The organism is Caballeronia terrestris (genome assembly GCF_001544515.1).
In the GTDB taxonomy this organism is placed as follows: Bacteria; Pseudomonadota; Gammaproteobacteria; order Burkholderiales; family Burkholderiaceae; genus Caballeronia; species Caballeronia terrestris.
In genome coordinates, this window is record NZ_FCOL02000004.1 from 1 (window position 1) to 54,992 (window position 54,992).

The following is a 54,992-nucleotide window of genomic DNA, read 5'->3' on the forward strand; positions in this document are numbered from 1 at the left end:
CCGATGCACAAGCTTCGGTCGGCTCGTATGGCTACTCGAGCGGCGCGGACCACCAGGAAATCGTGATCGTCGGTATCCGCCACAAGTTCTAAATCTTTGGTTCTGCCTATCTGATCGGCAACCCATTAGCGGTGTGATGCGTAGACCAGTACCGCTAATGACCGAATTGGACGCAGTTTTCCAAACGAGATTCTAGACAGGCATGACAGACGGCTTGGTTGCTATGCACCGAGCCGTTTTTTTATGGGCAGTTGGGATTCCAATCGTCGATAGCCTTTTAAAGGCGCCTTCGGCATTTAAGCGTTGATGGGACATGGTAGTCAGCGAAGTTGCGGCGGATGGCAACCCACTTTTGGCTCTGCGCGTTAGGGCTAGGCGGTTCGAGTGCGCTCTCCTCGAGGTCCGACACGACTTCTGAACAGCCCGAATTGTGGTCGGCCTGTAGCAGGAAGCGGGCCCCTGTAGCTTCGGGGAAACAAAGTGTATGCGGAGAGCGTTCTGTTTTTTATCAGAACCGGAAACCCGACCCTGCCCACTATGCCCCTTGAGCGATCTGAAGCCCCTGAGGGGTTTATACAGATTCTTTTTGACCGCGCAGTCTCCTATCCTAACAGTGCGTCCTGCCCAGCATGACAGGGCGCATTTTGTAAGTGCATTGGTCTTGGTGCCCGCCTAAAATCCCCCGGTGGCGGGCTTTTTTTCGTCCTATCGTGGGAACGCATTCCGGACCCAGCATGACGAGGGGCGCTTTCTGTTTTCTCCTGTTTTGGCTTGATGCCCGCCCAAGGTAGCCCGTAAGCGGGTTTTCTTTTGCCTACTACATCGCGCCCCACCCCCATAGGCCCTCAGGAACGATTGAGACCTCCCTTTGACGGCTGGAGGCCCCCGGGGGTCCCCCACGCGGCCCTTTTCATCTCAGAGCCCTCCAGAAACCCCTGATTAAGCCGTTATCAAGGAACAAAGGATGCCCTTTCGGGAAGGTGCTTCTTTCTCTCCAGTTTCGGCCGCCTTCGGGTGGCCTTTTTTTCTCCATGCGCCTGGCCTCCTGGCCCCCGGTCTTCCCTTCTGGCAAACAAGGCCCCCTGTCTGCGGCTGAAGGGGTACCGGGGGGTGGAGGGTACTGTATGTGCGCATGGATGGCCGTATGTACGTATGGCTGTCTGGGCGGATGGGTCGGGGTCAGGTCGTCCCCTTGAATCTCCAGCGGAGCCCACCCACTCGCGAGGTCGAACAACAACGTGGGGTTCGAGGATTTAAGAGATTTCTTTGAAAGAGGGTCCCGGCAGGGGTAATGGGGGGTCTTTTATGAGCAGGAATGAGTGTGCGAAATCGTCCAATTGCGAACAGGTTCCTAGAGGGTGTGCGAAATATAGCTTGATCCTATTACGAACAGTTGTTAAGATTCGTACATGGATTTCGCACAGGCCCCCTTGGCTCATTCCTTAGGAAGCTACCGAACCATGCGCACCTTCGCTTATGCCCGCGTATCCCGCACAGAACTGAACACAAGCAACCAGCTGCAGGAGATTCAATCGGCAGGGTTTGATGTAAAGCCCTCGCGGATCGTTGAGGAAACCGTGAGCGGCAGCGTGGAGGCCTTCAAGCGTCCTCTCTTCGCCAAGCTGGTCGAGAAGCTGGAGCAGGGTGATGTGTTGATCGTCACCAAACTTGATCGGCTGGGAAGGTCAGCCCTCGATGTGCGGTCCACGGTCGAGAAGCTGGCAGAGATGGGTGTGCGTGTGCATTGCCTCCAGCTCGGGGGAGCGGATCTCACCAGCTCAGCAGGGAAGTTGATTATGGGTGTCCTCAGCTCGATAGCCGAATTCGAAAAGGATCTGATCATCGAACGCACACAGGCTGGGCTGGCCCGTGCGAAGGCTGAAGGGAAGCAGCTGGGCAGGAAGTCCGCCCTGAGCCCTCAGGAGCAGCAGAAGGTCCGTAATGCCCTTGCTGAGGGTGTATCGGTGTCCCAGCTGGCCCGTGATTACGCAACCTCCAGAGCCACGATTCTGCGGGCCAAGGCTGCAGCGTAAGTCTTGTTTCACAATGTGAAATATTAAAGATGGTTGCCCGGGGTGTCGTTTCATGAGGCAAGCGAAGCCGGCCCCATATAAACCTAATTTACGGGGATTGGGTGATGGTCTCTTTCGATCATGCTTCCGGCCTTCCTGCCCTGAGCCCTGAGGGTTTCCCGAGCTTCTTGGAGACCTTGCAGGCCGGGGCCCTTGGGAATACCTCAGGGAGTCGGCAGGGGCCTGTGGGAGCCCCTTGGAGCTGGTCTGTGTATGTTCCCCTGCAATGATTCTAGGGTAAGCCTAGAAGCCCTACCCATAAGGCTCTAAGGGAGACTGGGGGTGTAACCCTAGGGGATGACTTTTGAGGGGAGAGTGAGTAAATAACACCCCTTGGCGATTCCCGAAACCCGACCCTTGAACAATGGATACGCATGGCAACGACACTTAAAGAGCTAGAGACCAAGTGGAGCAAACACGATACTGAGGAGCTCCCCCGAAGGTTGCCATTGGATAAGCTGAAGCTACTCCCCGAAGTTTTCCAGCCTAGGTTTGAAGCCCATACCGATACCCCACCAAGCAAGCGTGATCGAAAGGACGGGATTGTCCATAAGCACCATGTGACCGAGCTTTCCGTTTTCCTCAAAAGGGACCTGAAGAACGAGCTGGACCCGATAACAGTCTTGAAGGTGGGGAGGATGTATTACCTGATGGATGGACATCACAGGCTGGCGGCGTATCGCTTGGTAGGGAGGCAGGAGATACCGGTCACATGGTTTCCCGAAGGGCCAGCACTCGCCGTGATCGAAGCAGGTAGGATAAATTTCAAAATAGTTGCGCAGTCGGACACAGCCACCAAGACACAACGAGCTTGGGACATGGTGATAGATGACTACGGGTGGTCCCGTTCTCAGATCGTCACAGCTACCACGGTGGTGGAGAAGACCGTCAACACCATGCGAGTAGCCAAGCGAAAGCTGGAGGAGCTGGGCGAGCCCCTTCCTAAATCATGGCCCGCAGCACGGATGATTCTCAGGCCGGAACGGGATAGCGACACCGATGAACACAGTGGACTTCCGAAGCATGTAGAGAAAGATGTTGCCGAATGGACCAGACGCCTGAAGGACCAGATTCCCGTACTCAACAATAGCGGGAAGGCTGACATGCTGGCACTGGCCTTGATGCGGTTTTCCCCGAAGCGATGCAGGGATGTAGCCCTGAGGCTGGTCTGGGAACTAGACCTGTATGAGCACATCGAGATGGAACACAAGCAACTGAAGGAAGAGTCGAAACATGCCTATGAGATGGACGAGGATGAGGCTGCACAAGGCGATTTCTAGCCCTCCTGCAGCGCTTCTGAGCGGGGTTCCCCGGTCCTTCGAGTCCGCGGAGTCTCCTGCGGCGTTCCCAGGGGCTCCCTGAGGGCCTTTCCATTGTGTCAAATGGACTTGACAGAAGTACCCGCGCCGCCATTCAACCAAGAAACCAAGGAAGTTTGCAAGGAAGGAACCAAGTGACGAACGGGAGTGTTGCCCTCGGGGAAGTAGCTCAGCGAGCAAGTCACATTGAGCTGGCCTGTACGCGTTGTGATCGGAAGGGAAGGTATCGGTTGGCGCGGCTGGTCGAGGCCCTTGGCCCTGGGTTCCACGTTACTGATCTGGGTGCGGAGCTGGCGAGCTGTCCACGAAGGGAAGCATCGAGTCACGGGGAGCGCTGTGATGTGTTTTTCCCGAACCTGTTGAGGATTTTGGAAGGGGATGAACAATCGTCCACGCCTGAGGGAAACTGAGGACTTACAGGAGAAAAAATGTACGAACCACGCGACGATTACACCCCGTAACCAGCGAGGAACTTAACGACCATCTGATTCAACTTGAGATTTCAGTTGACACCTTGGCGGATGAGTTCAAAGAATTCCGCAAAGATGTAGAGCGGCGATTCGATGTGATGGAAGAGCGATTCGATGCGATGGAAAATGCACTCAACACAATCCTGAAGGCTCTCGGCAAACAGGATGACCAACTGGAGACCATCGAGACATATGTCACCAAACACGATGACCAACTGATAGACATCAAGGGATACGTCAGCAACCTTGGCTGATCTGGCACCCCGCGCACGAGGGGACTGAGGGGTCTTCGGATGGGTAGAATACGGCCCGGTTCACTTACAGGAAAATGACAATGAAGAGCTGATACGCGGGGATCACGGCAGGACAGAAGAGCATGTTTTTCTGTATCACGGGAACGCTCACGGCAAGCGGCCTGGTTGGTAATAGCACTCAACTCACGAGCCCCCTCTTGCTGCCGTTCGGAAGCATCCCTCTGCTCGTGCTGATTTACTTCCAGCTAGGCGTGACGAAGAAAACCGAAGCGAACGGTGAAGCCTGAGTCCTCAAGCGTCCGCGCTCTTCGTGGGAATCCGCGCCGCCTCTGCAGCAGCTTGCTCCAACCATTTCGCTAAGACGCCGAGAGGAGACCCTTTCCCGTACTTTGCAACATGGCCCGCTTGCGCCCACCCCTGTATTTCGCAGACGATGTTTTCGGGACACTCCGCCGCCCTCAGCAAGTCCCGCATACCGTGGCGCATGCCATGGGTCGTTGCCGTGATCCCGTAGGACCTGAGCCGAATTCCGAGGGCTGCGCTTGCTGCATTGGCCCTACACCCCTTGTCGTCTGTGTATCGACCAAACAGATAATCACCAGTGGCGAGGCTCAGGGCCCTTCGGAGAGCCTGTAGGGCCGTAGGGGTCAACGGGACCTTGCGGGTACTAGCGGGGGTTTTCAGGTCCCGAGATTCATAGGGGCGGATATCGATGTAGGGGACTTGTGCCGAAGGGTGACAGTCTTGGTTCCTGAGGCCCGCTATCTCAGCTAGACGTGCGCCGGTGTTGGCAATCAGGGTAAGCATGGCCCCGAGGTCGTCTGTCTGGCCTATGTCACCTACGCCCTTCTGGAGAGCTTGGTATTGCTTGACGGTGAAGGTTTCGCGCTTCTGTTCGCCCTTGGCATCCTTGGAATATTCGATGGACCCGGCCCAGACATTCTTGATTGGTAACTCATGCTCGGTGACGGAGCGATTGAAAGCGGCCCTCAAGGTGGTGATGTAGCGCTGGATGGTTGTGGTGCTGATCGGCTTTCCGTTCGCGGCGTGCTTACCCTTCTCTAAGTGGTCGACAAAGCGGCGGACATCTGAGCGCCTGTAGTCCCCGAGGGGCTTATCCCCGCAGAGCTCTATCAGGTATTGGAACGGAAGCGTTGCAGACTTCAGAGCCTGTGCCGAATCCGTCTTTCTTGCGGCGTACTCCCGCTGGCAATCCGAAGCACGATGCTTGAGACGTCCTTGCTGAATCTGGAAGGCCGTTCGATGGACTGGCGGAAGATAACGGTCGAGTACCTCAGGCGGGACCGTGCTTGCTTCTCGTATGTGATCCGGCAACTGCTCGTCTAACAAGTCGTGGAATGCCCATAGAGCGCCCTCGTGGGTATCGTCTAACCTATCGGGATGAATTCCATACTCAGTCAGCAGCAACCTTGCCTTCGCGTCGATACCTTCATCGGTGGACGTGGATCGGAGCGACTTCCAATGCTTGTCCTGTTCACGCACCAATTGAGCAATGAGCCTAGCGGCTACCTTGAGGTCTTCTGTGCCTAGACTTTGCTGGACCCATTGAGAACCAAGGACCCCTTGGAGGTCCCGAGGAACGCGGCGCTTGAACCAGAGCATCCCGCCATCGCGGTAGCGCTGCCATAAGTATTTGACGGTCACGGTTAAGACTGGCGAGAGACTGAGGCGCATTGTGGTCTGTCCTGTGGTACGCAATGTGGTACGTTACAGGGACCTTTGGAACCTTGAGAACCTTATCGGGAGGGGCTTTGACCGTAGTATAAGGCATTTCGGTGGTCTCCCCGGCAGGAATCGAACCTGCATCTAGCGCTTAGGAGGCACTCGTTCTATCCATTGAACTACGGGGAGCTGGCCGGCCGGACGGCGATGTCGTCGCAGGGCCTTTCCGGCTTCGATGCCTCTTCCTATTGAGGCGCCGGTGCTGGCTGCATGGGGCATTGCCAGCGATCGCAGAGTATAGCAAAGACGATCGCGCGCGTTCTCCAGTAAGTCCCGAAAGCGCGAACCTAAAGGCGTTGAGGGAAAGTACCTATCCAGCAAAGCCCGCCGATGCCGTCAGTCAATGATGGACCACCCCGATACCAAGCCTCAAGGCGCGTTTTCGGCGCTGTTGGCAGACCAGGATCTGGCGCACCTCGAACTGGTGTTGCGGCGCTCGCTCGAGTGCGATTTCGGCGGTCCGATTCTGCTGCCGTCGTACTGGCGGGAGAGGCTTTCGCTCATCACGCGGGCGTCGCATCTGTCGCGCACGCAGATTCAGACGGTTCATCGGCTGTATCTACAGCTCGATGCTTTCGAAGCCGTCTGCCGGAAGCGTGACGACGAACGCGCCCAGGCGAACGAGCCGCACGCCGCCGATGCAATTCCGCTTGGCGTCACGGTTCGTGCGAAAAAGCGCGCGCGCAGCGCCTGATCGCGCGATTGCGAAAAAAGGCCGTTCCAGCGTTAACCGGAACGGCCTTCCATCAATGACGATGCCACTCAGTGCCTATGCCGCATCCACCAGTCGCGCAGCTGATGATGTGAGTGGTGATGCGTCGCATGCCGCATCAGCATCCGCTGCCGATGTTCCTCGCGCCAGTCGTGAGCAAGCAGCACGATCGCGATGGCCGCCAGTCCGGCGAGCCCGACCAGGATGTTGCTGAGATCATGCATGGCGCCCTCCCGTTGCGGTCGCGGCCCTGTCTTAATGATAGGTCACCGCGACCGGAAACTCATGTGCGAATGCCCGCGCTCCGCTCAACCGTAACGCGCTTTTCTGCATGCGCGTGCGCCTCTAGCCCACCGCGCCCTTGCAAACACACAACCGTGTCACCCGCGCCGCGCCTTCTGCATTTGCGCATGCGCCGCGAGCCTGACCGCCGCATTCGCCGCGCCGTATCCATCGTACCCGCCGCGCCGCTCAATCACCTCCAGAAAGAACCGCTGATCGAGCTGCTCCGTGTACGCATGAAAGAACTCCCCGCCGCGCTCGTCGCGGTCGTAGAGAATGTTGTGCTCGCGCATCGCGTCGATCTGCGCGTCGGGCAATGCGTAGCGCGCCGCCAGATCGTCGTAGTAATTGCGCGGGATGCGCAGAAACTTGACGCCGTTCGCAGCAAGACGCGGGATCGCATCGAAAATGTCCGGCGTGCTGAACGCAACGTGATTCAGTCCCGATCCGCGATACGTCGCAAGCGATTCCACCACCGCCGTGTAACGATCGATCGACGCGTTCAACGCAATGCGGACCGACCCGTCGCGGCTTCGCACCGCGCGGCTGCGCACGAGGCCGTACGGATCGGGCACGAGCACGCTCGGCTCCGCCTCGAAGCCGAACGCGGTGCGGAAAAACAGCACCCACGTATCGAGCGCATCGGCGGGTAGCGAGAGACACACATGATCGATGCGTTCCAGCGGCCCGCTTTCGCGCGGTGCGCCGGCGTCGTCGAGCACGAAATCCGATTCCCAGAGCGTGGGCGCGCCGGGCGCTTCGTCGACGAAATAGCCGAGACTGCCATCGGGCGCGCGCACGCCGGGCAACACGCGCTCGTTCGGTCCGATCCGCCCGGAGAACGGCGTGTAGCCGTAGGCTGCGGCGCGCTCGAAGGCGCGCTTTGCATCGTCGACCCGAAACGCCGACGCGCACAGTGACAACCCGTGCTGCTGGAAAAACTCGCTCGCGAATGAATCGGTTTCGGCGTTCAGCACGATCGATCCCGATCCGTGCCGATACAGCGTGACGTCCTTCGAACGATGCCGCCCCGCAAGCCGAAAGCCGAGCTTGCCGAGCCAGCCGGCGACTTCGGCGCGCGTGGCGTCGTCGACGGCGAATTCGAGAAACTGGAAGCCGATGTGCGCGGGCGGTTCGGGCGGCGCGAACAGAATGTCGGGCGCCTTCTGGCCGAGCGCCGAGCGCGTTTCTTCTTCGAGAAAACGCAGCGACCGGTGGCCGTCGGCGGCGGTGACGGCGGTCGGCGCGGCGCGAAAGCCGTCGTTGAAGATTTCGAGCGACAGCGGCCCTGTGTAGCCCGCTTCGAGCACGCGCGCGGTGAACGACGCGACGTCGAGCGCGCCCTGCCCCGGAAAACAGCGGTAATGACGGCTCCATTCCAGCACGTCCATCGCGAGCACGGGTGCGTCGGCGATCTGCACGAACGCGATGCGCTCGCCCGGAATCGACGCGATTTCGTCGACGGAATCGCCGATCGAGAGCGTATGGAAGCTGTCGAGCACGAGGCCGAGGTTCGGGTGATTCACGGCATCGACGAGCCGCCACGCGTGCTTGTACGACTTGACGTGCCGCCCCCACGCCAACGCCTCGTAGCCGACGATCACGCCGGCCTCCTCCGCCGCGCGCGCGAGGACACCGAGCTGTTCGGTGATGAGGGCATCGTCGGCGATCGTTTCCGGCGACACGTTGCTGCACGCGAGCATGCGATCGGTGCCGAGCTGATGCATCAGATCGAACTTGCGTTTCACACGCTCGACATTGCGCGCGAGCCGCTCGGGCGAGACGCCTTCGAAGTCGCGAAACGGCTGGAACAGGTAGATCGCGAGGCCCAGGTCTTCGGCCATGCGGCGCACGTCGGCGGGGGTGCCGTCGAAATAGAGCAGGTCGTTCTCGAAGATCTCGACGCCGTCGAAACCCGCCGCGCGGATCGCGTTCAGCTTCTCGACGAGCGTGCCGCTGATCGATACCGTCGCGATGGATGTTCGAATGGAACGCAAGGCCGCCTCCTGGTCGTGCTGTCGCCGATGAGCGGTCATGGTATCGCAAACTAACCAGACAGTACAAATTTCGAAGGCACAAAAAAACCGTTCCGGGACATGTGGAACGGCTTTTTTTGAATGATTTAGCTCTCGCGCCGCATGAACCTTAGCACCGCATCGACGATCATCTCGCGATGCCGCGCGCGCGAGCGCGGTCCCGACGGATCACGTCCGAACGCCGCGCCCCACGTGTGCCGGTTCGCGACGCGGTGAAAGCAGAACGAGCTGATCATCAGATGCAGATCGATCGGATCGACGTCGTCGCGGAATTGGCCCGCCGCCACGCCGCGCGCGATCAAATCCTCGATCGTGCGCACGACGCTCGAATTGCGGTTCTTGAACGTCTTCGACTGCTCGATATATTTTGCCGCGTGCACGTTCTCGATCGTGACGAGCCGCACGAAATCGCGGTGTTTGTCGTGATAGTCGAAAGTGAATTCGACGAACTGGCGCAGCGCCGCCTGCGGTTCCAGTTCCGCGAGCTGCAATTCCTGTTCGAGCGCGCGGATGTCGCCGTAGACCTGTTCAAGCACCGCCTCGTACAGCCCTTCCTTGCTGCCGAAGTAGTAGTACAGCATGCGCTTCGTGGTGTTCGTGCGCTCCGCGATGGCATCGACGCGCGCACCCGCCAGCCCCATCGCCGAGAACTCCTGCGTGGCGATGTCGAGGATGTTGCGCTTGGTCTCCTCCGGATCGTACTTGCGCCGTGTCTCCGGCGAAGGCGCAGCACTCGTAGGCGTTGCGGCCTTGCTTCCTTTTTTCATTTTTCTGCGTGGTGTCTCGGCTGGAGCGGCAATCGGAAATCGATTCTAGCACGGTGAAATGCGCCATCCGGCCGTCAGTCCGGGCATCGCGGCAATAGTCCTTCGCCTATAATTCGCGCGGCAACCCATAAGGAATCGCATGACCTTCAAGACAGTTCTGACCGGCGCCATCGTTGCATTCCTGACCGTCGCGCCGCTCGCCGCGGATGCGCAAATGGCGCAGCAATCGCCTTCGTCCGAAAGCCTCGCGATGGAAGGCGTGCGCACGAGCGGCAACATCGCGCGCGGAGCGGCCGACGTGTGCCACATCGATCGCGCGAAAATCGATCGTTTCAAGGCAGCGGCGAAGCAGAATTTCCCGGCGGCACCCGACTTCGAAGGCGCCTGGAATCTGGGCTACACTGAAGCGCAATCGACCGTCGACCGGTTCGCGAAACTCAAGTCGAGCAATCCCGCCGAGTATGCGAAGCAGATCCACGAGGCGTGCCCGGCGCTCGATCACGGTATCGACGAAGTCACCAACGGCGGCAAGTAGCCAATAGTCAGTCCGCGCGCCGGTCGTTCTCCGCGTTGCCGTAGTGCGCGCGCTTTTCCGCGTACATGACCGCGTCGGCGCGTTGCAGCATCGCTTCCAAGCGCTCGCCATCCTGCGCCGTCGCCGCGCCCATCGCGAAACTGAGCGGCATCCCCGAATAGAACTGGTTGTTCACTTCCACCAGTTGCCGGATGCTCTCCATCACCTGCTCGCCGCCGCGCTCGTCGGTGCCGGGCAGCAGCACGACGAATTCGTCCCCGCCGATCCGCGCCGCCTGGAACGGCTTCTCCAGCGCCTTGCCGAGCACCTCGCCCGCGCGGCGCAGGAGCGCGTCGCCGGCGGCGTGGCCCAACTGGTCGTTCACGCCCTTCAGGCCGTTCACGTCGACGGCGATCGCCGTAACCGGGAACGGACCCTTGCGCTCCAGCCGGTTGATTTCATCGACGTAGAACGAGCGGTTCTTCAGCTTCGTCAGCACGTCGTGCTTGCCGAGGAATTCGAGATACGCCTCGGCCTTCTTGCGCGCGGTGATGTCGGTGAGCGCGACGAGCACGAGGTCCCAGTCGCGCTCGTGTCCCGGAAACACCGAGAATTGCAGGTGCACATTCAGTTCCGCGCCTTCGAGCGAATAGTTGATCACCTCGCGCTGATGAAAGAGCCTGTGCTCCCACAAGTCGATCAACTGCTCCTGGAAGTGCTGCTGCATGTCGTCGCGGAAGATGTCCGCGAGACGCGCGAGGAGCGTCGGCTTGGTCGGAGCGGCGAACATCTTCAGCGTGTGCTGGTTGACGTCGAGCACGTGGATTTCCTGCATGCAGCGCTCGACGAACTCCGGATGAACGTTCGTGAACGTGCGGAAATCGACGATGCCTTGCTCGCGCACCTCGTCGAGCAGTTGCTTCACCGAACTGAAATCCTCCACCCACAGCGACACCGGCGAATGCTCGAAGAGCCCGCGCGCGTAGAGCTCGCTGTGCGCGGCCTTGCGACGCACGTCTTCCAGCTCGGTGATGTCCTCGATCGTCACCAGCACGCGATCCCAGCGCGCCTCGTGGCCCGGCAGGATCACGGCCTTCAGCAGCACGTCGAGACGCCGGCCGTCGAGCGTGTAGTTCACCGTCTGGCTCACGAACTGCGGCTTGCCGGACCACAACTGGTCGAGTTCGTCGACGTGCGTCTGCAACATGTCGTCGCGAAAGACGCTCGCGAGGTTCAGCACGAGATGATCGACGTCCTTCGCGGCGAAGAGCGACAGCGTCCGGCGATTCACCTTCAGCACGCGAATCCGCGACGAGCACGCGCTGATGCGCGCCGGGTCCTCGGCGAGATGCGCGCGCAGGTCGGTAACGCCTTCTGCGCGCCAGCTTTCGAAGAGCTCGCGCACCGCGCTGAAATCCTCCAGCCAAAGCGAGACGGGCGCGAGGTCGAACATGTCGGCGTCGTCGGTGGGGGCCGTTGCGGCCGCGGCGTTCAGTGGCCGGGACGCGGCGTGGGCCACGCGCCGCTCGTCGTTAGGCATCATCGTCCTTTCGGCTCGCGCCGGTTCCAGATTTGTCTCATTATTGTAGCGCTTCATATTTCACGCCCGCAGCAGCGGGCGTGCGGCGCCAGGCGGCACTCGGTGGGCCATCTCGAAATCGGGGGCCGATGCTAAACTCGAAAAGGCCCGGCGCCGCATCGCTTGGCAGCACAAGGAACCGGCGGGCATGTTTGCTGCACGCAGACTGCCCGGCGAACTCGAAGCGCCGTGATCCCAACCCTAAGAAAGGAGGCACGAATCTCATGGCTGATTTCCGCATCTGGTCCGACGAATTTCCCGCCAATGGCTTCCTGACGAAGGCGCAGGAGTTCGATCAGCAAGCCTTCGGCGGAGCGGGCGAGAACATTTCGCCCGCCTTGCAGTGGGACGACCCGCCCGCCGAAACGCAGAGCTTCGCCCTTACCGTCTACGATCCCGACGCCCCTACCGGCAGCGGCTTCTGGCACTGGGTCGTGGTGAACATTCCGCCGGAGGTCCGGTCGCTGCCGCGCAACGCCGGCAAGGCGGACGGCAGTCTCCTGCCCGCCGGCGCGCTGCAGTTGCGCAACGACTACGGCACGGTGGGCTTCGGCGGCGCGGCGCCTCCGCGCGGCGACAAGACGCATCGCTACATTTTCCGCATCCACGCGCTGCAGGCGGGCAAGCTCGAACTCGATGCCAACGCGACCAATGCCGTCGCGCGCTTCATGACGCACTTGAACGAAATCGATTCGGCGACTTACACGGGCCTCTACGAGCTGAAATGACGGCAGCGGTCTCTTAAGAAAAACAATGGCGCGGGCGAAGCGGCCACGCGCCTTCCTTTTTGGCCGATCGATGGACGCAGAACAAGGCTTACCTTTTCCCCAACGTTATTGGGCGATCGCCGTCGTCGCGCTCGGCATCACGCTCGCGGTGCTCGACTCGGCCATCGCCAACGTCGCGCTGCCGACCATCGCCCGAACGCTCGACGCCGCGCCCGCCGATTCGATCTGGGTCGTCAACGCCTACACGCTCACCATCACCATCGCGCTCCTGCCGCTCGCCTCGCTCGGCGACCGGATCGGCTACCGGCGCGTCTATATGACGGGGCTCGCGGTCTTCACGGTCGCGTCGTTCGCGTGCGCGCTCTCGAATTCGCTCGTGACGCTGACGCTCGCCCGCGTCATCCAGGGCTTCGGCGCGGCCGGGATCATGAGCGTCAACACGGCGCTCGTGCGCATGATCTACCCGCCCGACCAGCTCGGGCGCGGCGTGAGCATCAACGCGACGGTGGTCGCGATCTCGTCGGTGGTCGGACCGACCGTCGCCTCGGGGGTGCTCTCGATCGCGCCGTGGCCGTGGCTGTTCGCGATCAACGTGCCGATTGGGATCGTCGCGCTTGCGCTCGGGATGCGCGCGCTGCCGTCGACGCCCGGCCACCGTCGGCCCTACGACTACGTGAGCGCGCTCATGAACGCGCTGGTTTTCGGCCTGGCGATCACGGCCGTCGACGGCCTCGGGCACGGCGAGCATCGTCCGTACGTGATCGCCGAATTCGTGGCGGCGGGTGTGATCGGCTACTTCTTCGTGCGGCGGCAACTGACGCAGAGCGCGCCGCTCCTGCCCGTCGATCTGATGCGCATTCCCGTGTTCGCGCTTTCGATTGCGACGTCGTTTTGCTCGTTCACCGCGCAGATGCTGACGTTCGTCTCGCTGCCGTTCCTGCTGCAGGACGGCTTCGGCATGACCCAGGTCCAGACCGGCTTCCTGATGACGCCGTGGCCGCTCGTCATCGTATTCGTCGCGCCGCTCGCGGGCGTGCTCGCCGACCGCTATTCGGCGGGGATGCTCGGCGGCATCGGCCTCGCGATCCTGACGGCCGGACTCTTGCTGCTCGCAACGACCGGCATGCATCCCACTCCGTTCGATATCGCGTGGCGCATGGCCGTCTGCGGGCTTGGCTTCGGGTTGTTCCAGTCGCCGAACAACCGGCAGATGCTGTCGTCGGCGCCGCGCAATCGCAGCGGCGGCGCGAGCGGGATGCTCGGCACCGCGCGGCTCTCGGGGCAGACACTCGGCGCGGCGCTCGTCGCGCTGATCTTCGGTGTCGCGCCGCAGCATGGCGCGATCATCACCCTTTATGTCGCGGCTGGATTCGCTGCGGCGGCGGCAGTCGTCAGTTTGATGCGGCTCGCGGGCAGGCGCAGCGCGGAAGCGGCGTGAAGCGGGAACGCATTTGCGCTCATCAAGCGCTTGAAAGGGAAGCGCGGACGCGGCCTGACCATAGGCGCGCTGACGAGCAGGCAGCGCCTGAAGGCGCGGCGCTGGGGCGGCTGGACGCCGGGCGCGCACTGGCGGGCGCGGAGCGCTTGAAACCGCAATGTCGGAGCAGCCTGACGGCGCGCGCTGGCGGCACGAAGCGCTTGAAGCGCAGCGCCGAAGCGCCCCGACGACAGGCAGCTTGAACACGCGCCTGGCATTCCGATGCAAGCGCTTCCATACGCTGGGCACACCCCTTGCTGCGGCCAGAGGACGAAGTTCCACGAGACTGGAACGGTTATCCCGCCTCATCCGCAAGAGAAGGAGTGTTTTCGTGCCCAATCCGCTTAATGATTGCAAGATCGCGATTCTCGCGGTCGACGGCTTCGAGCAAGCCGAACTCGTCGAGCCCCGGCGCGCGCTCAAGGAAGCCGGCGCGCAGGTCTTCGTAATCTCGCAAAAGCCGGGGCAAATCCAGGGATTCAAGCACGTCGACAAAGGCGACAAGATCGATGTCGACCTGACGTTCGATCAGGCCAAGCCGGACGACTACGACGCGGTCGTGCTCCCCGGCGGCGTCGTGAACGGCGATGCGATCCGCGTCGTGCCCCAGGCGCAAGATTTCGTCAAAGCCACCGATCAGGCGAAGAAGCCGATCGCGGTGATTTGCCACGGCGGCTGGCTGCCGATCTCGGCGGGCATCGTCGCGGGCCGGACGATGACGAGCTGGCCGAGTCTCCAGGACGACATTCGCAACGCTGGCGGCACGTGGGTCGACCAGGAAGTGCAGATCGACGGCAATTTGATCACGAGCCGCAAGCCCGACGATTTGCCCGCCTTCAACAACGCGTTGATCGATGCATTGAGCGGGCGGCAAAACGCTGCGTAGGCGCAACCTTCCGATGATGCCGTGCTAAACCGCGCGGCGCGCCGCCACCCGGTCGACGCGCAATGGCAATTTTGCATGGGACCAGAGTGAGCGCATTGGCCGACAGCGCCAACTCTGGATCGACACAAGAGACCAGAATGCCTAGAAAATCCCTCATCAATCTGAATAACCTCTGCGCCGCGACCCTCGCGCTCGGCTGCGCGTTCGCTTCGCTCCCTCACGCGCAGGGCAACGCGGCATCGGGCGCCACGAAGGCCGCCGCGGCAATGTCGGCGACCGAAAAACTCTCGCCAAGCGACCAGCAGTTCATCCAGGACGCGGGCCAGGCGGGCGCCACCGAAATCGCCGCGAGCAAGCTTGCGCTCAGTAAATCGAGCGACGCGCAGGTGAAGCGCTTCGCCCAGCGCATGATCGCCGATCACGCGAAGCTCGCGCGCAATCTCGACATCCTCGCGAAGCGCCACGGCATCACGGCGGCGCCGAGCGCGGATTCGGCGGTGATCGGCAGTCTGCAAAATCTTCAGGGCGCCGAGTTCGACAAGGCATATATTGAGAAAGTGGTCGGCGGCCATCAGAAGGCCGTCGAGCTCTTCAAGAAGGAAAGCGAGAGCGGTAACGACGCCCAGCTGAAAACCGCGGCAACCCGCGCGCTGCCGATCGTCCAGCATCATTACGAGATGGCGCAGCAGCTCGCGAAGGCGAAGGCATCGGCATGAGCGCCCTTCCCGCTTTCCCCCATCGTCCGGCCTATGAGGACTCGACCATGCACATCACCTTCGCGGACGATCCGCCGGTTTTCGACGGCGTCGACCTGGAACTCAATTTCACCGCACTCGTCGACGGCCAGCCGGTCGTCTGCTCGATCACGGTCGAGGCGCTGGAGGACCATTTCGGCGCGGAATCGGCGCGCGAGGAACATATTCTGCCCGCCTACGAGCAGGGACGCCCGCGCATCCGCGCGGTGTGCGCCGAAGTGCTCGACGACAACCGCGGCCAGCCGGTCGTGCTGAGAAGCGGGCTCTTTCGCGTCACGGGGATGGAGCCGAAGTAGCTACGGCGCGCTCCCGTCCGTCTAATAAATCCATCCGAAAACGGAGGCAACATGTCGCTGATCATTGCAGGCCGTTTCCAGACGTTTCAGGCCGCCGAGACCGCCGCGCAACGGCTGTTCGCGCGCGGCTTCGTCGAGGAAGACGTCACGCTGTTTTTCGTGAACCCGAGCGGCCAGCACGCGCGCCATCCGATTGGCGGCGACGTCGGCACCGATGCCGGCGCGCAGGCCGCGCCCAAGGGCGCGGGGCGCGGCGTGACGATTGGCGCGGTGATCGGGGCGATCGTCGGCGCGGCGGTGTTTGCCGTATTCAAGGCGCCGCTGATCGTGTCGGCGGTGGCGGCTGGCGTCGGCGCGTATGTCGGGTCGCTGGCAGGCGCGATGTCGCTGATGCGTCAGTCGAAGCCGCATTCGCCGGGGTCGCAGCACAACGCGGAGACTGCGCGGCATGCGGGCGTGCTCGTCGCGGTGCACGTGTCGCCGGAATCGAAGGACGATGCGGCGACGATTCTGCGCGAGTCGGGCGGGATGGACATCGAGCGCGCGTCGGGCCGCTGGCAACAAGGTCGATGGAGCGATTTCGATCCGTTGAAGCCGCCGCAACCGGCGGGTGAATACGCCGAGCGACGTGCCTGAAGCGTTGTAAGAATGCCGCCTGTTAGCCCAGGCGGTTTTTTTAGTCAGCCTCTACACCCAGACCCGCGTGTGCCGTTCATGTGGCACGGCGGTCCGCTGGCCGACTGGACGCTCGCATGTCGCGGGTACGACGTGCATCGTGCGCGGCGCATAGGACGGTTCGCACATTTGATCGACGCCCACGGTTGCTCCTTCTTCCTGGGTATCCAGCGTGCGTTGCCGAATCTGCATGACGATCACGGACTCACAATCGCCACGCACACGAGCAACTCGCGATGGTTGATCTCATGACATTCGGCGCGTTTGTAGACGCCGACGCGCCTTTCTCGGGCCTGAAAAAGCAAACACCATGCCGCGCGAAGAAAAGCGTAAAAAACCGCTCGAATCGCAGACCCAGGCACGTCGCGTGCAACTAGCTATGGACCGCGTCCCGCATCGGGACTCATTGCGGGAAACTTCGATCACTAAGGAGGTATTACATGAGCACGAACATCGTATCGGTACTCAATGATCTCGTTGAAACGTCGAAGGACGGGGAAAAGGGCTTCCTCAAGGCCGCTGAAGATACGCGCGATCCGAGCCTGAAGCAGTTGTTCGCGGGCCGCGCCGAGGACTGCACGCGCGGCGCGCGCGAACTACAGGAACTCGTCCAGCGCCTGGGCGGCACGCCGGAAACGGGCGGCACGGTCGGCGGTGCGCTGCATCGCGGCTGGATGGAGGTGAAGTCGGCGGTGACCGGTCGCGACGACCACGCGATTCTCGCGGAGTGCGAACGCGGTGAGGACGTCGCGAAGAAGAACTATCGCGATGCGCTCGACAAGGAACTGCCGGCCGACGTGCGCGCGGTCGTCGAGCGTCAGTATCAGGGCGTGATCCAGAATCACGACCGCATCCGCGACCTGCGCGACCAGTACGCTGCTGCGAAGTCGTAACCCACGACGCGCCGCAAGCGCTACGTAGCACCCCGCCGCCACTGCCTCACGGCAGTGGCGGCTTTTTCATGCGCGCGCCCGAAAAAAAGCCCGGCGCGCTTTTGCGGCCGGGCTTTTCAGGATGCGACGCTCGCGATTACTGCGGCGCACCCTTGTCGTTCGTCCCAAGCGACGATGCCGCCGCAGCCGCAGCCGCGCCCTTTTGCTTGTGCGCCTTGTTCTGCTGATGCAGGGTGGTGCCCTTGGACGGCTTCGCCATTGCGCCCGACGCCGCGTTCATCGAATCCGGCGCCGCCGACGGCCCGTTCGATGCGCCGCCGCTGTTGCCGCCGCCCGCGTTCTGCGCGAATGCCGACGCCGTAAACGCGAATGTCAACGCGCCGATCAATGCAATCTTTTTCGTGCTCTTCATCGAAATCTCCTTTTTCCCTGAGGCCTGCCTGCATTGCGAGACCATGCAGCCATGTTTTAACGTCGTCTCGTACTACGCCCTGCTCGTTGCTCACTGCTTCGCATGAAAATCCGCGCGGGACGCGAACCGTTGATCGAACGGCCGCGTCCCGCGCGCATCAGAGGCAAGACCCGGCGAACCGGGCCTCACGCGCCTTCGCCCTTACTTCGCGACGATCTTGAGGTGGTTCTTGACGTGCGACACGCCCGACACGCCCGACACGACGTCTTCCGCCGCCGACTTGTCGTCCGCCGACGGCACCGAGCCCGTCAGCGATACGACGCCCTTGATCGTCTTCACGTGGATGTGGGTGGACTTCACGTTCTTCGCGGCGAGCAGTTCGGCCTTGACCTTGGTCGTGATCGCGCTGTCATCGACCTTCGTTCCCACCGTGGTGTCCGCCGGTGCCGACGGCGGAGTCGTCGTCACTTGCGCGTTCGCGTTGAGCGCGAACACGACTGCTGCGATACCACCGGCTGCCTTCAGGATCTGGGTCGTTTTCATGGAAATAACTCCTTCTTTTCGATTTTGAAAGTACGGTCGCGCTGGCTCAAGCCAGTCGGACCGTCTCGTTAGTGATGCTCTTATACGTCACGCCCCGTAGACGCGAAACGTGCAAGCTCCTGCGCAACTTGTGTGCCGCACGGGCAAAAGCGACCGGGCCCGCGCGCGTCTCATCGGACGGAAAACCGCGCCGCGACTGGGTTTGCGGGCCACACTAAACGTTTCTTCGACGAATGGATTTCGACGTTCGCGACGCGCTCGAAAACGCGTCGCGCCCTGCGGCGCTTTTGTCGGAGGACGTGTAAAAACTGCGTGGAACCAGCCCGCGATCGCCCCCGCAATCCGCGTGCACGGAGCGCGAAAACGAGACGCCAAGCGGGTGTCGGCACACATGGCACGGCTCGTGCTTTAAAGGCTAGCACGCAAGACGTTTCGTTAAGAACAAATCGAGGATTACCACGCAATGCCGCCATCACTAGAACTCCGCACCAAGCAAAGCCTTGCGCTCACGCCGCGTCTTCAGCAATCGGTCCGCCTGTTGCAGCTTTCTTCACTCGAGTTCCAGCAGGAGTTGCGCAACGCGCTCGACACCAACCCGTTCCTCGAATACGACGAGTCGACGACGGAAGACAACGCCCTAGGCAATGACAACGGCAGCTCGATGACCGACTCGACGTCATCGAGCCCCGCCGACAGCCCGGCCGAAGCGCCACTCGCCGCCGACAGCGCCCAGGATTCCTCCGACAACGGCGATTCCTCGTCGCACGAAGATTCGATGAGCGAATTCTCGTCCGATCCGTTCGGCCGCTCGGCATCGCGCAATGGCGGCGACGGCGAAGGTTCCGATCCCGCCGACTGGGTCCGCATCGAGCCGTCCCTGCACGACACGCTGCACGACACGCTGCGCCTCTATCCGCTGAACGACCGTGATCGCGCGGTGGCGCAACTGATCATCGAAGCACTCGATGACGACGGCTATTTGCGCCAGGATCTTTCCGAACTGGCCGACCTGGTCGATATCCATCCCACGCTGCTCGAAGACGAACTGAACATCGCGCTCAAGCTCGTGCAATCGCTCGACAAACCGGGCGTCGGCGCGCGCAATCTGTCGGAATGCCTGTCGCTGCAACTCGAAGCGATGCCGTCGACGACGCCCGGTCGCGCCGTCGCGCTCGAAATCGTGACGCATCATCTGGAGCGGCTTGCACGGCGCGAACAGGCGGAGTTGCAGAAGAAGATCGGCTGCAGCGCGGACGAACTGCGCATCGCCTGCGCGCTCGTGCGCAAGCTCGATCCGAAACCGGGCGAGAACTACGGCCAGGCCGAGGACAACTACGTTGTACCGGACGTGATCGTGCGGCAGGTCAAGAAAAGCTGGGTCGTGACGATCAACCCGGCCGTGCTGCCGCGGGCGCGCATCCACCGGATGTATGCGGAGTTGTTCGCGCAATCGGCGGGGGCGAGCCGTTCGCCGCTCGCGCAACAGTTGCAGGAAGCGCGCTGGCTGATCCGCAACGCGCAGCAGCGTTTCACGACGATTCAGCGCGTCGCGGAATGCATCGTGTCACATCAGAAGGCGTTCTTCGACTACGGCGAAATCGCGCTGAAGCCGCTCGTGCTGCGCGACGTCGCGGACGAACTCGAACTCCACGAATCGACGATCTCGCGCGCCACGGGCAACAAGTACATGGCGACGCCGCGCGGCATCTTCGAATTCAAGCACTTCTTCCCGCGCGAACTCAGCACGGAAAGCGGCGGGACGTGCTCCGCCGCGGCCGTGCGCGCGCTGCTCAAGGAAATGATCGCGAAGGAGAATTCGAACGATCCGCTGTCGGACGTGAGTCTCGCGAAGATGCTCGCGGATCAGGGCGTGATCGTCGCGCGCCGGACGGTGGCCAAGTACCGGCATCTGATGAAGGTGCCGCCTGCGGAATTGCGCCGGCAACAGGCTTAATCAGTTTCTTTCGGTTTTCCAGCGCCTTCGAGGTTCTTTTCGAAGGCGTTTTTGTTTCTGCGCCCTGCTGCTTTATCGCCACCCTGACTCGCGATGCGTACGCTTGCGCGCCGCCGTCGCGGCGAGTTCAGCGCCGAGCAGGAACACCGCCGCCGAGTAATAGAGCCACATCAGGATCACCGCGAGCGAGCCGGCCGCGCCGAACATGTTCGCTGTGCCTGCGTGACTCAGGTAGAACGCGAACAGGCGCTTTCCGCCTTCGAACAGCAGCGCCGCCGCGAGCGCACCGAGCGCCGCGTCGCGCCATTGCATCCGCGTGCTGGGCAGGAATTTCAGCAGGACGGTGAACGCGAGCATCAGCATCACGAGCGTGATCATGCGCTGCGTGACGCTCGCGAGGAAAACATACGGACTGCCGTCGCCGAGGACGAGGTGGCCGAGCAGCTCGACGAGCGCATCGAGCACGAGCAGCGCGACGATCAAAAGCCCCGAGCCGACGACCAGCCCGAACGAGATCGCCCGCACGCGCAGCAGGTTGAAGACGCTCTCGCGCGCGCTGACGGCGGGCGTCGGCCAGATCACGTTCAGCGCGCTGTGCAGTGAAGAAAACGTCGCCGACGCGCCGATCAGCACGCCCGCCGCCGACAAAATCGCCGTGCGCCGCGCAATATCCGCCTGCCAGGCGTTCGCGACAATCGCTTCGAGCGCGCGCGCCGCATCCACGCCCACGACGCCGCTGATTTCGCCGAAAAGCCGTCCCTGCACGGCATCGGCGCCGAAGAAGATGCTCGCCACCGAAATCACGATGACGAGCGTCGGCGCGATCGAAAATGCCGCAAAAAACGCGATCGATGCGGAGAACATCAGGCAGTGGTCCTGCGTCCATTGCGTGACGGGGTCGACGATCCACGAGAGCCAGCCATGCAGCTTCGAGGTCCGGCCTTCGGCGACCGGTGCGGGATTCGGGGTGTCGTGATTCATCGTCGGCGTGGCGAGGCGTGCGGCCCAAAACGCCGATCGTAACGCCAGTCGATGTAAAAAGCGGGCATGCCTTCCGGAATGCGCCGCTTTGCTACGTCAGAGCGTCTCGTCGTCCTCGGGATCGGCGGTTTCGTCGCCAATGTCGCGCGTTTCGTCCGTCACTTCGTCGGGGAGGATATCGGCGTCGGCGGCGAGATTGTTGTCGCCATCCGCCGATGCCGCTTCGCCCGTGCCGTAGCGGTCGGTATCGCTCGCGAGTTCCGCCGCCGATTGGCCGAGCGCGTGGTTGTCGAGTTCGTCCTCGATGTCGCCCGGATAGCGCTTTTCGCCCTGCACGTCCGAGCCGCTGTCGGACGAATCGCTCGGCCCGAGCGCGCCCGTGCCGTGTCCCTTGCCAATTTCCACGCCGCCTTCGTCAGGCGGGTTCAGTGTGCTTCCGCTCATCATTGACCTCCGTTGATCGTTAGCGGAGGGGATCGCAAGGGGCGTGCCGCAAAAAAAAGCAAAACCCCGCGCCTGATCGCCAGACGCGGGGTTCTTGACAATACAAGACGTGACTACGCGTGATTGACCTTCGCCGTCCGCGGCTTCGCTTCGGCGACCTGCTTCACCGTCTTCTTCGTGACCGACGCAGCCGTCGCGACGCTGCGCAGATCCTGCAGGAACGAATCGCGCCACACGGACAGATTGTTCTCGCGCAACGGCCCCATCATGTCGGCGTGACGCGCCTGACGCTCGGCGAGCGGCATCGACAGCGCGCGCTCCAGCGCCTCCGACATCTGCGACAAATCGAACGGATTCACCACCAGCGCGCCCGGCATTTGATCCGCCGCGCCGGCAAATTGCGACAGCACGAGCGCGCCGGGATCGGCGGGGTCTTGCGAGGCCACATATTCTTTCGCGACGAGATTCATGCCGTCGCGCAGCGGCGTCACGTAACCGACCTGCGACAGGCGGAAAAGCGCCATCAGCAGATTGCGGTCGTACTTGCGGTTGAGATACTGGATCGGCGTCCAGTCGAGCTGCGCGAATCGGCCGTTGATGCGCCCCGCCTCGCCTTCGAGATTCTGGCGGATGCGCTGGTAGGTCGTTACGTCGGAGCGGGTCGGCGGCGCGATCTGCACGAGCGACACGCGGCCATGCCAGCCGGGCGCGTTCAGCAGTAGCCGCTCGAACGCCTGAAACCGCTCGACGAGCCCTTTCGAATAATCGAGCCGGTCGACGCTCATGATGAGCTTCCGCCCGCGCATGCTGTCGCGCAGGCTCTTGACCGGCTTGCGATTCGAAAACTGCTCGGCGGCCTTCGCGATGGCGTCCGGATAGATGCCGATCGGATACGCACCCACTTTCAGCATGCGGCCGTAGGCCTGCATCATGCCGTCGTCGCTGGCGTGGCCGTGCTTGCCGCGCTCGATGTAGTCCACGAACGACTGTTTATCCGCATCGGTCTGGAATCCGACGATGTCGTAGCTGCACATCGCCTTGATCAGTTCCTCGTGCGGCGGCACCGTGCGCATCACTTCGGGAACCGGGAAGGGAATGTGCAGGAAAAATCCGATCGGATTCGTAATGCCGAGCGCACGGCATTCCTGCGCGAACGGCAGCAGGTGGTAGTCGTGGACCCAGATGATGTCGTCGGGCTGAAGCAGCGCCTTGAGTTTCGCGGCGAGGCCCGCGTTCACGCGCGCGTAGCCCGCGTATTCCTCGCGATCAAATCGCGAGAGGTCGTTGCGGTAATGGAACGTCGGCCACAGCGTGGCGTTGGAAAAGCCGCGGTAGTACTGGTCGTAATCGCGGCGCGTCAGTCCGACAGTCGCGTAAGTCACGTTGCCGCGCTTTTCGATCACCGGCGCCGATGCCTCGCCGACGATCTCTCCACTCCACCCGAACCAGACGCCACCTGTCTCCTGTAGCGCGTCCAGCACGCCGATCGCCAAGCCGCCGGCAGCGGGCTTGCCTTCCTGGATCGGCGCAACGCGATTCGATACCACGATCAATCTGCTCATTACAGCGTCACCTCTTCAGTTGTCGTTGCATGCTCGAATTGGCGATAGAAGGTATGCAAAACCCATGCCGATTTTTTTGATGGCCGGAATAAAATTTGTATTTGGATGTTACCGACGAACGAAAACACGCGGCGACGGCGCGTCGCGGAGAAAAAAATAGCGTCGCAAAGGCGATTCGCGGCGCCTTTGGTTAAGAGTCCTGCTCCGAGCCGAGATCGCGCTGATAGTCGATGCCTTCGCGCCGCACGCCGCCCTGGTTGTGCTCGCCATCGGGCGGCGCGTCAGGCGCGGGGCGGTTCTGGCCCGCGGGGTCGTGCGGCGTGCCGTCCGTCGCGGCGACGGGGGGCGGCGCCTCCTTGGCGGTCTCGGCGCGCGCTTCGCGTTTGGACGAATGACGCGCGGAACGTCGAAGTGCGGGGTGCCTCATGATGCCTCCAAAGAAGAAGGCCGTCGTGCGAAGGAGTCGGCGGCGGTGAAACCCGAAGCGAAAAAACGACCGGCGCCGCAGTGCGATCGCCGGTCATTGTTACGCCGTTCGTTGTAATGTCTACAGCGAACGTAGAACTTTCTTCAACACTTGCACGTTTTAGGGGAATGCGCCCTTATTCGTGATCCGCACTCTGTTTAGTGCATCATCGCCGCGCGTTTATCTGACGTGCGGCGCCTCGTTCGGTCCGGGCGGCGGATCGCCGATCGGCTGCATCGGTGGCGTAGGCGGTTCGCGCGTCGGGTCCGGATTGGTGTCGGGCGGAACCTGCGGCGACGGCGGCTCATCGGGAGGCGTCACCGGCGGGTCCGGCACCTGCGGCGTCTGCGCGTGAATCGCGTCGGTCGGGTCTGTCGTGCTTCGCGTGCCAGCGGAAACGGGATCGGACATGGCGGCTCCTGGTCGTTGTAATGATGGTCGACTCGACACGTTCGAGCCTTGACTCAACGACAGCAAGGGCCATGCCCTTCGCCTGCCTTACGCGCATGCACCCTGTTGCGCCTATCTCATTATCGGCGCTGATCGGCTGGACCGCCAATGAAAAACGCCCGCGCAAATCGATGCGCGGGCGCCGGGTTTCGTCTACGGATTGAGGCGTTGGCGCTGCTAGTTCGCGCCCGAATCGCCGAGGTCGCTCGTCTCGCCGACGGCCGCCTTGTTCGAGTCCTCGCCGTATTCGACGAGCCGGTTATAGAGCGTTTTCAGGCTGATGCCGAGAATCTCGGCCGCGCGCGTCTTCACCCCGCCGCACTGCTCTAGCGTCGCGAGAATGAGCTGTCGATCGGCTTCCGCGAGCGACGTGCCGAACGCGATCGTGACCGCCGTTCCCGCCGACGGCTTCGACAGCGAGATCTGCAGCGGCACGGCCGCCGTGCTGTCCGACTCCGCGCCCGACATGATGTACGCGCGCTGCACGTAGTTCTTCAGCTCGCGCACGTTGCCCGGCCACGGATACGACGCAAGCATCTCCCGCACGGCCGGCGGGAAGGTCTTCTTCGTGTTGTAGCGCGAGTTCAGCTCGTCGAGGAACGCCTGACCGAGCAGTTCGACGTCCTTGCCCCGCTCACGCAGCGGCGGCAGGTTGATCGGGAACACGTTCAGCCGGTGATACAGGTCGAGCCGGAGCTTGCCTTCGAGCACGGCCTGTTCGGGATCGCGGTTGGTCGCGGCGATCAGGCGCACATCGGTTTCGAGTTCCTTCGTCGTGCCGACGCGCATGAACATGCCGGTTTCCAGCACGCGCAGCAGTTTCACCTGCAGCTCGATCGGCATCTCGGTGATTTCGTCGAGGAACAGCGTGCCGCCGTTCGCGCGTTCGAAATAGCCCTTGTGCTGGCGATCCGCGCCGGTAAACGACCCGCGCTCGTGCCCGAACATCTCGGATTCGATCAGGTTCGGCGAAATCGCGCCGCAGTTCACTGCGATGAACGAATGCTTGCGGCGCAGGCTCAGTTCGTGGAGCGTCTGTGCGGCGACTTCCTTGCCGGTGCCCGATTCGCCGATCAGCAGCACCGACGCCGCCGTCGGCGCGACGCGGCCGACCTGGTCGTAGACGGTCTGCATCGCGGGCGAATTGCCGAGCATCAGGCCGAAGCGGCCCATGCGGCGCAACTCGCCGCGCAATGTACCGATTTCCGCCTTGAGGTCGCCGGGACGCGGCAGGCGCGAGAGGATCGCCTTCACGCGCTGCATGTTGATCGGCTTGACGAGGTAATCGGTCGCGCCCATCTTCAGCGCGTTCACCGCCGACTCGACCGTCGCGTGCCCGGTGATCACGATAACCTCGACGCCGGAGCGCGGATCGAGATCCTCGAAGAGATCGACGCCCGAGCCGTCCGGCAGCTTCAGGTCCGTGAACACGACATCGGGCGTCTGCCGGATGAGCTGGATGCGCGCTTCGCGCAAGTCGCCGGCAGTGGCTGTCGTCAGTCCGTCTTCGCCGATGATCGCGGCTAGCGCCTCGCGGGTACTGGGATCGTCATCGACAATCAATACATGTGGCATGCGTCTTGAGTCTTTTTAAAGCGTTGTCAGGTCACGCGCCGTGAGGCGGCGCGGGCTTCTCTGGGCAAACGTTGCATCGCCGCCAGGCCGGGCGCGGTGTCCGCGTGAAACGCACGGAACGCGCTGAAAAGGAAAAAGTTGCCGGTGTGTTGCACGACCAAATCGAAGGGTCGCAATAATTGCCATATAACGAACTTATGGCCCACCTTCAATTGATTATACGGCTTTATCAAGATAAAACGCACGTCCGTGAGGACGTGCGTCGGGCGCTTCTGCCGGTAAATGAGATGCCGGTTTAGCTGCGCGGGAAATTCCAGGCGTCGGCCGTGCCGCCGATCGCGTCGGCGCCGTTCGTGTTGGATGGCGTCGCCTTCGAGGCGGTCGATGGCGTGATCACCTTGCCACCTTCATCTTCCCAGCGGTTCAGGTCGCGCGCGCCGCGTTTTCTCGCGGCGTCCTGCGATTGCATCCACTTCCATGCGAGCACGCTGCCCACGGCGAAGAGCGCGCTGAATACTCCGATTCTCGGTCGTGCCATTTGGGTTCTCCGTCTTATCAAATCATCATTTAGCCTGCCATGTTCTAGCGCGAAATCAGAATTCCCAAAAAAAATCCGATGCCCGCTGCCACACCGAGCGCCTCCCACGGCTTGTCGCGCACGTACTTCTCCGTGCAGTCGATGCCCGCGCGGTATTTCGATTGCGCGTTCGCCTGCGCATCGTCGAGCGCGTTGCGCGCCGTTTCGACGTGATCGCGCAGGCGCGTGCGCAACGCGTCGACGCCCTCGCCGGGCAGCGTCGCCGAGAGGCGCAGCAACTCTTCCGAGTCGTTCAGCAGCACCTTGATGTCTTCGATGATCTTTTGCTTGCCCAGAGCAAGCTGGACAGTCGTCTGGCTCATGTCGTGAGGTCCTCGCCGTTTTGTCTGTGGGTTGGTATTTATGGGGACGGGCCGACTATTACGGCTGCCCGGCCGCGATGCGCGCGTCAGCGAAACGTCCGCGCAGCTTCCGGACAATGCCCGCGAAGACGAGTGCGCTGCCCATCGCGCCAAACACGACGCTCGTCACGTTCGCCGCGCGCGAGAGCGCTGGCGTGCCGGCCGCGTAGGCGAGCACGGCGCACATCAGCGCAGTCACGAGCGCGACGGCGGCCCAGTGATAGATGTCGATCGGTTCGCCGGCCTGGAGTTCCGGCCTCTCGGCTCTCGCCGTGCCCGAACGGGGCGCCCGGGCACGCCGCACGGGGCGCTCTCGATCCACGAGGGGAATGTCGAAATTCAGGGACTCTTCCATGACGGTGTGCCGATTTCGGCCTTTCGATTGCAGGTAGACCACCCTCCGCAGCTTTCGTGCCAGGCGCGCGTCCGGTCCGGTCCGAAAGCGTCGCGCGGCGACGGACGGCCGCCTGAGGAACGCATCGCGGGTAAGTATTACGCCGTCGCCATGTAACTTCGGACGACCTGCGGTGAAGCTTGCCGCACGCGTGCGCCCGCGTTCGCGGCAATCAGACAAATTCCATCGCGACCGACGAAGCTCATTGCCGCAACGTCGCTGCGAATGGTTAAATAGCGAATATTGAGATAAGTTGCGTGCCCGATGCGCACCGCGTCGCGGGATGGAAATGGGCATCGGGCGACGGATGCCGATCGACACAAACAGGCCTTGCCGGGGAAGCGGCGCAGCCCATGCCGCCTGATGGACAACCGCGACGCAATGCTTTGCCGCACGCGTCGCGTTGCGGCGTGATTTGCCTGGAGCCAAATCCCTGGCACCGCTTCCGGGCCTGGCGCCCTCTGCCGCGCATCCCCATCGCCCGGGCCAGCCCCTCCAACATTTGCAGGACTTGAGACACATGGCGTCAACCGAACTGGACCCGCCGGCCGTCGCCTCGGGCGATACGCCGACGCAGAAGAAGCGCAACGCGGGAGAAGTGCCGGGCTTGAAGTCATATGGACTTTTATACGGCTCGTCACCCGTGATGCTGGAGTTGTATTCGCAGATCGAACGCGTGGCGAGCACCGATGCCACCGCGCTCATCATCGGCGAATCCGGCACCGGCAAGGAACTGATCGCCCGCACGATCCACGATCACAGCGCGCGCCGTGATGCTCCCTTCGTCGCCGTGAACTGCGGCGCGATCCCCGACAACCTGATCGAAGCCGAACTCTTCGGCCACGAAAAAGGCAGCTTCACGGGCGCGGTGCAGGGACGCATCGGCTATTTCGAGCATGCGAACGGCGGCACGCTCTTTCTCGACGAAGTGACGGAAATGTCGCCGGTGCGGCAGGTGAAGCTGCTACGCGCGCTCGAGACGGGCACGTTCTTTCGCGTCGGCGGCAGCGATCTGATTCATTCCGACGTGCGCGTGATCGCGGCGACCAATCGCGATCCGGTCGTCGCCGTGAAGGAGCATGGGCTGCGCGAAGACCTGATGTATCGGCTCGCGGTGTTTCCGCTGCGCGCGCCGCCGCTGCGCGAACGCGACACCGATCGCGAATTCCTCGCGCAGCATTTCCTCTCGGAGATGAACGCGCAGGAAGGCACGAGCAAGGTGTTCAGCAAGCGCGCGCTCGACATGCTGCGCACATACTCGTGGCCCGGCAACGTGCGCGAGTTGAAGAACACGGTGTATCGCGCGTTCATTCTGGCGGAAAAGACGGTGGAGATCGCGCATCCGCATCTGGCTTCGCGTGTGAAGAAACCCGTTACGCAGGGCGATGCGATGAACGTCTGGGTCGGCACGCCGCTCGCCGATGCGCAGAAGCAGATCATTCTCGGCACGCTCAAGCACTGCGGCGGCGATAAGCGGCGTGCAGCGAAGGCGCTCGGCGTGAGTCTCAAGACGCTTTACAACCGGCTTGGCGCGTATGAGAACGAAGGCGCCGAGTCGGACGCATCGGCGCCCGCTGCGGATAGCTGATTTTATTTATCGCGCGGCCAGCGCCCCGCTGGCTGCGATTCATCCGCTTATTCTCAAAGCGGATAGCACGCCCCTCCGCCCTCCCCCGCCTGCATTTGCAATTTCTTGCAATTTTCCTTTTTGCGGTATTCCGCGCTTGCTTCAAAATGCCCGGGCAAGCGGTTTGCTTAGGGTTCCGAGCTTTATCGAAAGGGCCTTGCAAGCACGCTTGCCATATCGAAAGAACAAGAGCAGACGAAGGAAAACGCAACATGCAGACAATGGTTCACCGGCGCCGATCGCGCGCCGCCGCGCTGGCCGCGATCGTCACGGGCGCCATCGCCTGCCTGAGCCTCACGGGCTGCAACTCACTCTATAGCGAAGGCGCGACGGCCGGCGCCGGTATCGCGGGCGCCGCGATCGCCGGCTCGATCACCAACAACGCAGCGGTTGCAACCGGCATCGGCCTGGGCGCGGTCGCCGCGGCCCGCGCGGGTGTGCAGTATTCGCAGCGCGTCGTGCACACCGGAACGCAGGACAGCATCGCCAGTGTCGCCGGGCCGCTCGCCGTCGGCGCGGTCGCGCCGTGGCAGGCGACGCACTCGGTACCGATCGAAGAGGACGAGAAAGGCCGCGTGACGGTGAGCCGCACGATCAGCAGCGGCACACTCGACTGCAAGGAGATCGTATTCTCCGTCGATCGCGACGCCACCAAAGACCGCGCCGCAGAGAGCGGGTTCTACGTAGCGTCCGTTTGCCGCGACGGTAACAAGTGGAAGTGGGCGTCAGCCGAACCCGCGACGCCGCGCTGGGGTGCGCTGCAATGAGGATGCGCTTCATCCTGATACTGTCGGCGGCCGCGGCGAGCTGCGTGATCGTGAGCGGATGTGCGCCGTCATCGATTGGCGCTGCGAGCGGCGCGGCGGCTGGCGTCGCGACCGGCCTCGTGTCGAGTAATCCGGCGGTTGGCATCGGCGTGGGTATTGCCGTGCAGGCAGCCACCGACGAAGCCGTGCGCCGCGTGATGAAGTCGCTGCACAAGGATCAACAGGAAGCGATCGCGGTCACGGCGGGCGATCTCACGATCGGCGAGACGCGGCCGTGGCGTGTGAAGCATGCGCTGCCGGTCGAGAACGGTCATGGCGAGGTGCGCGTGGTGCGCGAGTTCAAGAGCGCGCTCGCGGAATGCCGGGAGTTCGCGTTCTCCGTCGTCGATGGCGACGAAGCCGGTGCGCCGCAAAGCTGGTTCCTCGCGACGACCTGTAAACAACCGACTGGGTGGAAGTGGGCGTCTGCGGAACCGGCGGTGGAAAGGTGGGGGAATCTGCAGTAGGTTTTTCTCGCACGCGATAAAAAGGCGGCTTGCCCTTACGAGGCAAGCCGCCTTTTCATATGTGCGACCGAATCAGGATTCCACGTCCTCCAGACTCAACATCTCCGTCTGATCGTTATACGAAAAAATCTCGCCGTAACGCCCCCACGTAATCACCGCATCGAGCGTTTCCTCCGCGGCTTTATCGGAGAGGAAATCCTCCAGCTCCTGCTCGAAGCGTACGCGCGGCGCGCGATGCCCCGGCCGCTCGTTCAGCACCTTCCGGATCCGCGCAGCCAGTGGAATATGCCGCAGCAAGTGCTCGGCGAACATCATCTTGCGCTCCTGCGTGCCGAACTCCGCGAACACGCGCGCGGGCGGCGTCAGGAAAATATCGCCCTCGCGCACATCCGCGAAACCGAGGTACTGCAGCACTTCGGCGACCGGAAACAGATCGTCCACTTCCAGATGCAGCGAACGCGCGATTTCCGGCATGTCGGCGCGGCCGTGGTACGGGTCGGCGGCGAGCGTTTCGATCAGACCCGCCATCAGGTTCGTCGATACGTTCGGCAGCCAGCTTCCCAGCTCCAGCCCCTTCTTCGTCGCCTCGCCGAGCTTGCGCGCGGTCATCTTCGCGTAAATATCGTCGACGAGACGCCGGAACGCCGGGTCGAGCCGGTTGCGCGGATGCTTGAACGGCACCTTGATCTCGGCCATCACGCGACCCGGATTCGACGACAGCACCAGAATCCGGTCGCACATGAACACCGCTTCCTCGATGTTGTGCGTGACGATCAGCACCGACTTGATCGGCATGCGGCCCTGCGTCCAGAGATCGAGCAGGTCGGTGCGCAGGTTTTCGGCGGTCAGCACGTCGAGCGCGGAGAACGGCTCGTCCATCAGCAAAAGCGTCGGGTCGACCACGAGCGCGCGCGCAAAACCCACGCGCTGGCGCATGCCGCCCGACAACTCGCGCGGATACGCGTTCTCGAAGCCGTCGAGACCGATCAAATCGATCGCCGCGAGCGCGCGCTCGCGCCGCTCGCGCGCGCCGACACCCTGCGCCTCGAGCCCGGCCTCCACGTTCTGCAGCACGGTCAGCCACGGAAAGAGCGCGAAGGTCTGGAACACCATCGCGACGCCCTTGGCCGGCCCGCGCAATGGCTGACCGAGATAGGTGACTTCCCCGCCCGTCGGCTCGATCAGCCCGGCGATGATCCGCAACAACGTGGACTTGCCCGACCCCGAGCGCCCCAGCAAGCCGACGATCTCGCCTTCGCGCAGCGACAGGTTCGCGTCGTCGAGCACGAGCAGTTCGCCCTGGGTCTTGTTGAAGCCGCGGCTGACGCTGTCAACGCGCAGGATCTCTTCGCCTAAACGCGGCGGCGTGGTCGACGTGGCGGTGCCCTGCTGCACCGGCGTTTGCATATTCTTGACGTTCTGCATCGGAACTCGTCCTCAATCCAGCCGGAGCTTCGCTTCGGCGTACGCGTACAGGGGGCGCCACAGCAGTCGGTTGAACAGCGTGACAAAGAGCGACATCACGGCGATGCCTAGAATGATCTTCGGATAGTCGCCGGCGGCGGTCGTCTCGGCGATATAGGCGCCGAGGCCGTGCGCGACGAGCTTCGTATTGCCCCACGACACTGCTTCGGCCACGATGCTCGCGTTCCACGCGCCGCCCGAGGCCGTAATCGCGCCGGTGATGTAGTACGGCAGGATGCCCGGCAGCATCGCCTGGCGCCACCACTGCCAGCCCTTGATCTGGAAATTGGCCGCGGCCTCGCGGTAATCGTTCGGATAAGACGTCGCGCCCGCGATCACGTTGAAAAGGATATACCACTGCGTTCCGAGCACGATCAGCGGCGAAAGCCAGATGTCCGGGTTCAGGTGAAACTTCACGATCACGACGACGAACACCGGAAACAGCAGGTTCGCCGGGAACGCGGCGAGGAACTGCGCGACCGGCTGAAGCTTCTCCGCGAGCGCCGGACGCAGTCCGATCAGGACGCCGACCGGCACCCAGATCACCGAGGCGATCGCGATCAGCACGATCACACGCAGGAGCGTGATGAGCCCGAGCACGAACACATGCCCGACTTCGTGCCAGGTGACGCCGGTCATGACGAACGCCGTCACCTTCCAGACAACGAGCGCCGTCACGATCAGAATCACGGCCGCCCACGCGATGTCGCCGGCACGCCCGGGCGTCGTGCCTTTGGGCAGCGGAATGCGCACGACGCCTTGCAGCGGCGGCAGCTTGATCGGAGCCCGCGCGGCCTTCGCGAAGAGCCAGCCGGCCGGCACGAGCAGCCGGTGGATTAGGCGCGTGCGGCGGATCAGGTCGAGCAGCCACGATTCCGGCGCGTTGCCCGAACTCGTCGTCTCCATGCGGAACTTGTCCGCCCACGCGACGAGCGGACGGAACATCAACTGGTCGTAGGCGAGGATCACGACGGTCATCGTCAGGATCACCCAGCCGATCGCGCCCAGGTTGCGCTCGCCGATGGCCGCCGCGAGATATGCGCCGATACCCGGCAGCACGATGGTGCGATTGCCGACCGTGATCGCTTCCGAGGCGACCACGAAAAACCAGCCGCCCGACATCGACATCATCATGTTCCAGATGAGGCCCGGCATCGAAAACGGCACTTCGAGTTTCCAGAAGCGCTGCCAGTTGGTCAGGTGAAAGCCGCGCGAGACTTCGTCGAGGTCGCGCGGCACCGTGCGCAGCGACTGATAGAAGCTGAACGTCATGTTCCACGCCTGGCTCGTGAAGATCGCGAAGATCGCCGCGCACTCGGCGCCGATCACGCGGCCAGGAAACAGCGCGAGAAAGAAAGTGACCGTAAACGAGATGTAGCCGAGCACCGGCACCGACTGCAGGATGTCGAGAATCGGCACGAGCACGACCGACGCGCGCCGGCTCTTCGCCGCGAGCGTGCCGTAGACGAGCGTAAATATCAGCGACGCGACCATCGCCGCGAGCATCCGCAGCGTCGTGCGCAGCGCGTATTCCGGCAGATTCGACGGATCGAGCGAAATTGCCTGGCTTTGCAGCGTGGAGATCGGCGCCATCGTCTCGTGGAAACCGACGGCGGCGAGCGCGATGATGCAGATGATCATCGGGAACGCGACGAAATCCCAGCGATTGGGCAGGAGCCGCCACGCCGACGCGTTCGCCATGCGATTCAGATTGAAACCAAAATCCATAGAGGCCCTCCCCGTGAGGCTTGTTGCTTTCCGCGTATGGCTGCCAGCGTGCGTTTTCGCGTTTGCCGTGCAGAACCGGCCGACACTACACCAAGCTGCATGACAGGCACAACCGCGGAGGCCATCTTCGACTGTTGCTCATCGGCACATGCGATGCAAAATGAAGCGCCAGGCGAGGATCATGGCGTAAGGCGCCATCCCCGGCGACGTATTCCGCCGATGCGCCACCGATCACGAAAACCGGCTTTCAGTCGCGGACAAACCCGGTATTTTGTTCGGTGCGCGTCGTATCAACCGACAAGATGCTTGATAGCGGGCCAAAAACATCGTCCAATCGTGGCTTGTCGGCTAAAAGAAGAATTGTCCGGCCGATGCGCCCTTCGCGACTAGAGGATCGATGAACAAGACAACCTTGCACCATGTGACCGCGACGCTCGGCCTCGCGTTGCTCGCATGCGCGTGCTGGGTTTTTGCCGGCGCGCTGTCGGACCGAATGGTACAACAAGAAATGTCCGCCACGGTACGCGCGGAGCGCCAGATGGCGGCGTCGATCGTCGACAACATGGCGCAGATCATCGCGAGCGACCTGGCGATGTCGCGCGCCATTCCCGCCACGCTCGCCCAGATGGACCTGATGCAGCACGCCCTCGTGGAATCGCGGCATTATGCCTCGAAGCCGCCGGCGACAGAATCCGAGCGCCGCGCCGACTGGATGGCGCGCCCCGAGCTCGTCAAGGTCAATAATTTCCTGCACGACGCACAGGGCTTTTCCGGCCTCGATTCCGTCTGGCTCGTCAACGATCAGGGCCTCTGTGTCGCATCCAGCAACGCTACTGACGAAACCAGCTTCATCGGCTTCGACATGAGCGGCCGCGGCTACGTGGCACGCGCGCTGCTCGGCGGCTTCATCGAAATGTACGGCGTCGGGCGGCTTTCCGGCGAGCCGGGTATTTTCATCGCGGCGCCTGTCTACGACGACGGCTTTCTCGTCGGCGCGGTGATCGCGAAGGTGAGCATCGACCGGCTGCGGCACTGGGTGTCGCGCGCGGGCACGTTCGTGACCGACGAGAACGGCGTCGTCGTGATGGCGCACGACGGCCGGCTCGAATACGAAGCGATGCCGAATGCGCCAGTCGCGCGCATGACGCTCGCCGAACGCGTCGATCATTACCGGCGCGAAGCGTTTCCCCAACTGCGCGTCGCACGCATCGGCGCGCAGATCCGTGAGACGGAAAAATGGCTGCCGCTCGCCGTCGCCGATACGTTCTACGCCGCCAACGGCAGCACCTTGCCCTCGCTCTACGACGAGCGCACCGGCCTGAACTCCGGGCTTTCGGCGCACATCGTGCATCCGCTCACGAACTGGCCGGACCTCACGCGCAACCACAGCCGCGACCGCATTCTCGTGTTTCTTACGATGCTCGGCATCGTCGCGCTCGTGACGGTGATCGCGACGTCGTATTCGCGCGAGCGGCGCCTGCACCGCGCAACCCGCGATCTCGCCGAGCAGTTGCAGGCCGCCAATACCCTGCTCTCGGCGGAAGCGCGCCACGACGCGTTGACAGGCGCCCTCTCGCGCCGCTATTTCCTCGACACGTTGCGCCACGAGGTCGAACTCGCACGCGCGTCGGGTACGCCGCTCTCGGTCGCGATCGCGGATCTTGACTACTTCAAGCAGATCAACGACCGTTTCGGCCACGCGTCGGGCGACCGGGCGCTCGAGCATTTCGTCGAAGTGTGCCGCGCCCAACTGCGTCCGAGCGATGCGATCGGCCGGCTCGGCGGCGAGGAATTCGGGCTGCTCCTGCCGCAGACGGCGCTCGCCGACGCGCAGGCCGTGCTCGAGCGGCTGCGCAAGCGCTTTCACCATGAGCACTGCGCGCATCTGCCGGAGGATGCCTCGCTGACGGTGAGCATCGGCATTACGGAACTGGCCGAGGGCGACGCCACCGAGTGGATTTTGAGCCGCGCGGACCTCGCGCTCTACGAAGCGAAATCGCGCGGACGCGACCGTAGCGAAGTGCGCGCCGCCGATACGGCGCCGTCCGCGCGCCGGCCAGAGAACTCGCTGACGGGAAAGTGATTGCCTTTGCAATGCACCGCAGCAACGCTTGAGCACAGCAGGTATCATCGATATTCGATTATCGACGCCGCTGTCCTCAGGAGGTTTGCATGAAGGGAAATCTGGTCATCGTCTGCCGCGATCAGGACGCTGAAGCTTTCGACCTCCTGCTCGCCGAATACGGCTCGTTCCAGACCCGACTTTCATCGACCACATGGTTCCTGAAAATCGACGTCGCGCCGGAAGTGATCCAGGAGGAGATCCTGGAGCGGCTCGGCAAGTACACGACGCATTACATCTTCGAGGCGCAGACGGTCACCTACAACACCGTCGACAGCGAAGCCGCCTCCGCGCTCGAAACGCTCTTCGACTAAGAAAGTTCGCTCAGATCGCCCGCTCTTCGCGGTGCGATCCCGCGCGGCGCACCTCGGCGGGACGCGTCGCGACATCGAACGGAAACGTCATCACCACCTGCAGGCCGCCGCCCTCGTGGTTGCCGATCTCGCACTCGCCACCGGCGCGCCGCGCCAATCGCTCGACGATCGCGAGGCCGAGGCCGCTATGACCGCTGCCGCCGCGCGCCGGATCAAGCCGCACGAACGGCCGGCTCGCCTTGATCAGATCGTCCGGCGCAATGCCGCCGCCGTGATCCGCCACTCTCAGCACCCAGCCATTTACGCCACGTGAGGTCTCGATGACGATCGGCGGCGCGCCGTAGGCGTGCGCGTTGTCGAGCAGATTCGAAAGCACGCGGTCGAGCGTGGCGGCGGGCAGCACGAAGCTCGGGCCCGCGAGCAGGCGCGTCTGGATCGGCTGCGCGCCCGGCGCCACCGCGCGATATGTGCGCGCGATCTTCTCGCACTGCTGGTCCACTTCGATCGGCTCGCTGCCGTCCGCGCGATCGTGCGCGAACACCAGAAACTGGTCGACGATATGCGCCATCGAATCGACGTCGCGCACCACGCCGTCGCGCGTTTTCGCGTCATCCATCATCTCGGCACGCAGCCGCAGGCGCGCGAGCGGCGTCTTCAGGTCGTGCGCGACGCCCGCCAGCATCACCGCGCGATCGTTTTCCGTCTGCGAGACTTCACGCACCATCTGGTTGAAACCGTGCGTCAGTTGCCGCAGCTCGCGCGGACCGCGTTCGGGCACGGGCGGCGTCGGCTGGCCGCGGCCGAAGCGCCCGACCGCCTGCGCGAGCGAACGCAGCGGCTGCTGCAACTGCCACGCGGCGAGGAGCGCAGCCATCACGGCCGTGCTGAAAATGATCGCGAGCCACACCAGCATTCGGTCGCGCGAACGCGGCGGACGCAGCGGCTGCACAGGAACTACGATCCAGTCGGCGTCCTTCAGGCCCTTCACCCAGATGCTCGGCGGCGCGCCGGGTTCGCCCAGGCGCACTTCGGTGCCGTCGGGGAAACGATCGCGGATGTCGTCGAGAAAGCGGCCGAGCGGCGGCGGGACGTCGTCGTCTGCCGTGGCGGGCTTCGCCTTCGGCACGTCGGGATCGGTCGGCGGGACGACACGCACGCGCGACGGCAGCGGCTGATTCGGCGAATTGGCGATGTGCTGGCGCACGGCATCGACGAGGAACGTGGCCTCTTCGACGGCATAGCGCGTCTGATTGTTGTCGCGCTCGACGCGAATGACCGCGAACCACGCGACATGCGACAGGACCAGCACGCCGATGACGAGGACGACGAGCCGGCCGAACAGCGAATCAATGGGCCGGCGCATTTTGCTCGCCGTCGGGGACGAACACGTAGCCGCGGCCGCGCACGGTCTGGATGAAGCGCGGCGCGGACGGATCAGTTTCGAGGATGCGGCGCAGGCGCCACACCTGCACGTCGATGCCGCGGTCAGTGCCGTCGTATTCCGGGCCGTGCAGCAGTTCCAGCAGGCGTTCACGCGTGAGCGTGCGCATCGGGTTGTTGACGAAAATCTTCAGCAACGCGAATTCGCTGCCGGACAGCGTGATCGGCTTGCCGTCCTGCTGCAACGTGCGCGACTGGAAATCGAGCTTGAAGCGCCCGAACGAGAACGGCTCGCGCTGCTCGGGCGCCGCCGACGGAATCGTGCGCCGTCGACGCAGGACCGCCTGCACGCGCGCGAGCAGTTCGCGCGGGTTGAACGGCTTGCCGAGGTAGTCGTCGGCGCCAAGTTCCAGACCAACGATGCGGTCCACGTCGTCCGCGCGCGCGGTGAGCATGATGACCGGGATGTCGTCGCCCGACGCGCGCAGCTTGCGCAGCGCGGTGAGGCCGTCGACGCCCGGCATCATCAGGTCGAGCACGATGAGATCGGGGCGCTCGCGCTCGATGCGCCGTTCGAGCGAACCGGCGTCGTGCAGCACCGACACTTCGATCCCCTGCCGGACCAGATAGTCGCGCAGGAGATCGCGGAGTTCTGCGTCGTCGTCGACGACAAGGATTTGTGTAGTCATGGCAGGAAGTTTAACGCGCGGCCCGCGCGGCATCCGCGAAGAACGCGCCGTAAAGGGTTACGGGGTGTTACGGCGAAAGCGGCTCGTAAACCGGCGTAACAAGCATTCCGTTTGCCGTAACACGCCGTTTGTGAGGAAACCCTACGCTGTGTTCACCGAAGGCGTGAGACTTGTTCCAAGAGACCCAGGCAACGCCCGCTCGGCTTCGACCATCAATAACAGGAGTCCACGATGCTGAAGCAAACCCGAATCCTCGCCATCACCGCCGCCGCGCTCGCCATGACCATCGGCGCCGCCAATGCCGCCACGCCCGCTCCCGACGCTTCGCCGCCCGGCGGTCCCGGCATGGCGATGGCTGGCCCCGGCGGTCCTGGTCATGACGGCCATCGCATGGAAATGCGCATGCAAAAGCAGTTGAACGAGCTGCACGGCCAACTGAAGCTCAACGCCGACCAGGAAAAGCTGTGGCAGACCGCGCTCGACACGATGAAGCAGAACCATACCGCCATGCGCGAGAGCCACAAGCAGATGCGCCAACAGTTTGAAGCAGCGCAGCAGCAGCCGATCCTCGATCTGAACGCGATGCACGCGGCGCATCAGAAGATCGACGCGCAGAACGCGCAGTTGAAGGAGCAGACGGCCACCGCGTGGCTCAACTTCTATAACTCGTTGAACGATCAGCAGAAAACCACCGTCAGCACGGCGTTGAAGAAGCACTTCGCGCGGATGCATGAGCGCCACGAGCGCTGGGGCAAGCATGGCGCGCCGGGTGCTGACGGCGCGGCGTCGGCGGTGAAACCGTAAGGACGCCTGGCCGGAGAGGCACCGGGACTCGCGCCTCGGGCGGCACGAGTCCTCCTCGCTGATTCTGCTCTCCAACGCAAAACGGCCCGAACGGGCCGTTTTGCTTGCTGCGAGCGCCTGCCTGAACCTCAAGCCAGATCGAACACCAGCACCTCGGCGTTGTCACCGCGCTCGATCGTCACCTTCGACACATCTTCCAGCTTCGCCGCGTCGCCGGCCTTGAGCGCCTCGCCGTTCACCGACACCGACCCGCGCGCCACGTGCACATACACACGCCGCCCGGCCGGCACATCGAACTCCGCGCGCTCGTCGCCGTTGAAAAGACCCGCGTAGATCTCGGCATCGGCGCCGACCTTCACCGCGCCGTCGCGGCCCGAGGGCGATGCGATCACACGCAGGTGACCGCGCTTCTCGGCGTCGTCGAAACGTTTTTCCTCGTAGCCCGGCGCGCCGCCCGGCGCGTCCGGAATGATCCAGATCTGCAGGAAATGCGCGGTCTCGCTCGGCGAACCGTTGTACTCGCTGTGCCGCACGCCGGTGCCGGCGCTCATGCGCTGGACGTCGCCGGGGCGGATCGTCGAGCCGTTGCCCATGCTGTCGCGGTGCGCAAGCGCACCTTCCAGCACGTAGCTGATGATTTCCATGTCGCGATGGCCGTGCGTGCCGAAGCCCTGCCCGCCCGCGACGCGATCCTCGTTGATCACGCGCAGCGCGCCGAAGTGAACGTGCTCCGGATCGTGGTATTCCGCGAACGAAAAGCTGTGCCAGGAATCGAGCCAGCCGTGGTTGGCATGACCGCGCTCGTTGCCGCGTCGAATCTCGAACATTTCGTTTCTCCGGTTGGTTTTGCGATGCAGTCAATGTAAGGGCGCGAGCCTTCCCGAACAACGGGCGCGGCGGCACTACACCGTCCTGAAAATGCGCGTAATCGGAGGAATCCGGGTTCGATGGCGCCGAGCACGGCTTCGGGTAAAATACCGCGCTTTTCGCCGGCGGGGGCCGCCGGGCGGGGTCTGGCCTGGGTTCGATCGATGCGCGAAAGCGCTCGCAGTCCGTCGCAAAATCGCCGTGCCCCAATTTTGGACGCCTAGAATACCGACCGTTGGAGCACCAATGGCCCACGCGGCGTAGAAGCGTCCACCAGGCGGGAACCCCGCGGTCCAAACCGCACGTCATCAAGGAATCACCATGCTTCAAGGCTACGGGCCGCTGATTCTCTCGGGCACCTGGCAGACCGTCAAACTGGCGGTGCTGTCGCTCGTTTTTGCTTTCGTGATCGGGCTGATCGGCGCGGGCGCGAAGCTTTCCAGGAACCGCATCACGTCGGGTATCGGCACGCTGTATACAACGCTGATCCGCGGCGTCCCCGATCTCGTGCTGATGCTTCTCCTCTTCTACAGCATCCAGATCTGGCTGAATCAGCTCACCGACCTGCTCGGCTGGGACCAGATCGACATCGATCCGTTTCTCGCCGGCATTCTCGTGCTCGGCTTCATCTACGGCGCCTATTTCACCGAAACCTTCCGCGGCGCGTTCCTTTCCGTGCCGCGCGGCCAGCTCGAAGCGGGCGCGGCCTACGGCATGACGCCGTGGCAGACCTTCTCGCGCATCATGTTTCCGCAGATGATGCGTTTCGCGCTGCCCGGCATCGGCAACAACTGGCAGGTGATGGTGAAGGCGACGGCGCTCGTGTCGATCATCGGTCTCGCCGACGTCGTGAAGGCCTCGCAGGACGCCGGCAAAGGCACGCTGCGGTTTTTCTTCTTCACGCTGCTCGCGGGCGCGATCTATCTCGTGATCACGACCGTCTCGAATTTCGTGCTGATCTGGCTGGAACGCCGCTATTCGATCGGCGTGCGCAAGGCAGACCTATAAAAAGCGGCGGATCCCATGCTCGAAATCATCCAGGAATACTGGAAGAACTACCTCTTCACCGACGGCTACCGCATCACCGGCCTCGCCATCACGATGTGGCTGCTGGTCGTGTCGATCGCGTTCGGGTTCTGTCTCTCGATACCGCTCGCGGTGGCGCGCGTCTCGAAAAACCGGCTGCTGTCGCGCGGCGTGTGGCTGTATACATATGTGTTTCGCGGCACGCCCCTCTATGTGCAGCTGCTGCTCTGCTACACCGGGCTCTACAGCCTGCAGGTGGTGCGCGACCACATGCTGCTCGACCAGTTCTTCCGCAACGGCATGAATTGCACGCTGCTCGCGTTCACGCTCAACACCTGCGCCTACACGACCGAAATCTTCGCCGGCGCGATCAAGGCGACGCCCTACGGCGAGATCGAAGCGGCGCGCGCGTACGGGATGTCGTCGTTCACGCTGTATCGGCGGGTGATCTTGCCGTCGGCGCTCCGGCGCGCACTGCCTTACTACAGCAACGAAGTGATCCTGATGCTGCACGCCACCACGGTCGCGTTCACGGCGACGGTCCCCGACATCCTCAAGATCGCGCGCGACGTGAATTCGGCGACGTACAAGTCGTTCGAGGCGTTCGGCATCGCCGCGCTGCTCTATCTCGTCATTTCGTTCGCGCTCGTGTGGCTGTTCCGCCGCGCCGAGTATCGCTGGCTCGCGTATTTGCGGCCGCAGGGCAAATAGTCTCCCAGGACCGCACATGAATTCCCAGATGCAAAAGCTTTTCGTCGACGACCTCCACAAGCAGTACGGCAGCAACGAAGTGTTGAAAGGTGTGTCGCTCAGGGCGAAGGCCGGCGACGTGATCAGCATCATCGGCTCGTCGGGGTCAGGCAAGAGCACGATGCTGCGCTGTATCAATTTCCTCGAGCAGCCGAACCAGGGGCGCATCTTCGTCGACGGCGCGGAAGTCCGCACGCTCAAGGACAAGACGGGCGCGCTGAAGGTCGCCGACCAGAAGCAGTTGCGCGAGGTGCGCTCGAAGCTCTCGATGGTATTCCAGCACTTCAACCTGTGGTCGCACCTGAACGTGCTGGAGAACGTCATGGAAGCGCCGGTGAACGTGCTCGGACTGTCTAAGAAGGACGCCGAGGACCGCGCGCGGACGTATCTGGAGAAAGTCGGGCTCGCGCCTCGCGTGGAGAAGCAGTATCCGTCGCATCTGTCGGGCGGGCAGCAGCAGCGCGTCGCGATCGCGCGGGCGCTGGCGATGCATCCCGACGTCATGCTCTTCGACGAACCGACGTCCGCGCTCGATCCGGAGCTTGTCGGCGAAGTGCTGAAGGTGATGCAGACGCTCGCGGAGGAAGGCCGCACGATGATCGTCGTGACGCACGAAATGGCGTTCGCGCGCAACGTGTCGAACCATGTCGTGTTCCTGCATCAGGGGAAAATCGAGGAGGAAGGACACCCGCACGAGGTGTTCGGCAACCCGAAGAGCGAGCGGTTGCGGCAGTTCCTGTCGGGCAGCCTGAAGTGATCCTGTAGTTCTTGTAGTCGAGTTACCTCAAAAGCGTCCGCGGGACGCTTTTTTTGCGCCCGCAAGGGCCGCGCAGCATGGCTTTCGGCCCTTCGAGCGCATTACCCCTCGAACGGTCGCTAGTCAATAGTGTCATTCCTTGACCTAAAGCTTACAACTTCATAAAACGCTTATCCGGTAAGGGTTTAGGCAACATCCGATCGATGAGGCGTGTCACACGGGGCACACCGGCATTGCATTTTTGAGACACATGTCTGGGAAACAGCAAATATCTTTGGCGCCCAAATCGTATTTTGATAAATTAGTAATCAAAGTACCAAAACGAAGTTCACAAAAAGTAGTTTTACTTCAAAAAGAACTGAGGAGACGCCGAACCCAGTGGCCGGCAACCGTGCCCTCGCCCTTCCCGGGTGCGCGACACGGCATACCGGCCTTCGTGTGTTTCCTCTGAAAACGATTTCCGGTTGGATGCGCTCGCATCTGGCATCGAACCACACGGCAGCACTTGGGGTTCCTTTTTTTGACAGGGTTGGAGGAGATGATGAAGAAAGCTTTGCTCGCGGCATCGCTGCTGACGGTCGGCGTTGCGGCTCACGCTCAAAGCAGCGTGACGCTGTATGGTCGCCTGGACGCGGGGCTCGAATACATGACCGGCGTGCCGCAAGGCGTCGGCGCGGCCGGCCAGGCCACCAGCAGCACGCACCGTTTCCGCGCTGAAAGCGGCGACTGGGGCACGAGCCTCTGGGGCTTGAAGGGCGTCGAAGACCTGGGCGGCGGCTACAAGGCCGTGTTCCAGTTGGAAGGCAGCTTCAACACCATGACGGGTCAGGGCCCGGGCAACAACGGCATCTTCAATCGCTGGGCGACGGTCGGTATCGCCAACAACCAGTTCGGTACGCTGCTGTTGGGCCGTGAACTGTTCATCTCCAACGGCGTGTGGGACTTCGATCCGTTCGGCCAGTCGAATTGGTCGTCGGCGTCGCTGGTGCGTGGCCGCAACTGGCCGCAATCGAGCAACAACATTTCGTACCAGTCGCCGAAGCTCTACGGCTTTGACGTCTACGGCCAGTACGCGCTGTCGAACGCGACGAACTGGAACGGTAACGGCACGACGCCGCAAGGCCGTGAAGGCGGTCTGCAACTGACGTACACGGCGGCGCTCTTCCAGATCCGCGGCCTGTACGACGAAATCCGCAACCCGGCCAACGGCACGCTCGGCGGAGCCTACGATGCGCTGAACGGCGGCACGGCCAACGGCAACGGCGTCTACGGGTTCTCGCGCGAATACACGGCGGCATTCAACGTATTCCTCGGCCAGTTCAAGATCCAGGGCGCGTACCAGGCGATCCGTTCGTCGGGCATGACGGGCCAGTTGCCCGGCCAGCCGACGACGATCGATCACGAATGGGGTGGTGTGACGTGGCAAGCCACGCCGGCAGCGGCGCTGATCGCCGCGGTCTATCACTCGAACGCCAACAACGGCGCCGGCAATGCGACGCTTTATACGGTCGGTGGCTCGTACAACCTGTCGAAGCGCACGCTGCTGGACATTCAGGTGGCGACCGTGCAGAACAGCAAGTCGGCCAACTACGGTCTGAACGCCAACAACTTCGGCAACGCCGCATCGACGGACAACCCGTTGCCCGGCCACAGCCAGTCAGGCGTGTATGCAGGTATCCAGCACTCGTTCTAACCGACGGGGCTGACACAGAAAAGGCTTAAGAGAGAGTTTTCACGCTGCTGCGAGAGGCGCGTATCGGTGCGGTGCCCGAAAGGGTATCGCACCGTTTTTTATTTTCGCTCGCGCTTCGGGGGGTTGTTCCACACCGTTTGATGCGCTCGTGCTCCGATGGAACTTGCTTTGGTATCGGTCTATTTGCTCTGCCCCTGTCCGGGGCGGGACTCACTTTCTTTGCTGCTGCAAAGACAGAAATCGCCTCGAACCCTTACGGGGCGGGGTTTTCAGGGAAATTGCCTGCGTCAACCCCCGCTTCTACCCCCGCTTCGATTAGTGGGAATATTCCAGAAGATTTTTCTCGGGAAACCCATTGTAATTGAGGCCAGCGCTGGCCCCTGGCCCTGATACCGGCCCTGGTATCGGCTCCGCTGTGTGCCAGGAGCCTTCGGCAAGGCGTGCCCCTGTGTTGCAGCCCTCCAGCGCACAGCAACGGCTCCTGGCTCGCGGTGTGCGCCTGGAATCGGCACTCTCCCTAGTTCACGTCGGCTCAGATTTGAGCCCACATTTCGCCCAAGCGCAAAAAAACGCCCGCCCTGGGAGTGAGCCAGGCGGGCGTCAAAAAAGCCCCGGAGGGGCCGTGGCAGAACCAACGTGCGCGAATCCTTGCCGGGTCGCGCCTCCCAGGGTTCGTGCTGCTCGCGTGCCATGACAAGAACGCGCGCAGCACGGCAAGACTGCTCAGGCGCCCGACTTGGACGCCCGGCTGCTGGTCAGTGGCACGATGGGCGCCGCAAGCGGACCGTACAGGCACAGCGACGCACGTTGCACGATCACCGCGAGGCGGCTCTCGACCAACGTTGTGACCAAATTTTTGATGAAATTGTCGCGGTCCTCGCGGCTGATCTCGACCGTGACGTCGTTTCTCAATGCGATATAAGCGCCTTCCGGAGTTGCCACCGCAACGAAGTTGCCAGCAGGCACCGCCGAGCAGGGCACGATGCTGGCCCCGATGGTTGCCAGCAGGTCCACGCCAGGACTCAACACATACGAGCCGTCGGCGGTCTTGACCAGCATGGTCGACAGGTAGTCCGCGACGCCGATGCCGATGACGACCCGGCTGGCACCTTGTGAGCGCAGCGTGACGACCGCGGTGACCAGGGCATCAAAGCCGATGCCGCCCTCGCCTGGCGTGAACGGCGTGGCGAGCCTGACCAGTCCATTCATGTGCGGCGAGACGCCCGAGCCGTTGATGACCTCATCGTCAATCTTCGCGTCCAAGCCGTTCGTCATCTCGCCGTTCAGGAACAGCTGAAAGCCTGCCGAGTCCTCGGTCAGTTGCCGCGAGGCGAGCGCCCAGTACGCGACTGTCGCAATCGGCACGGTTGCCGGTGCATAGGTCAGCACCGCCTCCGGCTTCAAATCGCCTTCCTTCACGGCATCGGCTCCAGTCGCGCCGTCCGGCGTGGAGGTCACGGTCTCGATCGCGTTGGACGACGTCGGCCTCGACCAGAGCGCGCGCCAGAAGCGCGGCACCTGCAGCGAGGGCGCGACCTGGATGTCAGGCGGCACCGGGAAGCCGGTCGCTGGGTTGCCGACGTTGCTGAGAATGGCCGCCTTCAAATCGAGCGGCACATCAGCGCGCACCACGCGCGCGTCGCCGGTTTTCCAGCGGTTCAGCAGGTCGCTCTTGACCACCAGAGCACCGAGCGACGAGGCCGCCCCGCTGTTGCCCGCGCCGGTGCGCCATTCACCGCCGCCGGCCGCCAGCTTCTGCGCCAGGTCGATGAGGTTGACGCCGTGCTTGTCCGACGTCTCGCGCAAGGCCGCGATATCGGTGAGCGCCTTCGTGATCGTTGCTTGGACCGTGCTGTCGCGTTGCTCGAGCGCGGCCTGAATTTGTTCCATCAATTCAGCCATGATGATTTCCTGAGAGAGGTGGCGATCACGTCGCGCGCGTGGTTCCTGCGGGCTTCGCGATCAACGCCAGCACCTCAGCAACATCGGGCGCCGACTCCCTCGGCGATTCGAGTCCCTTGAGCGTGGCAATAAAAGCGAGCGCCTCGCGTCGGCTCAGGCCTACGTCCCGTAGGCGTTGCTCCGCGATGCGCTCGCTGGTGAGTCCCTTCGTGATATCGGTGATGAGCGCGCCGCTGTTGGCAGGCACGCTGCACAGACTGACTTCGAACAGGTCGAGATCGCGGATCCGGTTCACGCCGGTGGCTGGGTCAAGCTGCTCCAGCTTCGGCACGAAACCGATGCTCAATCCGCGCAACGTGTTCATCTGCAACAGTTCTTTCGCCTGGGGGCCACGCCCGAGCGAGGCGAGCCGCCCGCGCAGGTGTAGCCCCTTGTCGTTCGCTTCCAGCTTGATGATCGCGCCGACCGGCTCGTCAGTCTTGTGATGCCACAGCAGCGGCGGCAGGAAGCCCTTGCCGCGCCAGTGCGCGAGGGTGCGATCAAAGGCACCCGGCTCAATCTGGTCACCGACCAGGTCCGGCTCATAGGTCGCCGCCCAGCCTGCGAATTCGCCAGCGGCGGCCGACTTCACCTGAAGCTCGAATGTCTTTTCCATCGCCTCACCTCTCCTGCCGAATCGGTCCTGTCGCGGGACTGATTTATTGCAGCGTCGCGGGCGTCGCGGATGCTTCGTCCGTTATGCTGAATGTTCCCCGCCTGGGAGGGTGCGGTCAAGGCTGGCCCAAAACCCCCGTTGAACAATCCGAGGAACTGCAAGAAAAGGAGAACTCGGGGTGTTTCCAGGCCGCGCGTTCCAGTTTCAACCCGCCCCTTGGCACCCGACCCTGCGGCGTCGCTCTCGGCGCATCAGGAATGCTGTTTCCAGCAAGCGGTAAACGCGAAACGCGGGCTCGCATGGGCTCGGAGGTAGTAAGAGACCAACCGAGGTGCGCGAGCGGTTCCCAGGCGAGCGGGCGCAGTCACGATTCGCTTCGTTGCAGTCGCGCCTGCTCGCGCTGTCGTGCCTTGCGCTCGCGTTCCCTGGCGCGCTTCTGCTCAGGGCTCGGCACCGATGGCGGACCAGCATGCGCGCGGTCGTGCGAGAGCTCGTAGTCCGGATGGCGTGCAACCCAGAACGCCAGGCCGTCGAGGATGTCAGCGGCGAGGCGGTCGAATGCGCGGGCGGCGGGAGTCTGAGCACGACGAGACATGTGCTGCACACTATGCCGCCCGCTTGCGCTTGGCAAGGTGACCGGTACCCTTCGGTGAGTGCCCGGTTTATTGCAATGGTGCGCCGCGTGCTGTGAGCATGTCGTCGCACTCGTCCCGCCACTGCCGCACGTTGACTGCGATTTCCTTGATCGCGAGCAGGCCAGCAGCGCGCAGGTTCTTCGGAGCGTGATAGAACGCGTGCAGGTCCGCCTCCGGCACGCCGCCCGGTAGGCACTGCGGCCCGGTCACGCTCAGTGCTGTCGTGCGCTGCCGTCCGAACTCGGCAAGCAGATCCGGGTTGCCTCCGACCGTGACCATCGCACGCGCCACGGTAGCGCAGTAGCACTGCATTTCTTCGGCGCTGCCTGCACGAAAGCGCCGGTTGGTCCCGGTCGCCTCGCGCAGCGCATCATGCAGCCGTTCGAGCACCGCGAGCGCGTCGCGTTCGGCGGGCGCGAACTGATCGAGATGGGTCATGCGCTTCTCCTGATGAGGCCGGAAAGCCCGGCTCGATCGAATGCCGCCTGGATCGCGTCGCCGGGCACCGATTCGAGCGCGGCATGAGCGAGCCGCGTCGCTTCCGGTGAAGCATGCTGCTGCACCTGGAGCAGGGTCCGCAGCCGGTCACAGTCAACGAAGCCGTGCGACGCGGCGAGGCTCAGCAGGACATCGAGCACGCGCTGGGCGTTGCGTCGGCCTGCGGGCGGCGTGGTCGGATCGTGGGCTGACACGCCTGCGAGCAGCAGCAACTGCGGCATCGTGACCGGGTGTCCTCGTTTCATGGCTTTTCACTCTCCTTTTTAACGATCGGAGCCTGCACCGGGCGCAAAGGCCCGGCTCTGCGGGTCCGGTTTCGCCTGGGCTCTATTTCGATTGCCATTGCACGCGGTTACCCGCTTCGCGCCAGTGCTGAAACGCTAGCGGACACGGAAACTCAGCCGGATCATTACCGGTGTATTCGCCCGTGATCAGATCCGCCCACCAGCCCGACATGCAGCGCACGCCGACGCCTAGACTCGATGGCCGGAAGATCGCGTAATCCCAGGTGAGCCCAGCTTCGCTAAACGCCCCGTCGCGCACCAAACCGGCGATCGCGAAATCCGGATCGTCGACGAAGTAGTCGTCGAATTCGCCCGACCACTCTGCGGCGCGGAACGGCCCAGCACTGAGGACCAACACGCGATGCGCTTGATTGGCGCGGTCGATCTTCGCTTTCGCGCGGTGCGCTTCCTCCCGCGTGGCCTTCACTTCGACCAGCAGCACGCCGCCCGGCACGTCGTCGCACCGGGCAGCAATGCTGAAGTCAGGCAGCCAGCCGTTGCAGTCGAGCGGCTCATAGACCCATTGCCAGCCAGCGAGGTCGAAGAATGCCGCCCATCGTGCTTCGAGTCGTGAGCGGAAGTTCACCCCGGCATAGCGCGTTGGAATCGCTGCGAAGCTCGGTGCATGACCATCGTCCAACATATCGCCTCCCTTTCAAGACCGTAAGAAACTGAACGAGTCGAGGTACGTCACGCTGGGGCTGGGGGTAGGTACACGAGGTACACACCTATTAAAGGTGTGTGTACCTCCTGTACCTGTACCCCGCGTACCTTGTACCTCGCGTACCTTTCGCGTACCTTCCTTATGTAGTGGCCTCCCTTGGCGTACCTTTCGCGTACCTCGTGCGAAATTCCTTCGCGTACCTTTTACCCCAAAGGTACTCGGGACCCCCCTTGATACGCCCCCGTTTATTTCGCGGCCTCGGCGATGCACACCATGCCGGCCGCTTCGTGGATCGCGTGCGCGGTGTGCAGCGTCTTCATCGCCCGGTAGACCGGGCCTTTCTCGTACCTTCCTTCGAAGTGCTTCACCACGTCGCGCTTCTTAATGCCGACCCGGTGCGCTGCCAGAAACTCAATCACTGCGCCCTCGACTTCGCCCAGACGCTTACACACGGCCGTGCCGTCCGGCATTTCGGCTGGTTCCACTGCTGAGGCGGTCAGCGGCTTGAGCCATTCATCGACGCCGATATCCACGCGCACAAAGCGCGCTGCCAGCTTCATGCCGTCGGTGCCCAGGTTGCGTTGCTTTTTCATCGTCAGGAGGCGCAAGTCCTGCGGCCGGTCGTGCTCGCACAAAACCTCGACATCAGCGTTGCTGTAGATCACGCTCGATCCGCGCGAGCGACTAGCATCTGCGTTGCCGGTGTGATGGACCACTGCTACGCACGCGCCGGTCGCATTGGCGAGGTTGGTCAGGTTGCGCATCACGATGCCCATGTCGCGCGTACTGTTCTCGTCGGCATCGCCACAGGAGCGCGCCAGCGTGTCGATCACGATCAGCTTGACCGGTTCGCCGCTTTGCGCCGCGAAGGCCTGCACGAATGCGACGAGCCGCGCGACATCGGCAAGGCCCTCGAACAGGTCGATGGCTTCGCGCACCACCGTAAGCGGCATATGCACGTAGTTGAAGTGCTCCTTGGCTCCCCGAATCCGGCGCATCACATTGCCGGGCACTTCCGCGGCGACGTACACCACTGCGCCCTGACGCGTGCGCTTGCCAAGGAAGTCGATGCCGAGAGCCACGCTCATGCACAGTTGCGCCATCAGCGTGGTTTTGCCTGCCTGCGAGGGACCGAACCAGACACACACCTCGCCTTCGCAGAGCATGTCCTCGACCACCTGCGGCGGCGGCATCATGTCTGGACCGATGTCGTCGGCATGCGTCGCCTTCAGCGGCACCTTCGCTGCGGCGTCGTCATGCTCATCGCGCCCATTGCCGCGCGCATCGTTTGCCACTTCGTCGAGCAGCGCGGGATCTATACGCCGGTGTACATGATGAGGTGCGACAGGCTTAGTCACGAGTCGCGCCCTCCGCAGCCTGCACACGTGCCACTGAGCGGACAAGCCGTGTGCGCTCGCTCACCGTCACCGAGCCGCGCTTGAGCACGGCCTGAAGAACGATCAGGATTTCCAACAATTCGAGCGAAACCGCAGGCAAGACCTGTGAAGCACTCCAGCGCCGCCGCTGCGGCTTACCGGAGCGCAGCAGGCCGCGCTCACCAGGTTCGCGGGGCGGGAACAAGTTTGAGACGTTAAAGCCGACCGCGTCGACGATCTCGGCCACTGCACAGCCAGCGAAGCAGTGCACCAGCAGCACGCCGTCTGGCTTTTCAGTAATTGCCAGCGAGGCGCGTCGATCCTCATGGGCCGGGCACTTCGCTACGTAGCGACCAGGACCGACCTGGCGCACGCCGTCGAGCCGATCCAGCAGGGCGTCGGCGCTCATGATGGCCGCTCCGACGCGCAGACGGCACGTAGCGCTTGCGTCGCTTCGTGAGCAGACCTATGCTTGGCCTGCGCCCTCGTCAAGCGCAGTCCATGTTTGAATGCTCGCTCGGCCCGCGCGTACCCGGCGCGGGCCCTTTCTCCCCTCGATGTCATGTCGGCCCCCGGTCAGCCTACGGCTGCGCCGCTGGAGCCCTTCCTCGATGCTTTGGCCGCCTTCGCGGCCTTCGCTGCAGCCGCCTCCTTCGCGCGGCTCGCCTTCCTGACCACGTAGTCGATCGCATCCTGGCGCAGCCAGTGTCGATAGTTGCCATGCAGGCGGAACGAGGGCGGAAATTCCGGATCCTCCTTCGCTAGCTTGTTGAAGGTTGCGCGCGAGATGCCGAGCAGGTTGAGGAAAAACTGGCGGCCGACCACCGTGTGCGGGTCCGGCTCATCTCTATCGGCGGCCGCTCGTTGCGGCTCAGGCATGACGACCTTGCGGGGACGTCCTGGCCCACGCTTGCTCAGCGCTTCACTGGTTGATTCGCTCATCTCTGCACCTCATCAAAACTAGATTTGTTGGGCTTAGGATGCTCAACAAAGCAGGCAGATTCAAGCGGTCAGGCGGCTGTTTCAGCACTGGCGCGAAGGGAAAATACCCTGGCCTGATGACAGCGTCTGATTGTTTGAGAGTGCTGATGAGGTCGCGTGCATGGTCTTGAGCACGCGTGCATGGTCTTGAGTAGGTGTGAGCAGGGAGAGCGCTGTAAACCCCGCCAGACGGGCGTCTGCGGGTTTTGCGTGATTCGGGCTCGCGGGCACCGAAACGGCCGAAAGTGAGTTTTGCCCGACGCCGAGCCGCGGCAGCAGATTCATTTTTATTTGCGTGAGGCGATCAAAGCTTTCTATTGGCTATGCGCTGCTAAGAGCCCTCACCGCGCCACGTGCCGCGACGGCGGCTGGAGCGTCAGCACCTTAGCCTCCTCAACTGGCGTGTCGAGGAAAATCGCCCACGTTTCCATCAGCGGCCTGCGCGCATCGAGGTGCCGAGTTCGTTCATAACTTTTTTGCACCGCGCCGCGCTTGTCGTGCGCGAGCACGCTTTCGGCGACGTCCGGTTCGGCCTTCGCGTTTTCAGTGAGGAAGGTGCGCAGCGACGAGCGCATGCCGTGCGTGGTCACTGTGCCGAGCGGATAGCCGAGGCGACGTAGCAGTCCTGCGAGGTCAGCATCCCAGATCGGCTTGCCGGTCGAACTGGGGAACACGAGGTCAGTGGGACGTCGCTCGCCCGGCAGCGCTTCGAGCAGTTCGAGTGCGGCACCGGACAACGGCACCCAATGTTCCTTCTTCGCCTTCATGCGCTCTTTCGGGATCCGCCACAGCTTCGCATCGAGGTCGATCTCGCCCCACGTCGCGCCGCTACCTTCACCTGCGCGCGTGCCGGTCAATACCAGCCATTCCATCAGGCGCGCCAGGTTGCCGGACTCGACGCGCAGCTTGACCATGAATGCAGGCATCTCGCGCCACGGCAGCGCCGGACGGTGCTCAGTTGCTTGGTCCACCGCTGGCAGCAGGTTCTCTAGGTGTCCGGCCAAGCGGGCAGGATTGTCGCCCTCGCGCCGCCCCGAACTCTTCGCCCAATCCAGCACGCGCTCGATGCGCTGGCGCAGCGCGGTCGCGGTCGCACGTCTGGCGGTCCAGATCGGTTCGAGCACGCGCAGGATATGCGTCGTGTGAATCTCGCCGAGGTCCATGCGTCCGATGACCGGGTTCACGTACATGTCGATCGAGCGTTGCCACGAGGTAGCGTTCGCCTCGGACCAGCCGCCTCGTTTCAGGTCGATGTAATGCGTCGCGGCGTCCTCGAAACTCATGCGCAGGTCCTGCTCGTTGCGCGCCACGCGCCGCGCGTTGTGCTTCTCGCCCAGCGGGTCGATGCCGTTGGCCTTCAGGCGTCGCGCCTCAGCGGCTTTGCTGCGCGCTTCAGATAGCGAGATCGTCGGATAACCGCCCAAACCCATTTCGCGATAACGGCCGTGAACGCCGTAGCGATACAGCCAGGATTTCGTGCCGGCCTTGCTGACTTGCAGCAGGAGGCCGCCGCCGTCGGGGTGATAGCCAGCTTTCGTGAGAGACTTGACCTGCTGGGCGGTCAGCCGATGGGTGTTGCGCATAAGGGGTTCCTCTGAGGGGCGACACAGCCAACCCCCGCTTCTACCCCCGCCTTGAGGTTAGATGGTGTTGTGCTGTGTTGACATAGTGTTAGTCTCTTTAATTGTATCAGAGCCTTGCGGAATAAGCCTTTCCAGGCTATAACACGAGCTAACACACACTCAAAGGATAGTGCGATTTTCTTTCTGCTGCAAAGAAAGTAAGCAAAGAAAGCAGCTTCCAACCGCCAAAGCTAACCAATCCTCACTCGCGTATCAACGGATTGGCGCTGGAGAGTAAGTGTCGCCCTCACGGTAGAACCGGGCTTGGCTCGCGGACCCACTGTGACAACTCGCAGTACATCGGACAGGTGCAGCAGTCATACATCCGTCCTCGCGCTACGCGCTCAGACGTGGGGTGCATCGGGCGATAGCCAAGGTAAGCGCGAACGACAAGATGACTGTGGTCGAACAAGGCGACGCGCAAGAAGACGGGTTTCAGCGAACCCCGCGTCCGAGCGAAGCGAGGACGGAGCCAAACGGAGCGCATACCACTCAGAGGAAGTGCGCGTTGCCACAGTGGGTCCGCGAGCCAAGCCCGGTTCCACCGTGAGGGCGACACTTACTCTCCAGCGCCAATCCGTTCTTACGCGAGTGAGGGTTGGTTAGCACTGGCGGTTGGAAGCTGCTTTCTTTGCTTACTTTCTTTGCAGCAGCAAAGAAAGTAAGTCCCGCCCCGGACAGGGGCAGAGCAAATAGACCGATATCAAGGCAAGTTTCATGGGAGCACAGGCGCATCAAACGGTTGAACCCCCAACCCCACCCCACCCCACCCCCGAGCGCCAGCGTCACTCCCGCGCCGCGCCCGATGCTCCGTGGCTCAGCCAGTCCAGCACGGCGCCCGCCTCCTCGTCGCCGGCTTCGCGCACCTTCGCGACCGTCTCGTTCAGCTTCGCGCCCGCCTGCGGCGCCGCGCGCCGAATAGCGACCCCCACCGCGAGAATATCGATGATGACGAGATGCAAGATGCGCGAAATCATCGACAACTGCGACTCGCGGATCTCGATGTGATCCGTTTCCAGCGCTACCGTCGCGCGCTTGGCGAGCGGCGTGTTGCTCGACGTGATCGCGACCACCGTCGCGCCCTGCTGCATCGCGACTTCCAGCACGCGCAGCAATTCGGGCGCGCGCCCCGACTTCGACACCGCCACGATCACATCGCCCTTGCCGAGCAGCGCCGCCGACGCCGCCTGCATGTACAAATCGCCGTAAGCGATCGTCGGAATGCCGAAGCGGAAGAACTTGTAGTGCGCGTCCTGCGCAACGATGTTCGAGTTGCCGAGCCCGTAGAACTCGATGCGCCGCGCGCCGTTCAGAATGTCGATCGCGCGCTCGACGTTGTCGAAATTGAGATGCTCGCGCAGCTGCAAAATCGCCGACACGGTGTTGTCGAGCACCTTCGCGCCGAAGTCGGTGGCGGTGTCGCCGAGATGCACCTGGCTGTGGCTCACGGGAATCGTGCCGGTCAGGCCGGTCGCGAGCTTGAGCTTGAAGTCGGAGAGCCCCGTGCAGCCGAGCGAGCGGCAAAAGCGGATCACCGTCGGCTGGCTGACGTCGGCTTTCCTCGCGATGTCGATGATCGGATCGTTGATGATCGAGCGCGGGTGATTCAGCGCCAGGTCGGCGACGCGCCGCTCCGCAGGCGTCAGCGCGTCGCGCATCTGGCGAATCCGCTCGAACACCGCCGACGAGCCGCTGTTCGCGCGATTCGACAGTTGCTCGGCCAGAATCGCCGAAACGCCGAGGAACGCCGGATATTCCGCCGTGATGACGTAGGTCGGAATGCCGGACAGATACTGCTGAAAGCGCCCTTTGGCCTCGAAACGCTCGCGAAATGGCGACTTGTGGAACAGTTCGCCCAACTTGAGCACCACGCCACCGCCAATATAGATGCCGCCCAGCGCGCCGAGCGTCACCGCGATATTCCCTGAGAACGTGCCGAGAATGCCGCAGAAGCAGTTGACGGCTTCGAGCGCGAGCGCCTCGCCGTCGTGGGCGCGCTTGGTGACGTCGGCGCTCGTGAACGGCTCGGCGACCGCTACGCCGTCGCGCTCCGCGAACGCGCGGTAGATCACCTCCAGCCCCGGCCCCGCCGAGACGCGCTCGAACGACACGTGACTCGGAAACTTGCGGCGCGCGTAGCGCAGCACGAGGTCTTCGTCTTCGTTCGTCGGCGCGAAAGTGGCGTGGCCGCCCTCGCTGCCGAGCGCGATCCAGCGGTCATCCGCCGGAATCAGGCCCGAGACGCCCAGGCCGGTGCCCGGCCCGAGCAGGCCGATCACGCTGTTCTGCCGCCGCGCGCCGCCGCCGACCTGCACGCGCTGCGCGTCGGTCAGGCCCGGCAGCGCCATCGCGAGCGCGGTGAAGTCGTTGACGACAAGCAGCGTGTCGAAGCCGAGCGCCCGGCGCGTCGCTTCGATCGAAAAACTCCAGTCGTGATTGGTCATCGCGACGTGATCGCCGTCGACCGGATTCGCGATCGCCACCGCCGCGTGGTTGACGCGGCCGACCTTGGTGTCCTTCAGGTACTGCTGCATGACCTCGGCGATGCCGGGATAGTCGGCGCCCGGATACACGCGGATCTGGCCGATCTCGCCGGGCGCCGTTTCCAGCGCGAAGCGCGCGTTGGTGCCGCCGACGTCGGCGAGCAGCCTCGGTCCGTCGGGATGCTGGTTGCCGGCCGGCGCGGCCTTGCTATGCACACCA

Annotated in this window: 58 protein-coding genes and 1 tRNA gene (2 of these 59 only partly in view); 24 read left to right on the forward strand and 35 right to left on the reverse strand. The window is 63.1% G+C overall.

Annotated elements, in window-relative coordinates:
• The first annotated feature begins 1,460 nt into the window (after window positions 1–1,460).
• The 4 genes from AWB67_RS04590 to AWB67_RS40730 all read left to right on the forward strand — a co-directional run bounded on the left by AWB67_RS04590 (window position 1,461) and on the right by AWB67_RS40730 (window position 4,402).
• Window positions 1,461–2,033: a recombinase family protein gene (locus tag AWB67_RS04590; protein ID WP_087655070.1), complete on the forward strand. Its 573-nt coding sequence runs from the start codon at window positions 1,461–1,463 to the stop codon at window positions 2,031–2,033.
• Between the two features lie 413 nt (window positions 2,034–2,446).
• Window positions 2,447–3,352, forward strand: a complete 906-nt coding sequence (locus AWB67_RS04595) for a ParB/RepB/Spo0J family partition protein (protein ID WP_087655071.1) — start codon at window positions 2,447–2,449, stop codon at window positions 3,350–3,352.
• 553 nt (window positions 3,353–3,905) lie between these two features.
• The gene (locus AWB67_RS04605) at window positions 3,906–4,115 is read left to right on the forward strand and encodes a hypothetical protein (RefSeq protein ID WP_087655073.1); all 210 of its coding nucleotides are present in this window, start codon (window positions 3,906–3,908) and stop codon (window positions 4,113–4,115) included.
• A 122-nt stretch (window positions 4,116–4,237) separates the two neighbouring features.
• Window positions 4,238–4,402 (forward strand): hypothetical protein, encoded by a 165-nt coding sequence (locus tag AWB67_RS40730; RefSeq protein ID WP_159964784.1) that lies wholly within the window; start codon window positions 4,238–4,240, stop codon window positions 4,400–4,402.
• A gap of 4 nt (window positions 4,403–4,406) precedes the next feature.
• Here AWB67_RS40730 and AWB67_RS04610 read toward each other — a convergent pair whose 3' ends face one another.
• Window positions 4,407–5,810: a DUF6538 domain-containing protein gene (locus AWB67_RS04610; RefSeq protein ID WP_087655074.1), complete on the reverse strand. Its 1,404-nt coding sequence runs from the start codon at window positions 5,808–5,810 to the stop codon at window positions 4,407–4,409.
• Between the two features lie 102 nt (window positions 5,811–5,912).
• Window positions 5,913–5,987, reverse strand: a tRNA-Arg gene (locus tag AWB67_RS04615).
• 214 nt (window positions 5,988–6,201) lie between these two features.
• Between AWB67_RS04615 and AWB67_RS04620 the strand changes: the two genes are divergently transcribed.
• Window positions 6,202–6,552 carry a hypothetical protein gene (locus AWB67_RS04620; RefSeq protein ID WP_235025039.1) on the forward strand — a complete coding sequence of 117 codons (351 nt, stop codon included), beginning with the start codon at window positions 6,202–6,204 and terminating at the stop codon, window positions 6,550–6,552.
• 68 nt (window positions 6,553–6,620) lie between these two features.
• Here the strand turns inward: AWB67_RS04620 and AWB67_RS40735 are convergent, their stop codons facing one another.
• The 3 genes from AWB67_RS40735 to AWB67_RS04630 all read right to left on the reverse strand — a co-directional run bounded on the left by AWB67_RS40735 (window position 6,621) and on the right by AWB67_RS04630 (window position 9,655).
• Window positions 6,621–6,794 (reverse strand): hypothetical protein, encoded by a 174-nt coding sequence (locus tag AWB67_RS40735; protein ID WP_159964786.1) that lies wholly within the window; start codon window positions 6,792–6,794, stop codon window positions 6,621–6,623.
• Window positions 6,795–6,950: 156 nt separating this feature from the next.
• On the reverse strand, window positions 6,951–8,840 hold the full coding sequence (locus AWB67_RS04625) for a bifunctional sugar phosphate isomerase/epimerase/4-hydroxyphenylpyruvate dioxygenase family protein (RefSeq protein WP_087655297.1): 1,890 nt from the start codon (window positions 8,838–8,840) through the stop codon (window positions 6,951–6,953).
• A 134-nt stretch (window positions 8,841–8,974) separates the two neighbouring features.
• Window positions 8,975–9,655 (reverse strand): TetR/AcrR family transcriptional regulator, encoded by a 681-nt coding sequence (locus AWB67_RS04630; protein ID WP_087655075.1) that lies wholly within the window; start codon window positions 9,653–9,655, stop codon window positions 8,975–8,977.
• A 139-nt stretch (window positions 9,656–9,794) separates the two neighbouring features.
• Here AWB67_RS04630 and AWB67_RS04635 point away from each other — a divergent pair, with 139 nt between their 5' ends.
• On the forward strand, window positions 9,795–10,190 hold the full coding sequence (locus AWB67_RS04635) for a hypothetical protein (protein WP_235025040.1): 396 nt from the start codon (window positions 9,795–9,797) through the stop codon (window positions 10,188–10,190).
• 7 nt (window positions 10,191–10,197) lie between these two features.
• On the opposite strand, the gene AWB67_RS04640 is transcribed toward AWB67_RS04635, so the two are convergent.
• Window positions 10,198–11,709 carry a sensor domain-containing diguanylate cyclase gene (locus tag AWB67_RS04640; RefSeq protein ID WP_087655299.1) on the reverse strand — a complete coding sequence of 504 codons (1,512 nt, stop codon included), beginning with the start codon at window positions 11,707–11,709 and terminating at the stop codon, window positions 10,198–10,200.
• A gap of 263 nt (window positions 11,710–11,972) precedes the next feature.
• Between AWB67_RS04640 and AWB67_RS04645 the strand changes: the two genes are divergently transcribed.
• The 7 genes from AWB67_RS04645 to AWB67_RS04680 all read left to right on the forward strand — a co-directional run bounded on the left by AWB67_RS04645 (window position 11,973) and on the right by AWB67_RS04680 (window position 17,458).
• Window positions 11,973–12,476, forward strand: a complete 504-nt coding sequence (locus AWB67_RS04645) for a YbhB/YbcL family Raf kinase inhibitor-like protein (RefSeq protein ID WP_087655076.1) — start codon at window positions 11,973–11,975, stop codon at window positions 12,474–12,476.
• A gap of 70 nt (window positions 12,477–12,546) precedes the next feature.
• Window positions 12,547–13,914, forward strand: coding sequence for an MFS transporter (locus tag AWB67_RS04650; protein WP_087655300.1), 1,368 nt, complete (start codon window positions 12,547–12,549; stop codon window positions 13,912–13,914).
• 370 nt (window positions 13,915–14,284) lie between these two features.
• Entirely contained in the window at window positions 14,285–14,839 is a 555-nt protein-coding gene (locus tag AWB67_RS04655) for a type 1 glutamine amidotransferase domain-containing protein (RefSeq protein WP_087655077.1), read from the forward strand.
• A gap of 137 nt (window positions 14,840–14,976) precedes the next feature.
• Complete coding sequence (locus AWB67_RS04660; RefSeq protein WP_087655078.1) at window positions 14,977–15,555, forward strand: DUF4142 domain-containing protein; 579 nt, start codon at window positions 14,977–14,979, stop codon at window positions 15,553–15,555.
• Complete coding sequence (locus tag AWB67_RS04665) at window positions 15,552–15,890, forward strand: DUF1488 family protein (protein WP_235025041.1); 339 nt, start codon at window positions 15,552–15,554, stop codon at window positions 15,888–15,890. The genes AWB67_RS04660 and AWB67_RS04665 overlap by 4 nt, the downstream gene beginning before the upstream one ends.
• A 51-nt stretch (window positions 15,891–15,941) precedes the next feature.
• Entirely contained in the window at window positions 15,942–16,526 is a 585-nt protein-coding gene (locus tag AWB67_RS04670) for a hypothetical protein (protein ID WP_087655080.1), read from the forward strand.
• Window positions 16,527–17,005: 479 nt separating this feature from the next.
• Window positions 17,006–17,458, forward strand: coding sequence for a PA2169 family four-helix-bundle protein (locus AWB67_RS04680; RefSeq protein ID WP_087655082.1), 453 nt, complete (start codon window positions 17,006–17,008; stop codon window positions 17,456–17,458).
• A 136-nt stretch (window positions 17,459–17,594) separates the two neighbouring features.
• Here the strand turns inward: AWB67_RS04680 and AWB67_RS04685 are convergent, their stop codons facing one another.
• Both AWB67_RS04685 and AWB67_RS04690 read right to left on the reverse strand, forming a co-directional pair.
• Window positions 17,595–17,870, reverse strand: coding sequence for a hypothetical protein (locus AWB67_RS04685; RefSeq protein WP_087655083.1), 276 nt, complete (start codon window positions 17,868–17,870; stop codon window positions 17,595–17,597).
• Window positions 17,871–18,071: 201 nt separating this feature from the next.
• Window positions 18,072–18,413, reverse strand: a complete 342-nt coding sequence (locus AWB67_RS04690) for a BON domain-containing protein (protein ID WP_087655084.1) — start codon at window positions 18,411–18,413, stop codon at window positions 18,072–18,074.
• Window positions 18,414–18,876: 463 nt separating this feature from the next.
• On the opposite strand from AWB67_RS04690, the gene AWB67_RS04695 reads away from it, so the two are divergent.
• Window positions 18,877–20,367, forward strand: coding sequence for an RNA polymerase factor sigma-54 (locus tag AWB67_RS04695; protein ID WP_087655085.1), 1,491 nt, complete (start codon window positions 18,877–18,879; stop codon window positions 20,365–20,367).
• Window positions 20,368–20,439: 72 nt separating this feature from the next.
• Here the strand turns inward: AWB67_RS04695 and AWB67_RS04700 are convergent, their stop codons facing one another.
• The 9 genes from AWB67_RS04700 to AWB67_RS04740 all read right to left on the reverse strand — a co-directional run bounded on the left by AWB67_RS04700 (window position 20,440) and on the right by AWB67_RS04740 (window position 27,139).
• Window positions 20,440–21,348 carry a YihY/virulence factor BrkB family protein gene (locus AWB67_RS04700; protein ID WP_087655086.1) on the reverse strand — a complete coding sequence of 303 codons (909 nt, stop codon included), beginning with the start codon at window positions 21,346–21,348 and terminating at the stop codon, window positions 20,440–20,442.
• 96 nt (window positions 21,349–21,444) lie between these two features.
• On the reverse strand, window positions 21,445–21,795 hold the full coding sequence (locus AWB67_RS04705; protein ID WP_087655087.1) for a chemotaxis protein: 351 nt from the start codon (window positions 21,793–21,795) through the stop codon (window positions 21,445–21,447).
• Between the two features lie 110 nt (window positions 21,796–21,905).
• Complete coding sequence (otsA, locus tag AWB67_RS04710; protein ID WP_087655088.1) at window positions 21,906–23,354, reverse strand: alpha,alpha-trehalose-phosphate synthase (UDP-forming); 1,449 nt, start codon at window positions 23,352–23,354, stop codon at window positions 21,906–21,908.
• 190 nt (window positions 23,355–23,544) lie between these two features.
• Entirely contained in the window at window positions 23,545–23,781 is a 237-nt protein-coding gene (locus tag AWB67_RS04715) for a hypothetical protein (RefSeq protein WP_087655089.1), read from the reverse strand.
• Window positions 23,782–24,000: 219 nt separating this feature from the next.
• Complete coding sequence (locus AWB67_RS04720) at window positions 24,001–24,231, reverse strand: hypothetical protein (protein WP_087655090.1); 231 nt, start codon at window positions 24,229–24,231, stop codon at window positions 24,001–24,003.
• 216 nt (window positions 24,232–24,447) lie between these two features.
• Window positions 24,448–25,845 carry a sigma-54-dependent transcriptional regulator gene (locus AWB67_RS04725; protein ID WP_087655091.1) on the reverse strand — a complete coding sequence of 466 codons (1,398 nt, stop codon included), beginning with the start codon at window positions 25,843–25,845 and terminating at the stop codon, window positions 24,448–24,450.
• A 295-nt stretch (window positions 25,846–26,140) separates the two neighbouring features.
• Entirely contained in the window at window positions 26,141–26,383 is a 243-nt protein-coding gene (locus AWB67_RS04730; protein WP_087655092.1) for a hypothetical protein, read from the reverse strand.
• A 44-nt stretch (window positions 26,384–26,427) separates the two neighbouring features.
• Window positions 26,428–26,745 carry an ElaB/YgaM/YqjD family protein gene (locus AWB67_RS04735; protein WP_087655093.1) on the reverse strand — a complete coding sequence of 106 codons (318 nt, stop codon included), beginning with the start codon at window positions 26,743–26,745 and terminating at the stop codon, window positions 26,428–26,430.
• Between the two features lie 58 nt (window positions 26,746–26,803).
• Window positions 26,804–27,139 (reverse strand): hypothetical protein, encoded by a 336-nt coding sequence (locus AWB67_RS04740; protein ID WP_125477548.1) that lies wholly within the window; start codon window positions 27,137–27,139, stop codon window positions 26,804–26,806.
• A gap of 559 nt (window positions 27,140–27,698) precedes the next feature.
• Here AWB67_RS04740 and AWB67_RS04745 point away from each other — a divergent pair.
• From AWB67_RS04745 to AWB67_RS04755, 3 genes are all read left to right on the forward strand, one after another.
• Window positions 27,699–28,766: a sigma-54 interaction domain-containing protein gene (locus tag AWB67_RS04745; protein ID WP_087655094.1), complete on the forward strand. Its 1,068-nt coding sequence runs from the start codon at window positions 27,699–27,701 to the stop codon at window positions 28,764–28,766.
• Between the two features lie 251 nt (window positions 28,767–29,017).
• Window positions 29,018–29,572, forward strand: a complete 555-nt coding sequence (locus AWB67_RS04750) for a hypothetical protein (RefSeq protein ID WP_087655095.1) — start codon at window positions 29,018–29,020, stop codon at window positions 29,570–29,572.
• The gene (locus AWB67_RS04755; protein WP_087655096.1) at window positions 29,569–30,078 is read left to right on the forward strand and encodes a hypothetical protein; all 510 of its coding nucleotides are present in this window, start codon (window positions 29,569–29,571) and stop codon (window positions 30,076–30,078) included. Before AWB67_RS04750 ends, AWB67_RS04755 begins: the two co-directional genes overlap by 4 nt.
• A 72-nt stretch (window positions 30,079–30,150) precedes the next feature.
• On the opposite strand, the gene AWB67_RS04760 is transcribed toward AWB67_RS04755, so the two are convergent.
• The gene (locus AWB67_RS04760) at window positions 30,151–31,485 is read right to left on the reverse strand and encodes an ABC transporter ATP-binding protein (protein WP_087655302.1); all 1,335 of its coding nucleotides are present in this window, start codon (window positions 31,483–31,485) and stop codon (window positions 30,151–30,153) included.
• Between the two features lie 30 nt (window positions 31,486–31,515).
• A complete protein-coding gene (locus tag AWB67_RS04765; RefSeq protein ID WP_087655097.1) occupies window positions 31,516–33,270 on the reverse strand; it encodes an ABC transporter permease in 1,755 nt (584 codons plus the stop codon).
• A gap of 397 nt (window positions 33,271–33,667) precedes the next feature.
• Between AWB67_RS04765 and AWB67_RS04770 the strand changes: the two genes are divergently transcribed.
• Both AWB67_RS04770 and AWB67_RS04775 read left to right on the forward strand, forming a co-directional pair.
• A complete protein-coding gene (locus tag AWB67_RS04770) occupies window positions 33,668–35,353 on the forward strand; it encodes a sensor domain-containing diguanylate cyclase (protein ID WP_087655098.1) in 1,686 nt (561 codons plus the stop codon).
• 89 nt (window positions 35,354–35,442) lie between these two features.
• Window positions 35,443–35,706, forward strand: a complete 264-nt coding sequence (locus tag AWB67_RS04775; RefSeq protein WP_087655099.1) for a double-stranded DNA-specific endonuclease — start codon at window positions 35,443–35,445, stop codon at window positions 35,704–35,706.
• Between the two features lie 10 nt (window positions 35,707–35,716).
• Here AWB67_RS04775 and AWB67_RS04780 read toward each other — a convergent pair whose 3' ends face one another.
• Complete coding sequence (locus tag AWB67_RS04780; RefSeq protein WP_087655100.1) at window positions 35,717–37,069, reverse strand: ATP-binding protein; 1,353 nt, start codon at window positions 37,067–37,069, stop codon at window positions 35,717–35,719.
• Window positions 37,053–37,775, reverse strand: coding sequence for a response regulator (locus AWB67_RS04785; RefSeq protein ID WP_087655101.1), 723 nt, complete (start codon window positions 37,773–37,775; stop codon window positions 37,053–37,055). The genes AWB67_RS04780 and AWB67_RS04785 overlap by 17 nt, the downstream gene beginning before the upstream one ends.
• A gap of 231 nt (window positions 37,776–38,006) precedes the next feature.
• Between AWB67_RS04785 and AWB67_RS04790 the strand changes: the two genes are divergently transcribed.
• Window positions 38,007–38,579: a Spy/CpxP family protein refolding chaperone gene (locus AWB67_RS04790; protein WP_087655102.1), complete on the forward strand. Its 573-nt coding sequence runs from the start codon at window positions 38,007–38,009 to the stop codon at window positions 38,577–38,579.
• Window positions 38,580–38,707: 128 nt separating this feature from the next.
• Here AWB67_RS04790 and AWB67_RS04795 read toward each other — a convergent pair whose 3' ends face one another.
• On the reverse strand, window positions 38,708–39,406 hold the full coding sequence (locus AWB67_RS04795; protein WP_087655103.1) for a pirin family protein: 699 nt from the start codon (window positions 39,404–39,406) through the stop codon (window positions 38,708–38,710).
• A 361-nt stretch (window positions 39,407–39,767) separates the two neighbouring features.
• Between AWB67_RS04795 and AWB67_RS04800 the strand changes: the two genes are divergently transcribed.
• From AWB67_RS04800 to AWB67_RS04815, 4 genes are all read left to right on the forward strand, one after another.
• The gene (locus tag AWB67_RS04800; RefSeq protein ID WP_087655104.1) at window positions 39,768–40,454 is read left to right on the forward strand and encodes an ABC transporter permease; all 687 of its coding nucleotides are present in this window, start codon (window positions 39,768–39,770) and stop codon (window positions 40,452–40,454) included.
• Window positions 40,455–40,469: 15 nt separating this feature from the next.
• Window positions 40,470–41,183: an ABC transporter permease gene (locus AWB67_RS04805; protein ID WP_087655105.1), complete on the forward strand. Its 714-nt coding sequence runs from the start codon at window positions 40,470–40,472 to the stop codon at window positions 41,181–41,183.
• A gap of 16 nt (window positions 41,184–41,199) precedes the next feature.
• A complete protein-coding gene (locus tag AWB67_RS04810) occupies window positions 41,200–41,979 on the forward strand; it encodes an ABC transporter ATP-binding protein (protein WP_087655106.1) in 780 nt (259 codons plus the stop codon).
• A gap of 541 nt (window positions 41,980–42,520) precedes the next feature.
• A complete protein-coding gene (locus tag AWB67_RS04815) occupies window positions 42,521–43,672 on the forward strand; it encodes a porin (protein ID WP_087655303.1) in 1,152 nt (383 codons plus the stop codon).
• Window positions 43,673–44,395: 723 nt separating this feature from the next.
• Here the strand turns inward: AWB67_RS04815 and AWB67_RS04820 are convergent.
• Window positions 44,396–45,574, reverse strand: coding sequence for a phage major capsid protein (locus AWB67_RS04820; RefSeq protein WP_087655107.1), 1,179 nt, complete (start codon window positions 45,572–45,574; stop codon window positions 44,396–44,398).
• 25 nt (window positions 45,575–45,599) lie between these two features.
• Window positions 45,600–46,229: an HK97 family phage prohead protease gene (locus AWB67_RS04825; RefSeq protein WP_087655108.1), complete on the reverse strand. Its 630-nt coding sequence runs from the start codon at window positions 46,227–46,229 to the stop codon at window positions 45,600–45,602.
• A 364-nt stretch (window positions 46,230–46,593) separates the two neighbouring features.
• On the reverse strand, window positions 46,594–46,824 hold the full coding sequence (locus tag AWB67_RS39435; protein ID WP_125477549.1) for a hypothetical protein: 231 nt from the start codon (window positions 46,822–46,824) through the stop codon (window positions 46,594–46,596).
• Window positions 46,825–46,891: 67 nt separating this feature from the next.
• Window positions 46,892–47,302, reverse strand: a complete 411-nt coding sequence (locus AWB67_RS04830; protein WP_087655109.1) for a hypothetical protein — start codon at window positions 47,300–47,302, stop codon at window positions 46,892–46,894.
• Window positions 47,299–47,607, reverse strand: coding sequence for a hypothetical protein (locus AWB67_RS04835; RefSeq protein WP_125477550.1), 309 nt, complete (start codon window positions 47,605–47,607; stop codon window positions 47,299–47,301). The genes AWB67_RS04830 and AWB67_RS04835 overlap by 4 nt, the downstream gene beginning before the upstream one ends.
• An 82-nt stretch (window positions 47,608–47,689) precedes the next feature.
• Window positions 47,690–48,289, reverse strand: coding sequence for a hypothetical protein (locus AWB67_RS04840; RefSeq protein ID WP_087655111.1), 600 nt, complete (start codon window positions 48,287–48,289; stop codon window positions 47,690–47,692).
• Window positions 48,290–48,555: 266 nt separating this feature from the next.
• The gene (locus AWB67_RS04845; RefSeq protein WP_125477551.1) at window positions 48,556–49,668 is read right to left on the reverse strand and encodes an AAA family ATPase; all 1,113 of its coding nucleotides are present in this window, start codon (window positions 49,666–49,668) and stop codon (window positions 48,556–48,558) included.
• A complete protein-coding gene (locus AWB67_RS04850; RefSeq protein WP_087655113.1) occupies window positions 49,661–50,095 on the reverse strand; it encodes a hypothetical protein in 435 nt (144 codons plus the stop codon). Before AWB67_RS04850 ends, AWB67_RS04845 begins: the two co-directional genes overlap by 8 nt.
• 167 nt (window positions 50,096–50,262) lie before the next feature.
• Window positions 50,263–50,628: a hypothetical protein gene (locus AWB67_RS04855; protein WP_125477552.1), complete on the reverse strand. Its 366-nt coding sequence runs from the start codon at window positions 50,626–50,628 to the stop codon at window positions 50,263–50,265.
• An 81-nt stretch (window positions 50,629–50,709) separates the two neighbouring features.
• Window positions 50,710–50,952 carry a hypothetical protein gene (locus AWB67_RS39440; protein ID WP_125477553.1) on the reverse strand — a complete coding sequence of 81 codons (243 nt, stop codon included), beginning with the start codon at window positions 50,950–50,952 and terminating at the stop codon, window positions 50,710–50,712.
• 56 nt (window positions 50,953–51,008) lie between these two features.
• Window positions 51,009–52,250: a tyrosine-type recombinase/integrase gene (locus tag AWB67_RS04860; RefSeq protein WP_087655115.1), complete on the reverse strand. Its 1,242-nt coding sequence runs from the start codon at window positions 52,248–52,250 to the stop codon at window positions 51,009–51,011.
• An 824-nt stretch (window positions 52,251–53,074) separates the two neighbouring features.
• Window positions 53,075–54,992, reverse strand: the 3' portion of a protein-coding gene (locus tag AWB67_RS04870) for a bifunctional transcriptional regulator/glucokinase (RefSeq protein ID WP_087655117.1). 8 nt of this gene lie beyond the right edge of the window; the window shows 1,918 of its 1,926 coding nt (coding positions 9–1,926); its start codon lies beyond the right edge, outside the window; it ends in the stop codon at window positions 53,075–53,077.
• On the reverse strand, window positions 54,981–54,992 hold the end of the coding sequence (gene pgl, locus AWB67_RS04875) for a 6-phosphogluconolactonase (RefSeq protein WP_087655118.1). Its footprint extends 693 nt past the window's final position; the window shows 12 of its 705 coding nt (coding positions 694–705); the start codon falls outside the window, past its right edge; it ends in the stop codon at window positions 54,981–54,983. Before pgl ends, AWB67_RS04870 begins: the two co-directional genes overlap by 20 nt.

Excerpts from the sequence above, each read along its gene's own strand:
- AWB67_RS04590 (WP_087655070.1), top strand. The coding sequence starts at position 1,461 with ATGCGCACCTTCGCTTATGCCCGCGTATCCCGCACAGAACTGAACACA.
- AWB67_RS04595 (WP_087655071.1), top strand. The coding sequence starts at position 2,447 with ATGGCAACGACACTTAAAGAGCTAGAGACCAAGTGGAGCAAACACGAT.
- AWB67_RS40730 (WP_159964784.1), top strand. The coding sequence starts at position 4,238 with ATGTTTTTCTGTATCACGGGAACGCTCACGGCAAGCGGCCTGGTTGGT.
- AWB67_RS04610 (WP_087655074.1), bottom strand. The coding sequence starts at position 5,810 with ATGCGCCTCAGTCTCTCGCCAGTCTTAACCGTGACCGTCAAATACTTA.
- AWB67_RS04620 (WP_235025039.1), top strand. The coding sequence starts at position 6,202 with ATGATGGACCACCCCGATACCAAGCCTCAAGGCGCGTTTTCGGCGCTG.
- AWB67_RS40735 (WP_159964786.1), bottom strand. The coding sequence starts at position 6,794 with ATGCATGATCTCAGCAACATCCTGGTCGGGCTCGCCGGACTGGCGGCC.
- AWB67_RS04630 (WP_087655075.1), bottom strand. The coding sequence starts at position 9,655 with ATGAAAAAAGGAAGCAAGGCCGCAACGCCTACGAGTGCTGCGCCTTCG.
- AWB67_RS04635 (WP_235025040.1), top strand. The coding sequence starts at position 9,795 with ATGACCTTCAAGACAGTTCTGACCGGCGCCATCGTTGCATTCCTGACC.
- AWB67_RS04640 (WP_087655299.1), bottom strand. The coding sequence starts at position 11,709 with ATGCCTAACGACGAGCGGCGCGTGGCCCACGCCGCGTCCCGGCCACTG.
- AWB67_RS04645 (WP_087655076.1), top strand. The coding sequence starts at position 11,973 with ATGGCTGATTTCCGCATCTGGTCCGACGAATTTCCCGCCAATGGCTTC.
- AWB67_RS04650 (WP_087655300.1), top strand. The coding sequence starts at position 12,547 with ATGGACGCAGAACAAGGCTTACCTTTTCCCCAACGTTATTGGGCGATC.
- AWB67_RS04660 (WP_087655078.1), top strand. The coding sequence starts at position 14,977 with ATGCCTAGAAAATCCCTCATCAATCTGAATAACCTCTGCGCCGCGACC.
- AWB67_RS04665 (WP_235025041.1), top strand. The coding sequence starts at position 15,552 with ATGAGCGCCCTTCCCGCTTTCCCCCATCGTCCGGCCTATGAGGACTCG.
- AWB67_RS04670 (WP_087655080.1), top strand. The coding sequence starts at position 15,942 with ATGTCGCTGATCATTGCAGGCCGTTTCCAGACGTTTCAGGCCGCCGAG.
- AWB67_RS04680 (WP_087655082.1), top strand. The coding sequence starts at position 17,006 with ATGAGCACGAACATCGTATCGGTACTCAATGATCTCGTTGAAACGTCG.
- AWB67_RS04685 (WP_087655083.1), bottom strand. The coding sequence starts at position 17,870 with ATGAAGAGCACGAAAAAGATTGCATTGATCGGCGCGTTGACATTCGCG.
- AWB67_RS04690 (WP_087655084.1), bottom strand. The coding sequence starts at position 18,413 with ATGAAAACGACCCAGATCCTGAAGGCAGCCGGTGGTATCGCAGCAGTC.
- AWB67_RS04695 (WP_087655085.1), top strand. The coding sequence starts at position 18,877 with ATGCCGCCATCACTAGAACTCCGCACCAAGCAAAGCCTTGCGCTCACG.
- AWB67_RS04700 (WP_087655086.1), bottom strand. The coding sequence starts at position 21,348 with ATGAATCACGACACCCCGAATCCCGCACCGGTCGCCGAAGGCCGGACC.
- AWB67_RS04705 (WP_087655087.1), bottom strand. The coding sequence starts at position 21,795 with ATGATGAGCGGAAGCACACTGAACCCGCCTGACGAAGGCGGCGTGGAA.
- otsA (WP_087655088.1), bottom strand. The coding sequence starts at position 23,354 with ATGAGCAGATTGATCGTGGTATCGAATCGCGTTGCGCCGATCCAGGAA.
- AWB67_RS04715 (WP_087655089.1), bottom strand. The coding sequence starts at position 23,781 with ATGAGGCACCCCGCACTTCGACGTTCCGCGCGTCATTCGTCCAAACGC.
- AWB67_RS04720 (WP_087655090.1), bottom strand. The coding sequence starts at position 24,231 with ATGTCCGATCCCGTTTCCGCTGGCACGCGAAGCACGACAGACCCGACC.
- AWB67_RS04725 (WP_087655091.1), bottom strand. The coding sequence starts at position 25,845 with ATGCCACATGTATTGATTGTCGATGACGATCCCAGTACCCGCGAGGCG.
- AWB67_RS04730 (WP_087655092.1), bottom strand. The coding sequence starts at position 26,383 with ATGGCACGACCGAGAATCGGAGTATTCAGCGCGCTCTTCGCCGTGGGC.
- AWB67_RS04735 (WP_087655093.1), bottom strand. The coding sequence starts at position 26,745 with ATGAGCCAGACGACTGTCCAGCTTGCTCTGGGCAAGCAAAAGATCATC.
- AWB67_RS04740 (WP_125477548.1), bottom strand. The coding sequence starts at position 27,139 with ATGGAAGAGTCCCTGAATTTCGACATTCCCCTCGTGGATCGAGAGCGC.
- AWB67_RS04745 (WP_087655094.1), top strand. The coding sequence starts at position 27,699 with ATGGCGTCAACCGAACTGGACCCGCCGGCCGTCGCCTCGGGCGATACG.
- AWB67_RS04750 (WP_087655095.1), top strand. The coding sequence starts at position 29,018 with ATGCAGACAATGGTTCACCGGCGCCGATCGCGCGCCGCCGCGCTGGCC.
- AWB67_RS04755 (WP_087655096.1), top strand. The coding sequence starts at position 29,569 with ATGAGGATGCGCTTCATCCTGATACTGTCGGCGGCCGCGGCGAGCTGC.
- AWB67_RS04760 (WP_087655302.1), bottom strand. The coding sequence starts at position 31,485 with ATGCAAACGCCGGTGCAGCAGGGCACCGCCACGTCGACCACGCCGCCG.
- AWB67_RS04765 (WP_087655097.1), bottom strand. The coding sequence starts at position 33,270 with ATGGATTTTGGTTTCAATCTGAATCGCATGGCGAACGCGTCGGCGTGG.
- AWB67_RS04770 (WP_087655098.1), top strand. The coding sequence starts at position 33,668 with ATGAACAAGACAACCTTGCACCATGTGACCGCGACGCTCGGCCTCGCG.
- AWB67_RS04775 (WP_087655099.1), top strand. The coding sequence starts at position 35,443 with ATGAAGGGAAATCTGGTCATCGTCTGCCGCGATCAGGACGCTGAAGCT.
- AWB67_RS04780 (WP_087655100.1), bottom strand. The coding sequence starts at position 37,069 with ATGCGCCGGCCCATTGATTCGCTGTTCGGCCGGCTCGTCGTCCTCGTC.
- AWB67_RS04785 (WP_087655101.1), bottom strand. The coding sequence starts at position 37,775 with ATGACTACACAAATCCTTGTCGTCGACGACGACGCAGAACTCCGCGAT.
- AWB67_RS04790 (WP_087655102.1), top strand. The coding sequence starts at position 38,007 with ATGCTGAAGCAAACCCGAATCCTCGCCATCACCGCCGCCGCGCTCGCC.
- AWB67_RS04795 (WP_087655103.1), bottom strand. The coding sequence starts at position 39,406 with ATGTTCGAGATTCGACGCGGCAACGAGCGCGGTCATGCCAACCACGGC.
- AWB67_RS04800 (WP_087655104.1), top strand. The coding sequence starts at position 39,768 with ATGCTTCAAGGCTACGGGCCGCTGATTCTCTCGGGCACCTGGCAGACC.
- AWB67_RS04805 (WP_087655105.1), top strand. The coding sequence starts at position 40,470 with ATGCTCGAAATCATCCAGGAATACTGGAAGAACTACCTCTTCACCGAC.
- AWB67_RS04810 (WP_087655106.1), top strand. The coding sequence starts at position 41,200 with ATGAATTCCCAGATGCAAAAGCTTTTCGTCGACGACCTCCACAAGCAG.
- AWB67_RS04815 (WP_087655303.1), top strand. The coding sequence starts at position 42,521 with ATGAAGAAAGCTTTGCTCGCGGCATCGCTGCTGACGGTCGGCGTTGCG.
- AWB67_RS04820 (WP_087655107.1), bottom strand. The coding sequence starts at position 45,574 with ATGGCTGAATTGATGGAACAAATTCAGGCCGCGCTCGAGCAACGCGAC.
- AWB67_RS04825 (WP_087655108.1), bottom strand. The coding sequence starts at position 46,229 with ATGGAAAAGACATTCGAGCTTCAGGTGAAGTCGGCCGCCGCTGGCGAA.
- AWB67_RS39435 (WP_125477549.1), bottom strand. The coding sequence starts at position 46,824 with ATGTCTCGTCGTGCTCAGACTCCCGCCGCCCGCGCATTCGACCGCCTC.
- AWB67_RS04830 (WP_087655109.1), bottom strand. The coding sequence starts at position 47,302 with ATGACCCATCTCGATCAGTTCGCGCCCGCCGAACGCGACGCGCTCGCG.
- AWB67_RS04835 (WP_125477550.1), bottom strand. The coding sequence starts at position 47,607 with ATGAAACGAGGACACCCGGTCACGATGCCGCAGTTGCTGCTGCTCGCA.
- AWB67_RS04840 (WP_087655111.1), bottom strand. The coding sequence starts at position 48,289 with ATGTTGGACGATGGTCATGCACCGAGCTTCGCAGCGATTCCAACGCGC.
- AWB67_RS04850 (WP_087655113.1), bottom strand. The coding sequence starts at position 50,095 with ATGAGCGCCGACGCCCTGCTGGATCGGCTCGACGGCGTGCGCCAGGTC.
- AWB67_RS04855 (WP_125477552.1), bottom strand. The coding sequence starts at position 50,628 with ATGAGCGAATCAACCAGTGAAGCGCTGAGCAAGCGTGGGCCAGGACGT.
- AWB67_RS39440 (WP_125477553.1), bottom strand. The coding sequence starts at position 50,952 with ATGAATCTGCTGCCGCGGCTCGGCGTCGGGCAAAACTCACTTTCGGCC.
- AWB67_RS04860 (WP_087655115.1), bottom strand. The coding sequence starts at position 52,250 with ATGCGCAACACCCATCGGCTGACCGCCCAGCAGGTCAAGTCTCTCACG.